We start from the raw sequence: 57671 nt of genomic DNA, 5'->3' as shown, positions 1-57671 counted from the left end.
GGCGGATAAATATATGAAAACACCAAGAAAATCCTGCACCATGTTTGAACCTGAGACATGGGAGAAATTTCTCGATATCGGAGATGAAGATGAGAATTGAATATTCTAACAAAGTAATAAAAAAACTTACGGTTAAAGTTACTGATAAACCCGGATTTTTAGGTCAGCTTACAACTGTGATAGGCAGATGCGGCGGGCTTATAGGCGAGGTGTCCACAGCGCATCTTGGAAAAGGGTACAAGATACGCGCACTTGATGTTTATGCAGAGGACGAAAACGCTCTTAACGACATGTTCGCCGCCATTAAAACACTGGAAGGGGTTGAGCTTGTTTCTGTCACAGACATTGTGGAAGAGACACACGAAGGCGGAAAGATAGAGATACGCCCGACAGTTAACATCAACAGTCTGGACGACCTGCGCATTGTTTACACTCCCGGTGTTGCGTCAATCTGCCATAAGATACATAAGAATCCTGCTCTTGCCCGCAAATTCACAACCATCAGCAACAACGTTGCGATAGTTACCAACGGAACCGCTATACTTGGTCTCGGCGACATCGGACCTGTTGCGGGGATGCCCGTTATGGAAGGAAAGGGGATGCTGTTTAAGATACTTTCAGGTATCAACGGTATACCGATACTCCTTGATACCAAGGATCCTGAAGAGATAATAAACACCGTTAAGCATATTTCGCCTACTTTCGGCGCTATAAAACTTGAAGATATCAAGGCACCTGAGTGTTTCGAGATAGAGGAAAAGCTTGACGCAATGCTTGATATCCCGGTAATGCACGACGACCAGCACGGAACAGCCGTTGTTGTACTTGCCGCGCTTCTCAATATAGCCAAATATACTTTCATAAACCTTCGTGAATCAAGCGTCGGCATCATAGGTCTCGGCGCTGCGGGAACTGGTATCATGAAGCTGCTGAAAGCATACGGCGTGAAAACTTTCAACGGTGTCGACCTTGACGTTTCTGCTATGGAACGCTTTGAGACTCTCGGCGGAAACAGAAAAGACCTGCGCGGGGTGGTTGCGGAATCAAGAATTGTGATTGCCACTACAGGATGTCCGAACCTGATTACTCCTGACATGGTTCAGGAAGGGCAGGTGATTCTCGCTCTTTCAAACCCGAATCCCGAAATAGACCCTGACCTTGCTGTAAAACACGGTGCAATATTTGCCGCCGATGGTAAATCAGTCAATAATGCGCTCGCTTTCCCGGGGCTTTTCAAAGGAGCACTGACAGCAAACGCAATAACAATAAACGATCAGATGAAGATAGCCGCGGCAAAGGCGATCGCCGCGTTCGCACTGGAAGGCGACCTTGTACCTAATATCCTCGATAAAAACGTCCACGATGCAGTTGCAAAAGAAGTTGAAACTGCGGCATACCGCTCCGGAGCAGCAAAATTCATAGATGAATAATGCATTGTGGAAATTATAAAATTAATTTGTTATAATTTGCTTTGCCGTTAACAGATTAATTTTGGAGGATCGTATGAAAAAGTTTTTTCTATTCATTACTGCCGCACTTTTTGCGGTTTCGCTTGTTCCAACTGTATTTGCTAAAACTTTCGTAACCATCGGTACTGGTGGCGTTACGGGGGTCTACTATCCCACCGGCGGTGCTATCAGCCGTATGGTAAACAAGAAATCCGATGTATACGACATTAAATCCACTGTAGAATCAACAGGCGGCTCTGTTTATAATGTTAACGCTGTTGTTGCCGGAGACCTTGAGTTCGGTATCTCTCAGTCAGATATTCAATATCAGGCTTTCAAAGGTCTTGAATCATGGAAAGACAAAGGACCCCAGAAAAAACTTCGTTCAGTTTTTTCACTGCACCCTGAAATTGTTACTATAGTTGCTTCTGAAAACAGCGGAATCAAAAAACTTGCCGACATGAAGGGCAAAAGAATCAACATCGGCAACCCCGGTTCCGGTCAGTACATCAACTCCGAAGATGTTTTCGATGCGGCAGGTCTTAAATTTTCCGACGTTAAAGTTGAGAAAGCAAAAGCCGTTGAATCACCCGCTCTTCTTCAGGATGAAAGAATTGACGCTTTCTTCTATACTGTAGGTCATCCCAACAGCAACATAAAAGAGGCTACATCCGGTCGTATCAAAGTCCGTTTCGTACCAGTTGAAGGCGCACAGGCCGACTATCTCGTTAAAAAATTCCCTTACTATGTAAAAACATATATCAATATTAAAGATTATCCCACAGCATCAGGCGACGGTAAAAACGTTCCTGCTGTCGGCGTTAAAGCAACACTGGTAACTTCTTCCGATGTATCGGATAAAGTTGTTTACGCCATCACTAAGGAAGTATTTGACAACTTTGACGAGTTCAAAACCCTTCACCCTGCATTTGCTAACCTTACAAAACAGGAAATGCTTGAAGGTCTGACTGCTCCAGTTCACCCCGGCGCAATGAAATACTACAAAGAAGCCGGACTGGACAAATACATCAGCTCTAACCTCAGATAATTTTTCAAAAATCAATTCAGCGGGGTCGGTATTCCGACCCCCGTTTTATTTACTCGAAAGAGGTAATCTATGTCTAAAACTCAACGCACCGCAGAAGAGATACTGCGGGAAGAAACTGGAGAGATCAGATCCACGGGGCGGTTTGAAAAAGGACTCATTGGAGTCATTGCTATCGCCTGGGCAATTTTTCAGCTCTCTCTTGCCAGTTTTCTCATTCTCGACGGAACAACCATAAGAGCTGTCCACCTTGCATTTGCCATTGCTATTCTTTTTCTCAGCGTCCCCATGTTCAAACGCCCTAAAAAATGGATGGGCTTTTTCAGCGCAGTGCATAAAATTCCTTTCATCGACTATATATTTGCCGCGGCCGGCGCTTTTGCGGCAGTTTACATAATTCTTGATCAGGAGGGGCTTGCCATAAGAGCAGGCGATCCTTCCACAACGGATGTTGTCGTAGGTTTTCTGACAATTTTTTTCCTGCTTGAAGCGACAAGAAGAGCAATCGGTCCCGCACTTGTTATAATAGTCCTTGTATTTACAGGTTATTCTTTCTTCGGACCCTATATGCCTGATTTTATGGCTTTCAAAGGCGTTTCGATGAATAAATATCTGAATCAGATATCCCTTTCATCGGAAGGCATATATGGTATCCCGCTGGGTGTTTCCGCATCTATAGTTTATCTTTACGTTCTGCTGGGTGCTATGCTGGATAAGGCTGGCGCGGGTAAATTCTTTATAGACCTTGCGCTCTCTCTGCTCGGCAGGTTCAAGGGCGGTCCCGCAAAGGCGGCTGTGGTTGCCAGCGGTTTCACAGGGCTTATTTCAGGTTCAAGCGTTGCCAACATTGTGACCACCGGAACGTTTACAATCCCTCTTATGAAAAAAGTAGGCTATCCCGCAACAAAAGCGGCAGCGACAGAGGTTGCCGCCAGCACGGACGGACAGCTTATGCCCCCTGTCATGGGAGCGGCGGCGTTCATTATTGCGGAATATGTCAACGTACCTTATATCGACGTCTGCAAGGCGGCTATAATCCCCGCATTTGTTTCATATTTTGCACTGTTTTACGTTACTCACCTTGAAGCTTCAAAGCTTGGTATGAAAGGGCTTCCGAAAGATGAATGTCCTAAATTTTTTGAAACAGTGAAGCGCGGACTTCATTTCCTTATTCCTATCTTCGTTCTTATATTTGAATTGGTTGTAATGAGACATTCGCCTGAAAGAGCGGCTTTTAACGCTATTTTGCTTCTCATAGGCATCATTTTTGTACGTGAAATAGTTAACTTTGTAAAAGGCGAACAGAAGAGCTTTCTGGATATCTTCATAAAATCAATAAAACTTGTCGGACAGGGCTTCATAGCAGGTTCACGCAATATGGTATCTGTTGCTCTGGCAACAGCGGCTGCCGGAATCATTGTCGGTATAGTCGGTATGGGCATCGGCGGTATGATAACCCAGATAGTCGAGACGCTTTCACAGGGCAATGTATTTGTCCTGCTGATTATAACAGCAATTGCCAGTATGCTCCTTGGTATGGGACTTCCCACCACTGCTACATATATTGTTATGGCATCTCTCACGGCACCTATAATCGTTGAACTCGGCGCCACCTACGGGCTTATTGTGCCTCTTATGGCAGCGCATCTTTTCTGCTTTTATTTCGGGATTCTTGCGGATGATACTCCGCCTGTGGGGCTTGCGTCCTACGCAGCGGCGGCGCTTGCCGGCTCAGATCCGATACCGACCGGTATTCAGGGTTTTCTGTATGATATGCGTACAGCCATAATACCGTTTATGTTCATATTTAACCACGACCTTATTCTTGACAACATATACAGCTGGCCGCTTGCCATACTTATTTTTACAATGGCATGTCTGGGGGCATTCGCCTTTACGTCTGTCATACAGAAGTGGTTCATTACTAAGAATAGAATCTGGGAGATACCTCTTCTTCTTGTGGCTTCTCTGCTGCTTTTCAACCCTTCGGGCATACACGATATGCTTGGATATCATATTGACGATAAATATATTATGTATATTCCCGGACTGCTCCTTCTGGCGCTTGTCTATGCGGGACAGAAATTCAGAGTGAGAAAGGCTGTCGCATGACAGCCTTTTTAGTTGCTAAAAAGCAAAAAGATGAATACTGTAGCTGAAAACAGGGGGTAGCAATGCTTAACAAAGATCTGGTTTTCATCCTTGAGAACGGAAAGAACGCTCTGGTGATAAACCTGAACAATTTCAACACCATAGAGTTTGACGATGCTAATATGTCGGTTATGATTGACCACGGAACATCCGAAAGGAACGTGGACTTCGATAATAAAAAATCATATTCAGAATTCAAAGCTCAGATAGTCGGGGCTTTAATAGAGGAAGAAGAACAATAAGCAGAGGCGGAGCTTAATGCTCCGCTTTTTTTTTCGCCTTCTTTTAATCTGATATTGACAATCAGTATCAACTATGTAAGATGTGTCTGGTTACATCATTACATGTAAAAGGAGGTTGCTATGGGAAGCATAGGACTTTTTTACGGATCAAGCAGCGGGGTTACGGAGACAGTAGCGCAGAAGATTGCTGCGGCGCTTAATGCAAAGGGTTTTGTTGTGGATGTCATCAATGTGGCAAACGCTTCTAAAAACTCTTTTGAAAAGTATGACAAACTTATACTCGGCTCTTCCACATGGGGTATGGGCGATCTTCAGGATGACTGGGAAAATATCATAAGCGATCTTGAAGATGTTGATTTCAATGGCAAGACAGTAGCATTCTTTGGTACCGGAGATCAGGAAACTTATGCTGATACGTTCCTTGATGCCATGGGAACTATCTATGAGAAGGTGGTTGACAGCAAAGTGAATATTGTCGGATGCTGGCCTGTTGACGGTTACAGCTTTGGTGATTCAAAGGCTGTTGTGGATGGTGAGTTTATCGGACTTGCCATTGATGAGGACAACCAGTCTTCCATGACCAAAAAACGAATTGCTGACTGGGCGGAAATGCTCACAGCACAGATGGCATAAGCAGTTAAAAAAGAGACTTCTTCGGATAAAACAATAGCCCCTTAGTTTTTCTAAGGGGCTATTTATGTCAGAAAACCGGAATCAGTTTCCCTCCTCCCGTCAATGTAATTTCTTTTCCGCCCGTCCAGTTATTCATTGAATTATTTCCGTTGTAATAGATATTGAAACCGTTGCTGTTTATGTTTGCCAGCGTTTTGTCATCATTGCGGAACTCTGTTAAATATGTGTCCGCCGTAAGGTTCCACTTTGCGTCTTTTTCCAGTGAAACAGATATGAATCCGGCAGTTTTATCAGTGTTCGCCGCGCCTGTCCAGACAGTTGTTCCCTTCAGATAAGCTTTAACACTGCTTAAGCTGTCGCAAAGAATATTGCCCGCAGTGTTTGTATCCGTAACTGTAAAACTTGCTTCGGAACCGTTGCTGCCTGTTCGTCCCCATCTGTCCGCTGATGCACGGAAGAGGGTGTTTTCACTGTCTTTGTTTGTTATTTTAATGTTATTTATCATGAATTCGGCTTTAGTGTTTGTTGTGTAGAAAACCGCGCCTTCATATGATGTTATGCTTCCACCGTTCATGGTAAAATGGCTTTCTCCCACTTCAGCGTCGCCGGAGAAACTTTGATACAGCATTACACCGTTTCTTCTGTAACATGTCATTTCGCTGTCTGTGATGGATACACTGTTTTTGCCTTCTATAACAGCACATTCCGCGCCTTTTGATTCGCCTTTGACATTTTTAACGGAGATATTGCCTGTGGAATATATTGACGGCGAGCCTTCGCCTTCTGTTTTAAGAGTACCGTTTTCAACTGTAACCGTACCGCCGCCTCTGTCTGTTGCAAGCGCCGCGCTGTGAGCGCCTAGGGTGCTGATGTTGACATCTTTAGCGGTGATACTTCCCTCTCTTGTTGCGTGCAGTCCTCTTGATGAGTTTGCGGATGTTTTTATGTCTATTCCATTGATGGTAATATTGGCGCGCTTCCCGACTGCAACAACGGCATTAGCGCCTGCCGCATCAGTTGTGATACTTGTTTTGTCCATATTAAGTGCTGATCTGCCGATGACAAGCACAGCCGAGTTTATCCCGTAAAAACTGCTGGATTCCTCATCAGCCGTGCTTCCTTTTTTGGTGATAACGGTTTGATTGAGGTTGAGTTCACCGTTTATTTTAACCACTACAGCTGATTGATCAGGCTGTGTTGCATCATATGTTTTTCCGGTTTGTGTTTCGGAAGATCTTTGAACCACATAAACACCGTCTATCTTGTCAAGAATTGCTTTGGCTGTCTGAATTTTATTTCTGAAACCTTCAGGAGGCGGTCCCGGACGTTTTCCGTCCTGCGGAGGCTGACCGTCACCCATCGGAGGCATCCCTCCCTGCTGTGAGCCGAATCCGACCCCCATGCCCATTTCAGATCCCGGTCCGTAATTTCCGGCACGCGCGTTAAATGAGACCGAAGGGTCATTCTCTTCGTCATATCTGCCTGCACAGCCGAAAACAGCGGCACTCAGACAAACTGCGATAATCATACTGATTGTTTTCATATGTACCCCATATAAATAATATGAGTAACAATATCATGTGAATAGAAAGAAATTATGCCGGAAAAGGGGAATTGAAATGGAAAAGCCCCGCCTGTTAAGCGGGGCAGTGAATAATATGTTAAGCGCCGACCATGATTTTTTCGACGTCGCCAGCCACATCGCCGATGGGCTTGATATCGAAGTTTTCCACAAGTACTTTCGCCACGTTGGGAGAAAGGAAAGCGGGAAGGGTCGGTCCGAGGCGGACGCCTTTCACACCGAGGAAGAGCAGGGCAAGAAGCACTGCAACAGCCTTCTGCTCATACCATGCTATGTCGAATGAAAGAGGAAGTTTGTTTATGTCATCGAGTCCGAATACCTCTTTCAGTTTAAGGGCGATAACTGCAAGCGAATAGCTGTCGTTGCACTGACCTGCGTCGAGTACTCTGGGGATGCCGCCTATGTCGCCGAGGTTCAGCTTGTTGTAACGGTATTTTGCGCATCCTGCTGTAAGGATAACTGCATCCTGAGGAAGATTTTCAGCCACTTCTGTAAAGTAGTTTCTTTCTTTATGGCGTCCGTCACAACCCGCCATAACGACGAATCTTTTGATTGCGCCAGCCTTAACAGCTTCAACAACCTTGTCTGCAACAGCCATTACCTGTGCGTGTGCGAAACCGCCGACGATTTTGCCGGATTCAATCTGTGTGGGTGCAGGGCAAGTTTTAGCAAGTGAGATTATCTCGCTGAAGTCTTTCTGACCGCCGTCTTTTCTGTCGGCGATATGTTTAAGACCTGGATAGCCTGCCATGCCTGTTGTAAACATTCTGTTTCTGTAAGAATCTCTTACAGGTACTATACAGTTGGTGGTCATAAGGATGGGACCGTTGAAAGATTCAAATTCCTTGTCCTGTTTCCACCAAGCGTTTCCGTAGTTACCTACGAAGTTTTCATATTTTTTGAATTCAGGGTAGTAATGAGCGGGGAGCATCTCGCTGTGGGTATATACGTCCACGCCTGTACCTTTTGTCTGTTCCAGAAGGTCTTTAAGGTCTCTCAGGTCGTGACCTGAGATAAGGATACCGGGTTTTGCGCCTGTTCCGATGTTGACCTCTGTAACTTCGGGGTTGCCGTAGGTGGATGTGTTCGCTTTGTCCAGCAGAGCCATTGTTGTAACGGCGATTTCGCCTGTTTTCATGATGAGAGCGATAAGCTCGTCAGCAGAAAGCTCTTTTGTTGTTCCTGCAAGTGCTTTGAACATGTGGTCGTAGATTGCTGTGTCCTCGAAACCGAGAACGTATGCGTGGTCGGCATATGCCGCAACGCCTTTAAGACCATAGATAAGAAGTTCGCGCAGTGAGCGGATATCCTCGTTTTCCTGTGAAAGAACGCCGAATGAACCGCCTTTTGCTATAGCGTCTTCCATGCTTGCGGGAATCCAGTTTGCGCAGTCGCAAGTTACTGTGGTGCCTGAAACGGCTTTCAGCTCATTGCGAAGTTTAACACCTTCAAGGATAAGTTCATAGATGCGTGCATCGTCAAAGTTTGCGTTTGTGATGGTGGCGAAAAGCGCCTGTGATACGAAACGTCCGTATTTTTTATCGACGTTCGCGTTTTCGGCATAAAGGGAGATGCCTTTCAGTGTATAGACCAGTGCGTCCTGAAGAGCTGCACAGGTATCTGTTTTTCCGCAGACCCCTCTTACTGTGCAGCCTGTACCTTTTGCTGCTTCCTGACATTGAAAACAGAACATACTCATAATGTTGTCCTCCTTATGTTATTGCTCATAGGAGGACAATAATGCATTTGCGTGCAGAATAAATTGAGCTATGTCAAAAAAGCACTTAAAGCTGAAATTTCACTCTGAAAAGCTGACCGTACCTGTAAAGTGTCATTACGGTTTCTGTTCCCATGTTGTCCATTATGTAGCTGTTCAGGTGGTTGATATCCTTTATTTCAGTATCGTTTATCGCAACCAGAACGTCGCCTTCGTGTACAGTATCAGCTATTCCGGTGGAAGCTACGGTCAGATAGTCTTCTTTCTGTGTGAATGTCAGTCCGTATATATTGCGCAGAACACTAAGTCCGTAATTGTCAGGATAGGTTGTCAGAAGTATCTGACCTTTAAATGTCTTTGCTCCGCGCTCTACAACAACCTGAACTGCTGAACCTGGGGGATAGCTTCTGAGCATATTGCTCATTGCAAGTATTGATGAAACCGGAAGTCCGTTCACCTGCAAAATTCTGTCGCCGGATCTCATGCCGATGCCCTCAGCGTTGGAGCCTTTTTCCACCCGTGTCACTATAAGGCTGATGCTGTTTTTGTCTTTGACCTCTTTGGCTGAGAATCCCATATATCCGGCAGTGACCTTCCCGCTTTTAAGAATTTCAGGCAGAACTCGAACCGCCGTATTTATGGGTATTGAGAAGCCTATGCCCTGTGCCTCCTGAACAACTGCAGAGTTGATGCCTATGACCTCGCCGTCAAGGTTTATAAGTGGTCCGCCGGAGTTGCCTGGGTTGATGAGCGCATCTGTCTGTATGTAAAGTGAGTATCCGTTACCTATGTTGAGGATGCGTTTTACGGAGCTGACAACGCCGGTGGTTATGGAGCTGTTAAGTCCGTAGGGGTTGCCCATCGCTATTACTGTTTCGCCGAGCATGGCGCCGTCGCTGTTGCCGATTTTGACAGCTGGGAATTTCCCTGCGGTGATTATCTTAAGCACTGCGATGTCGAGTATCTTGTCGCCGCCCACAAGACGAGCTTCATAGCTTTTGTTGTCAGTTGTTATGACATATATCTTTGTGGCTGATTCAATGACGTGATAGTTGGTGATAATTGTTCCGTCTGTGCGGACTATGAAACCGGAGCCGAGACTTTGGGTTTTGTATGTTCTGTCGTATCCGAAAAAGTCGTTGAGGTAGTTCTCTCCGTGGGGTGTTTCCTGTCCGAAAGGTCCCACGGATGTGCGCACCAGTTTTTCAGTTCTTATGTTTACTACGGAGTTTTCAATGTTTTTAACCGCTGTAACAACAGGGGAATATCTGTTGCTTCCCTCTTTTGGCGGCGCGGGTGTCTCTGCCTGCTGAGTGGTTTGTTCCTGCGGCGTCTGCTGTCCCTGTTTCTTTTCCTCCCCGCATCCGAATATCATAAGGATCATGGCAATGAACAGTAGTAACTTTTTCATATAACGCCCTTCATTTTTTTGATTATCTAAAGAATATATTTGAACAGGCTGATTAATTCAAGTATTCTGTTTAAATGTCTGTTAAACACTTTTTTGAGGAGGGTGGCGAGCTTGAAAAAGCTCTCCCCAGATATCGCAAAAGACAGGCGCAGATAGACGCCTCAGAATTCATCTATTCATCCATGGAAAGCCGTGTTCCGGCTGTTCTGGAAGCCCCTACAGGTTCCGGAAAGACCATGGCATACCTTGTACCCTCCTTCGAGCTGAACCGCCGAATCATTATTTCCACTAAAACAAAGCAGCTGATGTCGCAGATTGCAGGAAAGGATATCAATTCCGCCCGCAGGATATTCGGTGACGACAAATACGTCGCTGTTCTTAAGGGTCGCAAGAATTATTTCTGTCACTTCCGTTTTTTTAAACTTATGTACCCGCATCCGGGCAGATACGAAAAAGTTATGGAATGGTACGAATCGGTCGCCAGACAGGAGATAATCGAAATGCCTGTGGGGCTTTTCAATATGGCGGAGATAGAGAACATGACCACGGATTCGTGGATGTGTACCGCTTCCAAATGCGAATTTTATGACATCTGCTCATTTTACCGCGCGAAACAGAATGCAAACGACGCGGATATCGTTATAACTAATCACTATCTGCTTATGAGTGATTTTGCTCTCAAAGCAGAGAGCGAACATGCAAGCATTTTTGATTTTGCAGACCATATAATAATGGACGAGGCGCACTCCATACCCGATATATTCCCCAGATTTGCGGGAACCGAACTTTCGTTGCGCAGTTTTCTGCGTGTGATGAACGAGAACAGACCAGTATTTGATCCGCGCGAGATAGAGATCACCGCCGGGATGCTTTCAGGACTGCTTGAAGATATAACGGAGCGCCGCTATACATCTGAGATTAAAGACAGACTTATCAGCTATATAGAATTTGCCAACAAGTCGATAGGCGAAAAGGACGTCGATGACCTTAAACAGATAAGCAAAAGACTGAACGACAAGGCAGAGAGCGTTCTGGGCGGCAGCGAGGGCGTGCGATTTGTCGATACGGAGCGTGGCGATATCGTTTTGCAGTATATTCCGTTCGATGCATCTGAAAAGCTTCGGGAAGGTCTGAAAAACTCCTGCCTGTCACCTGTTTTTGTCAGCGCAACCCTGTCCGTTAAAGGCAGTTTTGAATATTTCCTCAATGAAACGGGGTATGCGGAGGACGAGGTGCAGGCGAAGAGCCTTGAACCCGTTTTCAACATGGGTGAACAGGGCAGGCTGATGGTCAGGGATTGTGACGATGCATTCTATGAGGAGCTGGCTCTTAAGGCGAAAAGCTCGGTTCTTGTCATATGCAACAGTGTTTCCCGCATGAACAAAGTTACGAAATTACTGAAAAATATCATACCTGAAAGGGTTTTTGCCCAGACTGAGATAGATATCAGCGATACGGAAGGACTTACAGACGCTTTTTTTGTCGGATGCGCCGTCTTTCGCGAAGGTATGGATTTTGCACATACGGGCATCTCATTTGTCGTGCTTGATAAGCTTCCGTTTGAATATTTTGAAGATATAGTTCTTAAAGAACGCGCTGCTTCTTTGAAAAATAAAGGGCTTGACCCTTTTAAAGACTATTTTTTACCACGGGCTGTGATATACTATCGACAGGCGGTTGGAAGACTGCTACGTCACGAGGACGACCACGGTGTCTGGGCAGTTCTGGACAGCCGGATTGAGACCAAAAATTATGGAAAGTATTTCCGCGATGTGTTAAATAATGTACCGAAGATAGATTCAATTGATGATGCGGTTCGTTTTCTGGAGGTTACTGATGAAACGGATTAAAGTCGATTATAACTACGTCATGGACAAATTTGTTGCAGGCGGGCTCAGCGAGGAAAAACTCGATGAGTACAAAGAGAAGGCAAAGCTTGGGCTTTCACGTCTGCTTCGCATGTTCGATGACGGTCAGGCCGGATTCATCGGACTGCCTGAACAGAACCTTGCACCAATCAAAAAATTTGCGAAAGAGATAAGCGGTAAGTTTAACGACCTTATCGTGATAGGAATAGGCGGTAGCTCACTGGGTGTCGAAACCGTGTGCAATGCCATGCTGCCCTTTGGATATAATGCGCGTTCGTTCGCGGAACGCGGCTGCTTCCCGCGCGTGTGGGTGGCAGACAACGTTGACCCCACGAAGATAAGCTCAATCCTTTCCGAGTGCCAGCCGGAAGATACTTTCGTATGCATAATCACGAAATCAGGCAGTACGGTTGAAACTGCGGCAAATTTCGGCATAATTTACGAATGGCTTATGGCTAAGGTCAAAAATCCGAAAAAACAGATTTGTGCCATCACAGACCCTGAAAAGGGTGCTCTGCGCGCCATGGCAAACGAAAAAGGATTTGTATCGTTTGATGTTCAGCCCAACGTGGGCGGGCGTTTCAGCGTTCTGTCTCCGGTGGGGCTGATTCCCGCGGCGATATTGGGGCTTGATATCGACAAGCTGCTGGAAGGCGCTATGTCGGTTCATAAAGACAACTATGAACAGATACTCACACTGTCCGCTATCTATATGTATTTTATGGATCAGGGTAAAAACATAAACGTTATGATGCCTTATTCTTCAAGGCTCGTTTCTTTTGCCGACTGGTACTGCCAGCTTTGGGGCGAGAGCCTTGGCAAGAGCAGGACGACAGACGGTAAAGAGATCGCTTTCGGTACAACGCCTGTCCGCGCAACCGGAACAATAGATCAGCACTCGCAGGTTCAGCTTTACAAAGAGGGACCTAATGATAAGGTTTTCACATTCATAGAGGTTCTGAATCACGACAAGGACAGGAAGATAACTTCCCCATATGAAGCATACGATTATCTGAACGGTCACGGTATGGGAAACCTCTGCAACATTGAGCTTAAAGGAACGGAGGCGGCTCTTAAAAATGCCGGAAAACCATCCGTCAAGATATCTCTTGATCTGGTTGACGAATTTACTATAGGCGGACTTTTTATGATATGGCAGTATATTGTGCCTGTGATAGGTCTTGCCTGTGATATAGATCCCTTCGATCAGCCAGGAGTGGAAGAGGGTAAAGACTACGCTTACGCACTTCTGGGCAGAAAAGGCTACGACGCTACCAAAGCAAAATTCACGGAGATTTACAAAAAACAGGATGATTTTATCGTTTGAGAAAAAGCTGTCCGCAAGACTTGGTGAACTGAACGGTAAAAAACTGCTGGTGGCGCTCTCCGGCGGCAAGGACTCGGTGTCTCTGCTGCACTTTCTTAAAAAGAATGAAGGGATAAAGAGTTATCAGATTGCCGCTTGTCATGTTAACCACATGTACAGAAAGACCGCGTGGTGGGATGAAAAGTTCTGCTCTGACTATTGTGAAAAGCTTTCAATACCTTTCATATCATACAGGTGCGATGTACCCAGATACTGTGCAGTTAAAAAGCTGAGCTTTGAACACGGCGCAAGGGTGATACGTTACAGAGCGCTTCACGAGGCGGCGGCTCATTTCGGTTCCGACCTGATACTTACGGCACATACGAAAGATGATGTTGTCGAAACGTTTTTCATTCAGGCGGTTCAGGGAGCGTCTGCGTTCTCTCTGAAAGGCATAAGCGATCGCGACGGTCTGATTTGCAGACTGATGCTCGACATTTCTTCCGAAGAAATTTATGAGTACCTGAACAAATATGGCATTGCCTATGTCATTGATGAGACCAATAATGATGAGAAGTATCTCCGCAACTTCATCCGTAAGAACATAACGGCGAAGCTGGCGGAGTTCAGAAAAGGCTACGAAGACAATATTGTCTCTATAATGAAAGACAATATCAGGTTTGACAATTACCTGTCGGACAGGCTTGGACCTTTGATAGAAACGCCTGAAACGGGTGTTATGGCTGTTAAAACAGGCGTTTTCAACGGACTTTCCGAACTGGAACAGGAATATGTCCTGCACAGACTTGGTTCAAAATGTTTCAGGTTTGAACGCAGGCATCTTATCGAAATGCAGAAAATACTTGAAAACGAATTTTCCGTTCGCGGCGATATGCCCGACGGATATAAATTTGAGAAGAGCGATAAATACCTAAGATTGTTTCACGGCAGAAACGTGGCTCCTTTTGAAATATTCAAGCCTGCCGGAGCGGACAGAGTTGTCGTTCCGCAGACCGGAAAAGAGCTCCGGTTCACTGGAAAGTGGAAAGAAAAGGAACTTTTGATACGAAACAGGCGTATCGGTGACAGAATAAAGATGAAAAAGGTCAAAGATGTCTTCATAGACAGAAAGCTTGACCTCTACACAAGGGATACCGCACTAATAATTCTTGAAAAAAATGTGATCGTATGGGTTGAAAATATCTCACATGATGGTACTATAACCCTTTATGTGAAATGATACGGGAGAGATGGATTTGAAACCGCACATTCTTAAAGAGATGCTGAGTGAAGAAGTAATTAAAAAGAGGGTCGCAGAGCTTGGAAAACAGATAAGCGCGGACTACGCGGACAAGAACGTTCTTGCAGTCGGCGTGCTTAAAGGCTCTGTCATATTTATGTCCGACCTTGTTCGCGAGATGGAAGGTTCCAACGTTGAGATAGGCTTTCTCGCTGTTTCCAGCTATGAGGGAACCGACAGCTCCGGCAGTGTAAGGCTTCTTTTTGACCTCGACAGACCTCTTGAAGACACACATGTGCTGATAGTTGAAGATATACTGGATACGGGAAACACTTTGTCATATCTTACGAATATGCTGACGCTGCGCAATCCCGCGTCTATGAAGCTGGTTGCTCTTCTGGACAAACCGGAAAGACGTAAGGCGCAGATAACCCTTGACTACAGAGGGTTTGAAATACCTGACAGGTTCGTTGTAGGCTACGGACTTGATTACGACGGATATTACAGAAATTTAAAAAATATATGCACGGTCGAATTTACCGACTGATGACTGGAAAAAGGTGATTAATGAATAACGGATTTTACAAAAATCTGGCTTTGTGGCTGGTGATCGCTTTCATCATGGTGTTTCTGTTCAACGTGATAAGCGGCACACAGGCGGTCAAAAAGAATGTCAACTACTCTGAGTTTATGACTCAGGTGGCTGAAAACAAGGTTAAGACCGTCATCATAAAGCAGAACAAAATTGACGGTACATTCGTTGACGGCGGTCAGTTTGAATCATACGCGCCGGACGACATTGACCTTATAAAGACGCTCAGAGAACACAAGGTGGAGATAACAGCTCAGCCGCCCGACAAAAGTCCCTGGTATATGCAGGTTCTTGTTTCGTGGCTACCTATGATTATCCTCATCGGTATATGGATTTTCTTTATGCGTCAGATGCAGGGCGGAGCCGGAGGCAAGGCTTTCAGCTTCGGAAAATCTAAAGCGAAACTGCTTACGCAGGATCAGCATAAAGTTACTTTCAAAGACGTAGCAGGTATCGAAGAAGCAAAGGAGGAGCTTGAGGAGATCATTGATTTCCTTAAAGACCCGCAGAAATTCCAGAAGCTCGGCGGAAAAATCCCCAAAGGCGTACTGCTTGTGGGACCTCCAGGAACAGGTAAAACACTGCTTGCCAGAGCCGTTGCAGGAGAGGCAGGAGTTCCTTTCTTCTCCATATCCGGTTCGGACTTCGTTGAGATGTTCGTCGGCGTCGGTGCTGCACGCGTGCGCGACCTTTTCGAGCAGGGTAAAAAGAATGCACCCTGTATCATCTTCGTAGATGAAATTGACGCAGTCGGTCGCCACAGAGGCGCAGGTCTCGGCGGCGGACACGATGAAAGAGAGCAGACACTTAACCAGATGCTTGTTGAGATGGACGGTTTCGAGTCCAACGAAGGTGTTATCATGATAGCCGCAACAAACAGACCGGATGTTCTTGACCCGGCTCTGCTTCGTCCCGGACGTTTCGACCGTCAGGTTGTCGTTCCCAGACCCGATATGCACGGAAGACTTGAGATACTCAACGTCCACTCATCAAAAGTGAAGATGGACGAAGGAATAGACCTTGAAGTTATCGCGAAAGGTACACCCGGCTTTGCAGGTGCAGACCTTGCGAACCTTGTGAACGAAGCGGCGCTCATAGCCGCCCGCAAAAACAAAGAAGCCGTTCAGATGGCAGACTTTGAAGAGGCGAAAGATAAGGTCATTATGGGTAAAGAGCGCAGAAGCATGGTTATTAACGATAAAGAGAAAGAGAATACGGCTTATCACGAGGCAGGACACGCTATCGTGGCTAAATTCATTCTCGAAGCTGATCCGGTGCATAAAGTGAGCATCATCCCCAGAGGAATGGCGCTCGGCGTTACAACTCAGCTCCCCGTTGACGACAGACACATGTATACGAAAGAATATATGGAAGGTATGCTCGCTGTTCTTATGGGCGGACGCGTTGCGGAAGAGGTCATTTTTGACAGGCTTTCCACAGGCGCCGGCAACGACATCGAAAGAGCCACCGACATATCAAGAAAAATGGTCTGCTCATGGGGTATGAGTAAAAAGATGGGGCCCCTTGCATACGGTAAAAAAGAGGAGCAGGTGTTCCTCGGCAAGGAGATAGGACACGCGAAAGACTACAGCGAGACAACTGCAATAGCTATCGACGACGAAGTGAAAGCATTTGTCATGGACGGATATAACAGAGCCAGAAGGATTCTGGAAGACAACACCGAACTGCTTCACCGCACGGCGAAGCTTCTTCTTGAGAAAGAGACTATCGACGGAAACGAGATAGATGTTCTTCTCAAAGAACTCGGCGGAGAGACAGCCGCTCCGGTGGAAACTACTGTTGTCTAATGTCCTGACATCATCAAGGGGCGATCTGTCGCTCGAATATCCTCTCCTTATGGGGATATTGAACGTGACGCCCGACTCTTTCAGTGACGGAGGTTCTTTTAACAGCGCCGACGGACTTGTGAGCAGAGTTGATGAGTTCCTGTTTCATAAAGTGGATATCGCCGACATCGGCGGAGAGTCCACAAGACCCGGTTCCGATGGGGTAAGCATTGAAGAGGAACTGACCAGAGTGCTTCCCGCAGTGGTACATTGTGTGGGAAACGGTATATACGTTTCCGTGGACACTATGAAACCGCAGGTTGCCTACGAATCCCTGATGGCAGGCGCGGCTATGATAAACGATGTATCAGGCTTCCGCGATCCGGATATGATAGCCGTTTGTGCGGAGTTCGGATGCTCGGTGTGTATAATGCATATGCTGGGCGAGCCGAGAACCATGCAGGAGAACCCTGAATACACGGACGTTGTCGAAGACGTCAGAAGATACCTTACCGAAGCCGCCGAAAGGTGTGTCAAGGCGGGGATCAAAGAGAGTTCCATATGCGTCGACCCCGGTTTCGGATTCGGGAAGACGCTTGAAGATAATTATAAAATGCTGGCAGGTCTTGAATGGATCAAATCTGCCGGCTTTCCCGTTCTGGCGGGTATTTCACGCAAATCCATGATCGGAAACGTCGTGAACAAACCGCCGCTGAAACGTCTTGCGGGGACAATAACGGCTCACACTGCGGCTGTTATGAACGGTGCGGATATCATTCGGGCGCATGATATCGAAGAGACGGCTGACATGCTCAAGGTACTTCGTATGCTGAAAAAAGCGGGTGGCAAGTGTTAGAGATAATCAAATCTATCGGATTGTTTGACATTATTGACATGGCTATCATAGCCATAGTTGTCTACAATCTCCTTCTGCTCATCAAGGGTACAAGGGCGCTCCCCATGCTTATGGGCATCATGCTCATCGTAATTGTTTCCTTTGCTGCAAGATATCTTGGACTGAAAACCACAAGCTGGGTTCTGGACAATTTCACAGGTTACCTGTTCATCATCATTGTCGTCCTTTTCCAGCAGGAGATACGGCGCGCGCTCGCATTCATAGGCGAAACGAAGGTGTTCGGCACGCAGGCAAAGGCAAAATCCGTTATTCTTGACGAGATAGTGAAAGCCGCCACTGTACTTGCCAACAGACAGATAGGCGCACTTATCGTTCTTCAGAGAAACACAGACCTTGAACACTTTCTGGATGATACGGGTCAGAAGCTGGACTGTATGATATCCAGAGAGATACTTATAAGTATTTTTATCCCTTATTCTCCGCTCCACGATGGTGCGGTGATAATATCCAACGGACGTATTTCAACTGCTGGCAGTATTCTGCCGCTTACACGCAAGACAGACCTCGGAAAAAATTACGGAACGCGCCACAGAGCCGCCGTCGGTGTTACCGAGGAGACGGATGCTATAGCGATTGCAGTGAGCGAGGAGAAGGGTTCCATAACCGTTGCACAGAACGGTGAACTGAGCGAGGAGCTTAACGCTGACAAACTCAGAAAACTGCTGGATTCGATTTTTAATCAACAGGCAAAGAGCGTAAAGAAAAATGATAATAACTAACACACACTTAAGAATTATCAGCGTTGTCCTTGCCATATGTCTCTGGCTTTATATCGTTACGGGCGAGTTTCAGGAGATTTCACTCTATGTGCCTGTTAAACTTACAAATATCCCAGAGGGATCAGTAGCCGTTACTGATGAGAACCTCATAAATGTTATGGCGAAAGGTCCCAAGTTTCTCGTTAACAATAAGCAGTTCAATAAGGTGCAGATAGCTATTGACGTTTCAAAGATAGAATCAGGCACCAAAAGCGTGTATATAAATCCGGAGGACGTTCAGATGCCCGCCGGAATTGAAGTTACTAATATTCATCCAAAAACCATAGACGTGACCGTGGATTCGCTGGTTAAAAAGCAGATGAAGGTCACACCTACGTTTGTGGGCGAACCCATGCCGGGGTATAAGATAGGTTCGGTTGTTATAAAACCAGAAACTGTTGAGATAAATGCTGCTATGTCCAAAATAAGAGGGCTTAAATCCATTGAGACCATGCCCGTTAACCTTTCCGGTAAGAAAGATCCGATAACGTACAGCATCGGTCTTAAGTTCTATGAAGGCATACAAAAAACCGCGCCGGAGTTTGTCGAGGTCTTCGTTATGTTCAAAGAGGATATACAGGAGAAGACCTTTCACGAGATAGAGGTCGCTCCTGTCGGACTGAAAAGAGGTATGGATGCAAAAATCACCGGTGAGCTTACTCTGACGGTGAGCGGACGAGCAGATCTCTTAAACGAGCAGACAATTGCGAACGTTCTGAACCCCCATGTCGATCTCTCAGATATAGAAGCAGGGGGTGTATACAAGAGAACGGTCGTATTCAATGATTCAAAAATATTAAAAGTAATTGATGCAAAACCTGCACGCGTGCGGGTTGAGGTAGAATAAATGCGCAAACATTTCGGAACGGACGGCGTAAGAGGACTTGCAAATCAGTTTCCCATGACGGCGACTTTCGCGCTGAGACTGGGACAGGCTGCCGCCCGTCAGTTTTATACAAGCGGAAAGAAGACTCACAGAATCGTTATAGGTAAAGATACAAGAATTTCAGGCTATATGTTTGAATCTGCACTGGTGGCGGGCATCACATCCATGGGTATGGATGTTGTACTTGTCGGTGTTCTGCCGACACCTGCCATTGCTTTCATAACAAGAAGCCTCCGTGCAGACGCGGGAGTTGTAATCTCTGCCTCGCATAATCCTTATTATGACAATGGAATAAAATTCTTTTCGGCAACAGGGCATAAACTTCCAGATGAAGTGGAAGCCGAGATAGAAAAATTCACCGATGAGCTTATAGAAACCGGTAACATACCGCTTTCGGCAGAAAAAATAGGGAAAGCTTATCGGATAGATACTGCCATCGGGCGTTATGTCGAGTTTGCAAAGAATACATTCGACAAGGATATCGACCTGATGGGACTTAAAATGGTTGTGGATTGTTCAAACGGCGCCACATACAAGGTAGCTCCTCTTGCTTTTGAAGAGCTCGGAGCTAAAATCACCGTTATAGGTAACGAACCCAACGGAACTAACATAAACGAGAACTGCGGTTCCGTTTATCCCGAAGTTATGTGTGAGACCGTCAAAAAGAGAAAAGCCGACATCGGTATAGCTTTTGACGGCGACGGTGACAGAGTTATCTTCTCCGACGAGAACGGCGAAGAGGTTGACGGCGATATCATTATGGGAATCTGCGCCGCGCATATGAAAGAGAGCGGACTTCTCCACGGCGACACCATGGTCAGCACTGTTATGAGCAACCTCGGCTTCGAGCGTTCCATGAACGGGTTGGGCATAGACGTTGTGCGCACCGAAGTCGGCGACCGATACGTTATGGCGGAGATGCTGAAAAGCGGCTATAACCTCGGCGGAGAGCAGTCCGGACACATTATATTCAGCGATTACAACACAACAGGCGATGGCATGGTCAGCGCCATGCAGCTTTTAAAAGTGCTTGTCCGTTCAGGAAAACCTTTGAGCGAGCTGAAAAAGATAATTGAGCTTTATCCGCAGACGCTTAAAAACTATAAAGTTTCAAATAAGATACCGCTTTCCGAACTGCCGAAGACCACAGCGGAGATATCTGCTGTGGAAAAGGCACTGGGTAAGACAGGGCGCGTTTTCGTCCGCTATTCCGGCACAGAGAACAAGCTTCGCGTTATGCTTGAAGGTGCTGATCTTGCTAAAATAGAGGAATATGCCGAGAACATCGGCAATGTTGCTCTTAAAGAGATAGAGGAGCTTTCATAAAATGGTTAGACTGGGAGTAAACATAGATCACGTTGCCACTGTTCGTCAGGCGAGGTTGGCTGTTGAACCGGATCCTGTTCATGCGGCAGTTCTGGCGGAACTGGGCGGTGCTGATCAGATAACTATACATCTTCGCGAGGACAGAAGGCACATATGCGACCGCGATCTCGCTATTCTGCGCCAGACCATCAAAACAAGGCTGAATCTTGAGATGGCATGCACAGAAGAGATGGTTCGTATCGCACTTGAAACAAAGCCGGATATGGTCACTCTGGTTCCTGAAAAGAGACAGGAGCTGACAACCGAAGGCGGTCTTAACGTAGTGGGCGGCTATGACTCACTGGCAGAAAACGTTCAGAAGCTTAAGGATGGCGGTATATTCGTCAGTCTGTTCGTTGATGCGGATGCTGACCAGATGGAAAAATGCGCCGACATTGGTGCCGATGCTGTTGAGATACATACCGGACATTATGCAGACGCAAAAGGTGCCGCACAGCGCGAAGAACTTTCAAAGATCATTTTTGCAGGCGAAAAGTGCCGCGAACTGGGGCTGATACTCAATTCCGGACATGGTCTGAACTATCAGAACGTCGGCGAAATTATTACTATACCCGGGATGAACGAAGTTAATATCGGTCACTCTATCATCGCCCGTGCAATATTTGTTGGGCTTGAAAGAGCTGTCAGAGAGATGAAAGAAACGATCCACAGGGCATTGATGGATGCTGGGCTGTGATATTGCCGAAGTCGGCAGGATTGAAGCGGTATATAACAGACTTGGTAAACGTTTTCTTGATAGGATACTGACCCTGCGCGAACAGGAACTTTTTGAAGCGAAGGGAGCAAAGATACATTTCCTCGCCGGACGTTTTGCCGCTAAGGAATCAATTTCAAAGAGTTTTAAAACGGGTATCGGAGGCGATTACTCGTTTACCGATATAGAGATATTAAACGACGAGAAAGGCGCTCCCCTTGTTTATATCAAGGGTGTACTGCGTTCTGATATTGAGATAAGTATTTCCCATGACAGGCATTATGCCATGGCTGTCAGTTTGCTTAAGAGGTAGATCATGAGTGTTGTTGTTATCCCCGCCAGAATGGCGTCCACAAGACTGCCCGGAAAACCGCTGCGCAAGATCGCAGGTGTTCCCATGATACTGCGGGTTGCTGAAAACTGTCTGAAAACAGTTGCCGACAGAGTTATTGTTGCCACGGATTCAAAGGAGATACTCGAAACCTGCGAGGGTTTTTCAGGTCTGGAATCCACAATGACCGCAGATGATATTCAGTCGGGAACAGACAGAGTTGCAAAGGTTGCAAAGTTTGTTGACGACGACATCATCATAAATGTTCAGGGTGATGAACCGTTCATTGATCCTGAGCTCATCAACAAATTGATAAACGACCTTAAGGAGAACCCTCAGGTGCTCATGAATACAGCCGCCTGTACGTTTACTGAAGGTGAAGACGTAAAAGACCCGAACTGCGTTAAGGTTGTACTGGACAAAAACGGATTTGCACTGTACTTTTCTAGGTTGCCCATTCCTTATGACAGAGACGGAAGGGGCGGCGTAACATATTATAAACACATCGGTATTTACGGTTTCAGAAAAAGCTGGCTGATGCAGTTCGCATCCCTTGCGCAGACAGAACTTGAAAATATTGAAAAGCTGGAACAGCTCAGGGCGCTGGAAAACGGCGTGAGCATAAAAGTTATAAAGACCGATTATAAGCCGGTGTCGGTGGACACCGAAGAGGACCTTATTAAAGCAGAAGAAATTATGGGCAGGAAAAACTGATGGCTAAGTTTGTTTTTACAACCGGAGGAGTTTTATCATCACTTGGAAAGGGTATCACGGCGGCATCACTCGGCGCACTGCTGGAATCCAGAGGCTATAAAGTAGCCATAAAGAAATATGATCCCTACCTTAACGTTGACCCCGGAACGATGAGTCCCTTTCAGCATGGAGAAGTATTTGTTACTGAAGACGGTGCAGAGGCTGACCTCGATCTCGGACATTACGAAAGATTTCTTAACTTCAATACATCGAAAGTCAGCAACGTTACCACTGGAAAAATATACAAAACCGTTATAGATAAAGAGAGAAGCGGCGACTATCTGGGTGGTACAGTTCAGGTAATTCCCCACATCACAGACGAAATCAAAAACAACATATATAAAGAGGCAGACAAATACGATATCATAATCATTGAAATAGGCGGCACAGTTGGCGATATAGAATCACTGCCATTTCTTGAAGCCATCAGGCAGTTTAAATTCGATGCAGGTGAGGATAACGTATGCTACGTTCACCTTACACTCGTTCCTTACATCAAAAGTGCGGGAGAGCTTAAAACCAAACCCACCCAGCACTCCGTTAAGGCTCTGCGCGAGATAGGCATCCAGCCGGATATCCTTGTTTGCCGTTCCGAGTATCCCCTTGATGATTCCATCAGAAGCAAAATAGGTCTTTTCTGCAACGTATCAAAAGAATACGTTATAAATGCTATAGATGTCAGCACTATTTACGAATCGCCTCTTTCCATGAGAAAAGAGGGCATCGACAGGCTTGTTCTGAAGAAATTCAGAATGGAAGAGCGTGAATCTGACACTTCTTCATGGGAAGATATCGTGCACAGGATTAAACAGCCTGACGACGAAGTGACTATCGGTCTTGTCGGTAAATACATAGACCTTAAAGACGCTTATATCAGTATAAATGAATCACTTATCCACGGCGGTATCGCTAATAAGCTTAAGGTCAACGTTAAACGCATAGATGCTGAAAAACTTGAGAACGGCGCAAAACCTGATGCTTATCTCTCCGACGTTGACGGGATACTTATTCCCGGCGGTTTCGGCGAACGCGGTGTCGAAGGTAAAATAGTCGCTATAAACTTCGGACGTACAAAGGATATTCCCACTTTTGGAATATGCCTGGGTCTTCAGTGTATGGTGATAGAATTTGCCCGCAACGTTCTTAAAATGGAAGATGCGCACAGTGTTGAGTTTAACCCTAAAACTCCTTACCCTGTAATTGACTACATGAATGAACAGAAAAACATAAAACAGATGGGCGGAACAATGCGTCTCGGTGCTTATGCCTGTTCTCTTGAAGAGGACAGCACTGCTTTTAAAGCATACGGTACTAAAAACATTTCAGAACGCCACAGACACAGACTGGAATTCAATAATGAGTTCAAAGAAGATATGATGAAGAACGGACTTCAGATGACAGGTATTAACGAGGAGCGCGGACTTGCCGAAATTTTCGAGTCAAAATCCCACAGATGGTTCCTCGGATGCCAGTTCCATCCGGAATTCAAATCCAAACCGTCTAAGCCGCACCCTCTGTTCGCAAGCTTTATAAAAGCGGCTTATGCTTACAAAAAAGATAAGGAAAACGGCAATATTGGCTGATAAAGACATTCTGCAAATAGGCAGGGAAACAATACAGAGTGAAATAGACGCGCTTTCCGCCATTAAAGACAGGCTCGATGAAAGCTTTGTCAGGGCTGTTGATATCATCATGTCCTGCAAGGGCAGACTTGTCATAACTGGAATGGGCAAAAGCGGCATAATCGCCAGAAAGATAGCCGCCACAATGTCGAGTACCGGTACTCCTTCACTGTTTCTGCATCCTGCGGAAGGTGTACACGGTGACCTTGGCATGATAGTTAAGGGCGACGTATGTATTGCGCTGTCAAACAGCGGCGAAACAGCGGAAGTGATAAAACTTCTTCCCCTGATAAAGCGTTTCAAGATACCGCTTATATCCATAGTGGGCAGGGTTCCTTCAACTTTGGCGGAGAGAAGCGACTGTGTTTTGGATGCTTCTGTGGAACGCGAGGCTTGTTCACTCAATCTCGCTCCGACTTCAAGTACAACTGCGGCGCTTGCCGTTGGTGACGCTCTCAGTGTTGCACTCCTTGAAAAACGCGGGTTCAGCGCAGACGATTTTGCGCTTTATCATCCCTCAGGTTCACTCGGTAAAAGACTGCTTACCCGTGTCAACGACCTTTGCCACACAGGCGACAGCGTACCCGTCATTGACAACAGCAAGAAAGTCTCCGATGCAGTATTCGTTATGAGCGCGAAAGGTTTCGGGTGTACAGCGGTAACAGATTCCGACGGAAAGCTGGTGGGCATTATAACAGATGGAGATCTGAGACGCGGACTTGAAAAATATAAAGATATTTTCTCTATGAATATAAAAGATTTGCCTTTAAAATATCCCAGAACTGTAGAAAGGAAGGCATTAGCGGCGAAAGCTCTTCAGATAATGGAGGAATTTTCCATAACGTCTCTTTTCTCCGTTGACGAGAACGGCAGACCGGATGGTCTGATACATCTTCACGACCTGCTCAGGGAGGGTATAGTATGATAAAACTCCTTGTGCTGGATGTTGACGGAGTTCTCACCGACGGCGGAATAATTTACGATGAGAATGGTTTTGAAACAAAGCGTTTTGACGTTAAGGACGGACTGGGCATTAAGCTGGCTCAGAATTCAGGCGTTGAGGTTGCTGTAATATCCGGCAGAAAATCGAAAGTTACTGAGATAAGATGCCGCGAACTTGGGATAAGACGCTGTTTCACAGGTGTTAAGAATAAGTCCGAGTGTTTCGAGGCTCTTGAAAAAGAGATGGGTATCACGGCGGCGGAGACCGCTTTCATCGGTGATGATATTAACGATCTCGCTCTTTTGAGAAAGGCAGGATTTTCTGCAACAACTTCCGATTCTTTTGACTATATTAAGTCACAGGTGCATTATGTCACTGTCAGAACGGGCGGACACGGAGCCGTTCGTGAATTCATTGAAAAGATTCTGGAAAAGAACGGCGTATGGGAAAATATACTAAACTCATTCTTATAGTATCGGCGTTGGTTCTTGCTCTTGCTTCGCTGACACTTTTTTAAAAGCGACAAGAACAAGATCAAATTCGATCTGAAAGAGAATGAGGTTGTAATAGACGATTTTGAGATGGGCAAGGTTCTGGACGAGCAGAACAACTTTTACAAGGTGACCGCCAGACAGGCGAGGATAAACCGCGAAAAGGAAACTGCTAAACTTACGGACTTCGGCGCTGTCTACAAAAAAGGTAAGACCGATGTAGAGCTTTACGCTCCGGTCGGATATTTGGAAAAGGAATATATGGTAAGCGTCAACGGTACTATAAAAGGCCGTTTTAATGAACTCGATTTTTCATCGGGGAAGGACGGACGTTTCCACTATGATTTCCTTACAGGAATTGGCACTTTGCTCGGAAGATTTGAGATAAGCCATAACGATGGTACTATTTCTGCCGACAAGATGCTGGTATTCTCGAAAAATAATTATGCGGAGTTCATTGGTCATGTTCAGGTCATTTATAACAAATAGTTTCGTTGCTCTGCTTATGGTTTTCGCACTCACTGCTTATGCGGCGGAGGGTCTTGTTAAACCTGCCGGCAAAAAACCTATAAAGATACTTTCCGATTACATGAAATACACAGGCGACGACAACGTATCAAGGTTTTCAGGAAACGTTATCGTTACTGACGGCGAAATGCGCGTTACATCCGACAACATGGACGTATCGTTCGATAAACAGAATAACGTTAAAGAGATATATGCGCAGGGAAACGTAAAAATCGAGAAAGAGGGTCTTTTAGCTCTTTCGGATAAGGCAAGACTCTATGCTGCAGAAGAGAAAGTAATTCTTTATAACAACGTCAGGGTTTGGCAGGGCGATAATTATCTTGAGGGTGAGAAAGTTACCATTTATAATCAGAATAACAGGATATTTGTCGACCGCGGTTCAAACAAAAGGGTCAAGATCATCATAGCACCGAAAGAGGCGAAAAAGTAAATTGGGACTTAAAGCAGAACACTTAAAGAAAGTATACAAAAACGTGCCGTTGTTAACGGCGTCAGTATCTCTGTCAGCAAAGGTGAGATAGTGGGGCTGTTGGGACCTAACGGTGCCGGAAAGACCACGACGTTCTATATGATCGTAGGGTTGGTAAGACCGGACGCCGGTTCAGTGTTCCTTAACGACGAGGACATAACGAAAAGTTCTATGCACAAACGCAGCCACAGCGGGATTGCGTACCTTCCTCAGGAAGCGTCCATTTTCCGCAAAATGTCCGTTTACGACAACATTTATGCAGCGCTTGAGCTTAAATATGACGATAAAAAGTTTATGCAGGAGCGCACCGAGCTTCTTATCTCCGACTTTGGACTGGAAAAAGTCTGGAAATCACAGGGATATGCATTATCAGGCGGCGAGAGAAGACGTGTGGAAATTGCCAGATGCATGGCGGGCGAACCTGACATAATACTTCTTGACGAACCCTTTTCAGGTATAGACCCTATCTCTGTGAGTGACATACAGAAGATGATATTCGACCTCAAGAAAAGAGGTATAGGCGTTCTCATTACCGATCACAACGTTCGTGAAACACTTAAAATAACTGACAGAGCGTATATTATAGCCGACGGCAGCGTGCTGACCCACGGAAAACCGCAGGATATAGTACAGGATCCGCAGGTCATCGACAGGTACCTTGGCAAGGACTTCTCATTGTGAAAGGCGGCAAGCTTAACCTTGAAATAAGCGGTAAACTATCACAAAAACTTCACATCACGCCTCAGATGAAGCAGTCCCTTTCTATCCTTCAGATGCCTATCACTGAACTGCTGCAGGAACTGAACAGTTATCTTGAGGATAACCCTGTTCTTGAAGAATCCGAAAACAAAGAAACCGAAGAATCTGCCCAGTCACCGGAAGATAAAAAAGAAGAAGAACCGATTCGTGAAGATACGGACGGAGACGAGCTGGATAAGATAGATTGGGAAGAATTCTACAGGGATAACAATGATATAACCTTTACCCCCTCCGATGAGGAAGGGTATGATCTTGAAAAATTCATTTCAGGCGAAAAGACACTTTACGAACATCTTATAGAACAGCTCAAAATGTCCGGATGCCGCAGGGAAGTGGCTTTGGCGGCTGAAAATATTATTGGAAACCTTTCCGATGAAGGATATTTTCTGGACGAGTTCTTTGAGGTGGCTGAGGACGTTGACGTTGAGGAATCCGATGTCGAAGAAGCATTGGAACTGGTGCAGACGTTCGACCCGGCAGGTATTGCAGCCAGAAGTCTGAAAGAATGTATCAATATACAGCTTTCCCAGTTTGACGTGGAACAGGTATATGTAGATTTCATAGCTGAAATGCTTGAAAAACACGAGAAAGACCTGATAGCATATAAGTATGACGAAATAAGGTCGTCCCTTTCCATAGAGGACGATACTTTTGAATACATGATGTTCCTCATGCGCAAGACCGACCCGAAACCGGGGCTTAATTTCGGCGGCAGAGGAAATCAGGCTATAAAACCCGATGTTTATATTGTAAAAAAAGACGATGAGTACGATATTATACTTAATGAAGAGGGAATTCCATCACTCCGGATGAATACCTATTACCTGAACCTTCTTAAAAACAAGGCTCTGGACGGCGACACAAAGGAGTATATCGAAGAAAAAGTTAAAAACGCTCTCTGGCTCATCAAAAGTTTAAATAAGCGTCAGAAAGCGATATATCGTGTCGTTAAAGTTCTGACAGAAGTCCAGACAGACTTCCTCGAAAAGGGTATAAACTACCTGAAACCCCTTAAACTTAAAGATGTTGCCGATGAGACCGGACTGCACGAATCAACTGTCAGCCGTGTTACATCAGGCAAATATGCCATGACAGCGCAGGGACTGATAGAGCTTAAATCATTCTTTGTCAAAGGGCTGGACACAGATACAGGCGATATGTCCACCCAGAAGGTTAAGAACATGATAAAGGATATCGTTGACAGCGAGAATCCTGATAAGCCTTTCAGCGACCAGAAGATAGTCGAGTTATTGAATGGTCAGGGCATCAACATTGCCCGTAGAACCGTGGCTAAATACAGAGACGAACTTAGCATACCGACAAAATCACAACGTAAACGTATCAGGAGGTAAGTATGCAAATTCTAATCAACTCAAAAAACATCGCCGTCACCGATGCGATCAGGAGCTATGCAGAGAAAAAAGTGAGCAAACTCGAAAAATATTTTGACGGCTCAACAGAAGCAACAGTGCTTCTTGATGTTCACAAGAACCTGCATACCGTCGAAGTACTGATCTCAACTAAAGGCGTTTTCATGAAAGGTCTGGAAAAATCCGAAGACCTGTACGCTTCGATTGACCTCGCAACTGATAAAATTGAGAAACAGCTTGTCAAATATAAAGAAAAGCTGAAATCAAAAAAACTTCAGGACAAAGAGTTTGAAGCGCCCCTTAAACTGAACGTATTCGATACTGCAAGTGTTGAAAGCATGGATGAGGACAACAGGATTGTCATCACAAAAGATATACCTGTTAAGCCCATGGATGTTGAAGAAGCTGTTATGCAGATGGATCTTCTTAACAAACAGTTCTTTGTATTTAGAAATGCAGAAGACGGTCAGATTGCTGTTGTTTACCAGCGCGACGATGGCAACATCGGTCTGATAGAGGCGTAACAGAGATAATGGAGCTTACTGAACTTGTCTGCGAAGATTGCATTGTTTCTGGACTGAAAGGCGATTCCAAGTCCGACATCCTCCGGGAGATGATGAACACGCTGGCAAAAACAGAAAACAAAATAGATGCCGAAGCCGCCCTCTCCGCTGTAATGGAGAGGGAGGCACTCGGCAGCACAGGCGTTGGCGAGCAGGTGGCAATACCACACGCCAAGATAGCCGATATTGAAGAAGTATCTATAGTGATAGGCGTTAAACGTTCAGGTATTGAGTTTGACTCTGCGGACGGGAAACCGGTCAGGTTGTTCTTTATGCTTATATCACCTGAAAAGCAGATGAACATGCACCTGAAAACTCTTGCAAAGATAAGCAAACTTGTAAAGCTGACGGATTTTAAAGAACGCATTATGGCAGAAAACATAACCGCTGAACAGATATATGCTATACTTAGAGAGGAGGAGTCGCGACTGGGATGAAAAGTGTACCTGTTGCCGAACTTGTCTCGCCGGATGCTGAACATCTGGGACTTAAGGTTTTATTCGGCGAAAACATACTTGATGATAAACAGATAACGCATTTTCGCATCCAGAAGCCGGGGCTTGCCCTTGCAGGGTATTGCGACCATATACATAGCGGACGCGTCCAGATACTTGGAAATACCGAGGTATCTTACCTCTGGACGCTGGAACCGGAACTAAGAAGACAGTCAGTGGCGGGCATCTGCAAAAAAGATGTCTGCTGCTTCATTGTTACAAAAGACCTCAAACTGCCTGACGAAGTTACTGAAACCGTCATGGCATTCTCAATACCGCTTTTCAAGACCGACAGAGTAAGCTCGGAAACAATAATCGACCTTTCCGTGTTCCTTGAAGACAGACTGGCTCCCGACACAGTGTGCCATGGTGTCTTTCTTGACGTTTTCGGTATCGGAACGCTGATTACAGGCAGAAGCGGGATAGGAAAGAGTGAATGTGCCGTTGAGCTTATCAAGCGCGGCCACAGGCTTGTTGCGGACGATGCCGTCCGAGTTAAGCGTATACAGGACTATCTGGAAGGCTCAAGCTCCGACATGCTCCGTTATCACATGGAGGTCAGAGGGCTTGGCATCATAAACATAAAGGACATGTTCGGCGTCGCCGCTATCAGACTGCGGAAAAAACTGGAACTTGTCATCGAGTTCACCGACTGGAACCCCAATGTTTCATACGACAGACTGGGGCTTGATAACGTTTACGAAGAGATACTCCGGCAGAAGGTGCCGAAAATAATCCTGCCCATAAGCGCGGGACGCAACATGGCAGTTATCGTTGAGATAGCAGCCAGAAACCACCTGCTTAAGATAATGGGCTATAACTCCGCTCAGGAGTTTTCCGAAAGGCTGATGAATACTATAAGCGAAGGGGAATCCCAGACGATAATCTCCGATGAACTGGAAAAACGTATGGGAAGAAGAGGGGTTGAATAATGGAGAGTGACAAATCCCTTGTGGTTCTCACAGGATTGTCAGGCGGCGGAAAATCCGTTGCGGCGGCAACACTTGAAGATCTGGGGTTTTATACTATTGATAACCTGCCGCTAAGGCTTCTGGACAAGTTTGTTGAGCTTATGCTTATGTATGAAAATGAGCTGAATAAAGTTGCCCTCGTAATAGACAGCAGGAGCAAGGACATCTCCGCCGCTGTGGAGAAGATAAAAGTTTTGCAGGAGAAATATTCCGCAAAAGTTGTTTATCTCCATGCGTCCGACGATGTTCTCATAAGACGTTTCAAAGAGACCAGAAGGAAGCACCCTATGGGCGACAACCTCACCGAGGCGATAGCTTCGGAAAAGGAAAAACTCACCCCCATAAGGGATTACGCAGACCTTGTTATAGACACATCTACGCTGAACGTTCATGAGTTTAAAAGACGTGTCGAGGACTTTTTCTCAACCGAGATGCAGTCGGGACTTATCATAACAGTTCAGTCGTTCGGTTTCAAATATGGTCTGCCGCAGGATTCCGACCTTGTTTTTGACGTGCGCTTTATGAAGAACCCGTACTTTGTTGATGAACTGCGGGAAAAAACCGGACTTGAACAGACGGTCAGCGATTATGTGCTGTCCGACCACAACGCAAAACAGTTTCTGTTCAAACTGAAGGGGCTTTTGGGATTTCTTATCCCAAACTACATACGGGAAGGGAAAAAATTCCTCACCGTGTCCATAGGCTGCACAGGCGGACGGCACAGGTCTGTCGCCATTGCGGAATTTATTGCCAAATACCTTGATCAGAAAGCAAAGATCAAGGTAAATATCAGACATAGGGATGTTAACAGGTGATCAGATGATCGGAATAATCTTGGTTACTCACGGACTTTTTTGCGAGGAACTTATCAAAACAGCAGAGATGATAGTCGGACATCAGGACTGTATCGAGACTATCTCAATGCTGGACGGTTCGTCGCTTGCAGGTGTTGCTGACGAAATTGAAAAAGCTATAGAGAAATACGATTCAACCGGAGCAATAGTGTTTACAGATATGTTCGGAGGCAGCCCTTCAAATATATCAATGGCATATCTCGGCACAAAAAATGTTGAGGTTGTTTCAGGTGTGAATCTGCCTATGCTCATCAAAGCGCTGAGCGCCAGAAAGGAGAACAAATCACTCACGGCAATTTGTGAGGACTGTGCGGAATCCGGCAAAAACAGCATAATCGTTGCCGGACAGCTTCTGAAAGGAAAGGCATGAAAAAAATAATTTTCCGGGTGGACGACAGACTTATACACGGACAGGTGATCGAAGGCTGGCTCAAACACTTCAAGATCAACCATGTCATTATCGCAAATGATAAAGTTGCCCAGAACCCGCTGCAAAAGATGATATATGCCAGCACTCTGCCGCCGGGTACGGAGATATCTATTTTGACAATTGCCGATTTCATCAGCTCATTTCGTTCAGACCGGTATAAAAAAGACTACGTTCTCGTCCTTTTGGAGAGTGTTGACGACCTTTACGCCATCAAAACAATGATAAACGACGACATTTATGTGAATATCGGCTGTGTCGCCTGCCGCGAACACAAAATAGAGGTCTCAAACACAGTATTCCTCAATCCGGACGAGATAAAGAAGATATGTGAGATCAGACAGAACCACGAGGTGTTCATACACAAGGTTGCATGGGAACCCAGTGTGGAGATCAGGAATTTTAACAACATACTGGAGGGCAATCTGTGAACATAGCCTTTGCCGTTCTTTATGCAGGGGTAATCTCGGTGGACAGGTTCGCCGCGTTCAACGTGATGCTCTCTCGCCCCATCGTAATTTCGATGATAATGGGGCTTCTGCTTGGGAACAGCATGGAATGTTTCTATGTGGGTATAATTTTCGAGGCAATTGGTCTTGTGGATGTCCCGTTCGGTACCCGTGTGCCGAAAGAGGACAGTTTCGGAGCTTTTGCAGGCTGCGCGCTTCTGTCGCTTATGCCGCAGGCACACGAACCTAACTATGTTCTTCTGTTTCTTCTTATTTTGCTTATGATGTATCCCGTGACTCTTTCACTTTATATCACTAGAGGGGTTAACAAAGCCCTCTATACCCGCCAGCAGAGAGCCGGACGGATATATCCTCTGCGTCTGCTTGTTACAGGCTTCTGCTTTTCATACATGCGCGGGGTGGTATTTTACACACTTGGCACTTTCATCATTTACCATTTATATATGTTTCTGCACGGCAGCAAGAATACTGAGATGAATTTTTATATCTATTCGCTGATGCTGTTTGCGTTTCTTTCCGGTTATGTTTTGCGGTTTCTTTCGGCGAAGACGTACCTTAAATATGCGTTCTTTATGCTGGGACTTTTCATTGGCTGGGTGATCTTATGAAAAGCCTGATAGTCGGATTTTTCAGCTTTTTTTATCAGGCGAACCTTAACCATGAGAATATGCAGGGAACCGGCTTTGCATACCTTATAAGAAAGGCTGCGAGGCTCAAAGGCATGGAGCTTGAGGTTAAGAAGGTGTATGAACAGACTTCGTACTTCCATACCCACCCTTATCTGGTGAATTTTATAGTGGGTATGTGGGTACGCGAGTTTGAGCAGAACGGTGAAGAGGATTTTCATAAAAAGATATATTCCTCTGCATTCGGAGCGCTTGGCGACAGTTTTTTCTGGCACTCCCTTCGTCCGCTCTGTTTCGCAACCGCCGCAATCGCAGGGCTTTATAACCCGTTTGCAGGCATACTTTCATATCTGTTGCTGTATAACCTGTTTCACCTTTCCTTCCGTTTCACCGGATTCAGGATAGGCTACAGCCTTGGCAGAGACGTTATAACGTTTTTTAACAGAATACGTTTTAATAAATGGGCGACATATTTTGATCTGGGTTCTTCGCTTATGCTGGGTATCCTGCTGTCGTATATGGCAAAAACCAGTGCTGATTTCAGCTCTGTGCTGATCGGCACTCTCACGGTTTACATCATGCTGGGCATGGCACTGGCAAAGAAGCTGGATATTGTTTTCGGACTTGTGCTTATAATAATTACTACAGGATTTTTTCTTTTCATAACAGGAGTATAGGGTGAGTATTAAAAAGGAATTAGAGATCGTTAACGAACTCGGAATGCACGCAAGGGCTGCAGGTGCATTCGTAAAAACCGCCGAAAAATTCTCTTCAGAAATAAAGGTGGAGAGGGACGGGATGGAGGTCAACGGCAAAAGTATTATGGGACTTATGATGCTTGCGGCGTTTAAAGGCTCTTTCATAACCGTCTGCTGCACCGGAGGTGACGAAGAGGATGCTTTTACGGCACTTGAGGAACTTATCTGTAATAAGTTCGGAGAGGAACGTTGAAGGTTCTTAAAGGTATTGCTTCCAGCGAGGGCATATCTTACGGCGTGTGCTATATTCTGGACAGAGCGAAAGTTGCTGTCGGTAAATATACTATTGCCCAAAGTGAGATAGAGCCGGAGACCGAACGCCTTAGAAAAGCTGTTGAAAAGACCGCGTGGTTCATTCAGCAGTCCAAGAACATCAGCAAAGATTCTCTTTCCGAGGAAAATTCATTCATTTTTGATATTTATCTCATGCTTCTTAAAGATACCATGCTTATAGGCGAGGCGGAAAAGCTTATCGCCGAAAAGCTGATAAATGCCGAATATGCTCTTGAAACCGCCTGTAACGGTCTTGTGGAGCGATTCAATATGTCTGAAAACGGATATCTGCGCGAACGGAAAACTGACGTTATAAACGTCGTGCAGAAGGTTCTGCGGTTCATGACCGGCGGCGGTCCCGATTCAATCCTTAAAATTGAGGATGCTGAGATAATAATTGCTCACGACCTCACGCCTGCCGACACCTCCCATATGAAAAAGAACAATATCAGAGGTTTTGCAACCGATCTGGGCAGTAAAACCGCCCATACTTCCATCCTTGCCCGTTCGCTGGGCATACCTGCCGTTGTGGGGCTTGTGGACATAGCAAAAATAGCGCAGACGGGCGATTTCATTATCATAGACGGGTTTGAAGGACTTGTTATCATCAATCCGAACGATGAGACCCTTGAATCATATAAGCTGAAAGGCAGCAGATACACAGACTATGTGTGCGAACTCGGACAGATGCGCGGTGAATCTTCCGTGACAAGGGACGGGTGTACTATAAAGCTGTTCAGCAACGTGGAAATGAATGATGAACTGGAAAAAGCTAACGAATACAAATCCGACGGAGTGGGGCTTTACAGAACAGAATACATTTACATGCAGCATGGGGACGTTGATGAAGATACCCAGTTCAATATTCTTAAAGAAGCGGCGGAGCTTAATTACGGTCGTCCGCTGACAATAAGAACTTTCGATCTCGGCTCGGATAAGCTTTCAAAATATATGCCGCACCCGAAAGAGCATAACCCCGCAATGGGATTGCGGGCTATCAGATATTCCCTGAAATATCAGGAATTTTTCATGAAACAGCTTCGCGCTGTTCTGCGGGTCTCTGCCATTGCAAACGTTAAGCTGATGTTCCCTATGATATCAGGACTTGAAGAGCTGAGAGACTGCAAAACTGCTCTGAATGATGCGAAAAGACAGCTTCGTGAAGAGAATATGCCGTTTAATGAAAATATAAAGGTCGGCGTTATGATGGAACTTCCGTCACTGGCTGTCATAAGTGAAATGGCTGCGCTTGAGGTTGATTTTTTCAGCGTCGGCACAAACGACCTTATACAATATGCTCTGGGCATAGACCGCAACAACGAATTTGTTGCTTATCTCTATGAACCGTGTCATCCGGCGGTACGCACTCTGCTCAAAAAAAATTGTAGCAAGCGCCGACAGCGCTGGTATCGAATGTACCGTATGCGGTGAAATGGCTGGCGAGCCGAAATATATCCCCATGCTTATCGGTATGGGTTACAGACAGCTCAGTATGAGTCCTTCTTCAATTTTGCGGGCGAGAATGATAATTCGCTCACTTAATGTCCAAGACTGCGAAGAACTTGTACGTGACCTTAATTCGTGTGCGTATGCTCAGGATTCAGAGAGCAGACTCATGGAATTTATAAGGAATAAGTCAACTGACGTATATTTCCATTAAAAAAAATTTAGTGGATAAATACTTCTGATGGCTGTATAATCACCCCTTACAGAGGGAATTTAATTATGTCGTTATCAGCTCAGATGAACATTGCAAACTGGCTCACAATATTCAGGATAGTCATGGTACCCGTATTTATATGGCTGATGTATCTGGATACTTTCTGGAGCGATGTTATTGCCACTGTTCTTTATACAATTGCAGCCTCAACTGACTATGTTGATGGTTATATTGCCAGAAAATACAATCTTATTACTGACTTAGGTAAAATACTTGATCCAATAGCTGATAAAGTTCTTGTAACTGCCACATTGGTAGTGTTTGTTGAACTTCATAGGCTTGAAGCGGTGGTCGTTATCATCCTTATCACGCGCGATCTTGCCATAAATGCACTGCGCAGTTTTGCCGCCAGCAAGGGACAGGTTATCGCCGCCGGAATGGGCGGAAAGATAAAAACCGCTTTTCAGATGGTAGGGGTTGGCTGTATAATCTTTAAAAACCCGCTGTTTGGTCTGGATGTGATGCTGATAGGAAAAGTACTTGTTTACCTGTCAGTTATTCTTTCTGTCCAGTCCGCATGGGTATACTACAGGAACTTTATAAGATCCGAAAATGCGTAAACTATTCACCGCGCAATGCGGAAGCTATCAGGATGATAGCCTTAAAGAGCTGATAGACATATATTTTGAATCTGAAAAAGACAGACTTGCTTCTGCGTCCAAAATCCTCATAAAACCCAATCTACTTTCCGCAACGCCGCCGGACAGGGCTGTGACGACTCATCCCGACTTTGTTCGTGCCGTGATTTCATCACTTAAACATTTCACAAAAGCGGAGCTTATACTCGGCGACAGCCCTGGTGCAAACTTCGGTAAATATGAGAAAGTGCTTGATGTTACGGGTATAGGCAGGGTTGCAGAGGAAGAGGGTGTCGGAATCGTTCGTGTTGAGAGTTATGAGCCTGTTCAGAAGGACGGCTTTATGTTCTCCTCACTCGCAGATGAAGTGGACATAATTATAAATCTTCCGAAACTCAAAACTCACTCACTGACAGGGCTTACTCTGTCCGTAAAAAATCTTTTCGGGCTTGTTCCCGGTACGGCAAAAGTCGGCTTTCATAGAAAATATCCTTCCGATACAGAGCTTGGAGCTAAGATATACCAGTATTTTACGCTCCTCGGTGATAAAACGCTGCACATCATGGACGGCATAATCGCCCATGAAGGAGACGGACCCTCCAGAGGCACACCCATACAGCTTGGCATAGCCGCCGCCTGCTCGGATGCGGTCGGGCTTGATATTGCTGTGACCCGCATGATCGGACTGAAAGATTCTTTTTGTCTGACAACTGCTGAAGCACTGCGCACGGGTTATGACGCTTCATGGCTGGATGTGCCGGAAACGAATGTTTCTTTGATAAAAATACCCATGTCCAGAAAGGTTCGCGTACCGCTGTTCATGAAAAAATTCGTTGCGGAACAGGTCTATGTGAAACCTGTGGTTCTGAAGGAACCCTGCATAAAGTGCATGCTCTGCAAAAAGAGCTGTCCTGTTGACGCCATTTCGGTTGTAGATTCCTATCCTTTTATTGATAAAAACAAATGTATCGAATGTTTTTGCTGTCACGAGGTCTGCGAATCCGACGCTGTTGGTTTACAGAGGTCATGGCTGCATAAGATTATGGTGAGATCATGATAGTTTCTGTTTTACCTGCCGTTGCAATCATAGCGGCATGTTATGTGATCGGGTCTATTCCCACTGCATATCTGGTGGTGAAAAAGATCAAGGGTATTGACATCAGAACCGTGGGGAGCGGTAACGTAGGGGCAAGCAATGCCGCCCGCGTACTTGGAAAATGGGGATTCATCGGCGTGCTTTTCGTCGATATGATGAAAGGTTTCATCCCTGTATTCGTCATCAAACATTTTTACGGAGAAGGCTGGATAGTTCTTATCGGTGCTGTTGCGGTGATCATAGGACACAGCTTCACCTGCTTTCTGAAATTTAAAGGCGGCAAAGGGGTTGCCACAGGAGTGGGCGTTTTTCTGGCTCTGGCTCCATTTCAGCTTCTTGTGGCTGCCGTAATTTTCGGAATAATGCTTGCAGTTTTCCAGATTGTATCCATCGGTTCCGTAACCGCTGCGGCTTTTCTCGCTGTGATGGTGTGGTTTACTTCCGAATGGGATCATCTGCGGTATATAACCGTTGTCATTGCCCTGCTTATAATCTGGCTCCACAGAGGAAACATAGCCAGAATGGTCAGGGGCGAGGAGAGAAGAATTGGAAAAAGGACTCCTTAATCCGCTGGATGTGATGCAGGAGTGTGTCCAGCTTGCTCTTATGGGCAAGGGATATACGAAAACCAATCCCTGTGTCGGTGCTATAGTTGCGAAAGATAATAAAATAATCTCCCGCGGCTGGCACATGGCATACGGCGAGGCACATGCAGAGGTAAACGCAATTGACAGTTGCCCCGAAAGCGTTGAAGGCGCGGATATTTATGTCACCCTCGAACCCTGTTCCCACTTCGGGAAGACACCGCCTTGCGTAGAAAAAATCGTTGCATCAGGTATTAAAAGGGTTTTCATTGGTGTAGTCGACCCGAACCCAGTTAATGCAGGAAAGGGTGTTGAGTATCTGAGACAGCACGGAGTCGAGGTTTTCATCGGCTACATGGAAGAGCTTTGCGCCTCTATTATAGAAGATTTCTCAAAATTCATATACACTGGGATGCCGTACTTCACAGTTAAGCTTGCGCAATCTGTTGACGGAAAGATAGCTTCCCGCACGGGTGATTCAAAATGGATAACATCCCATTCCTCAAGAGCCTATGCACACTATCTGCGCGCCGTTTCCGATGCTGTTCTGGTTGGCGTTTCCACAGTTGAGCAGGACGACCCTGAACTCACCGTAAGGCTTATCAAATCCGATCGTGAGCCTTATAAAATAGTGCTTGATCCCAACGGTCGCATGAGTCTTGAACGCAAACTGGTTCAAAACTCGAAGGATAAACTTATATATGTTACGTCTGATCGCAATAAAAATATTGATAAATATGAAAAATGTGGCATAGATGTATTATCTGTTCCGTGCACGGAAAATGGACTGGATCTGCAATATCTTTCTAAGAAACTGATAGAAAGAAAGATTCTTAACGTTATGATAGAAGGCGGCGGCAAAACTGTCGGTTCATTTTTCGATGCAGGGCTTATTGACAAGGCGGATTTTATTATCGCTCCCATAGTTATAGGCGGCGACAGAGTGTCAGTTTGCGGAAACGGTGTTGAATCCGTTTCGCTTGCGCATAAATTAACAGATGTACAGACCAGAATGTTTGAGGGCGATATGCTCTACAGCGGCAAGGTGACGGATTTTACGAAACCTGTTCTGGAGCTTACTGAAAAAATAAGAGGGTGCAGTTCATGCGGATGTTCGGCACACAAGGGATAGATGTTTACAGGTATTGTTGAGGAGACCGGAAAGATCGTTTCCATCGAGCGCAGGGGTGATTTCGCCATTGTTATGGTGGGCTGTAAGAAAGTGCTGGAAGGTTCCGCTATCGGCGATTCAATAGCGGTGAACGGCACATGCCTTACCGTTACGTCTATGTCAGGAGACACTTTCAAAGCGGATATTTCTTACGAGACACTTAAAAAGAGCGCATTTGCCTCGGCACCAAACGGTACCAAGGTGAATCTTGAAAGGGCGCTTACACTTAATACCCGGCTGGGCGGACACCTTGTCAGCGGACACGTTGACGCCACTGGTACAATAGAAAAGCTTGAGAAGAAAAGCAATGCGTATATACTGACGGTCAGGTACCCGCAGAGCATAGACAGGTATATAGCTGAGAAGGGTTCTATATGTGTGGACGGCATAAGTCTTACTACGGCACGCGTCGGCGGGCTTACGTTCGATGTAGCCGTGATTCCGCATACATACGAGAACACTGCTCTTGCAGATAAAAAACATGGCTCCATCGTAAATCTTGAAGTGGATACGGTGGCAAGATATCTGGAAAAACTGCTGAAAAAAGAGAAAGGCAGCGGCGATTTTCTGGAAAATCTGAACAGCCTTATGGATTAAGGAGTTATCATGAGCGATATGAAAAAGGCGCTTTGCACTGTTGAAGAAGCGCTTGAGGACATAAGAAACGGTAAGATGATCATTCTGGTGGATGACGAGGACAGGGAAAATGAGGGCGACCTTGTTTTTGCCGCAGATTTCGTTACACCGGAAAAGATAAATTTTATGGCGAAATACGGACGCGGACTTGTCTGTCTTGCGATGCCGTCGAAAAGATGCGATGAGCTTGGTCTTGACCTGATGGTTCGGGAAGACCGCAATTCTGCTCGCTTCGGCACAGCTTTCACTGTTTCCATAGAGGCAAAGGACGGTGTTACAACAGGTATATCTGCGCACGACAGGGCGCAGACCGTGCGAGTTGCAAACGACCCCACCAAAAAAGCAGAAGACCTTGCCCGCCCCGGACATATATTTCCTCTGCGTGCGAGAGAGGGCGGAGTTCTTGTCCGCGCTGGGCAGACTGAAGGCTCTGTTGACCTTGCCATGATGGCAGGTCTTAACAACTACGGCGCTGTCATTTGTGAGATAATGAACGACGACGGCTCCATGGCAAGAATGCCTCAGCTTCTTGAGTTCGCAAAAGAGCATAATTTAAAAATACTCACAATTGCTGATATGATAAAATACAGAATGGATACCGAACAGCTCATCAAGGAGACAACAACAGCCCACCTGCCCACAGAATTCGGCGATTTCAACATAACCGGTTTCAAAAGCAGTGTTGACGGACAGGAAGCCGTTGTTATCTGGAAGGGTGATCTTAAAACACCGAATCCTGTTCTTATGCGTATACATTCCCAGTGTCTGACCGGTGATGTTTTCGGTTCGGAACGCTGCGACTGCCGAGACCAGCTCCACGCCGCTATGAAAATGGTGGAAGAAGAGGGCAGAGGCATGGTACTTTATCTCTTTCAGGAGGGCAGAGGTATCGGCATCCTTAACAAGATAAATGCTTACCACCTCCAGGACGAAGGACTCGATACCATTCAGGCAAATATTCAGCTTGGTTTCGAGGAGGATTTGCGCGACTACGGTTTCGGTGCGCAGATAATCAGACATATGGGCATCAGAGAGATAAGACTTATCACCAACAACCCTAAAAAAATGCGTTGTCTTTCCGGCTATGGACTTGAGATTGTTGAACGTGTGGGTATCACATGCGGTGTGAACCCCAACAACGAATATTACATGAAGACCAAAAAAGAAAAGATGGGACACCATCTGGACATATAGGAGAAAACGATGGAAATTAAAACCGTACAGGGGATATACAGCGGCAAAGGAATGAAGTTTGCCATAGTTGGCGGCAGATTCAACGACTTTATATCTAAAAGCCTTATAGGAGGCGCTGTAGACGCTCTGGTTCGTCACGAAGCTGCTGAAGAGGACGTTGTTGTTTATAAGGTTCCCGGCGCTTTCGAGATTCCGCTTATGGCAAAAAAACTGGCTATGACTGGAAAATATGATGCAATCATCACTCTTGGCGCAGTTATCAGAGGTTCAACCCCCCCATTTTGACTTTGTTTCATCCGAAGTTTCAAAGGGTGTGGCGAAAGTATCTCTGGATACAGGTGTTCCTGTAATCTTCGGTGTTCTGACAACAGACACTATTGAGCAGGCTGTTGAGAGAGCCGGAACAAAACACGGCAACAAAGGTGCTGAGGCTGCAATGTCCGCACTCGAAATGGTTAACGTGCTGAAGCTGGTATAATGAAGAAACAATACAAAGAACGCACAAAAGGAAGAAGATACGCATTTGAGATGATGTACAGGTTCTCTGTCAACGCAGATGAAAACCCTAAGGACATCTCCGATTCATACTGGAAATCTGTAGAGGAAGAGAGTGAAGATACGAAAGAATTCGCCTGTTCTCTTTTCCTTGGTGCGTCTGCGGGCGTGGATACCAACGATGAAATAATCAAATCTTTCATTCGTGAAGACTGGAATTACGACCGATGGGTGAGGTGGACAGAAGTATTCTGCGTGTTGCCGTTCATGAGCTTTTCGGAGGCAACGCTCCTTTTTATGCGGTTGTGAATGATTTTGTTACGCTTGCAAGAAAATATTCCGATGAAAAATCGGCTTCTCTGGTAAACGGTATTCTGGAAAATATCAGAAAGAAATATAATCTTGCGGAGGACAAGGTTGAGTCCTGATTTCCCCGCAACAAAAATCACTTTCAGAGACCTTGATATCTTCCCCGTGATTGTGGATTACGATATGGAAGCGGGCAAATGCAGAGGCATGAGTGCCCGCATCGACCTTTTCAGTTATGGCGCTCTGACCGCAGAGATTGACAAACTGAAAGGCGAAGGTCTCCGGTTTGCAGTGGAAGAAGGCGTAATAATCCGTAAAAAAGGTCTGATATTCAGTAGCGGATTCTTCTTGTTTGACTTTAACTATTATATGCAAAATATTGAAAAATTTGCAGAAAAAATAAACAGTCTTAATATGCCTCTTGTTTACATTGAAAACTCGGACAGGTTTGATCTTACACCGCTGATCGGTGCCGGTGTCAAATGCCGTATTGAGCTTCTGGAGTTTTAAATGCCGCATACTGTCAGAGTTAAATTCAACATCGATAAGCAGAATGTGCTTATCGTCAACAGTATTATAGATTCTCACGAGGGGATCGGACTGGTGCGTACTGTGGATGCAAAAAAAGGCGCTATGGTAATATACTCCACCGATGATCAGTATGAAAAAGTTCTTCTGGTTCTTGAAGATCTAAGAAATCATGGAATGACCATAGAGAATATCCATACCGAAGTGAGCGAAAAAATTGATGAATGGTAATTTCTCAGAAGCTGTCATTCACCGGATATTGAAAAAACTTTCAGCTCACGGGGTTTATGCGGAAGCATTTGCAGAGGAAACCGAACGGCTGGCGGCTGTTTTTGAAAACGGTAAGCCGGACAGATTTGAAAACACTGTTGAGCAGGGAATTGCTTTCAGGCTCATAGACGATGGAAAGACATTTTTCGGTTACACCACAGATACGGATGAAATGTCCATGTGGGACACAGCGGAAGCGCTTTTATATTCTGTTAAGAACGATGCGCGGGATATCGCTTTCGGGGCTCCGGTTTCCGTTAAGAACTATAAGACTCTGAGCAGACTGCCCATAGAAAAGAGAATAGCGATAATCTCCGAAATGGACAGAGCGGCATCCGTCGACAGCTGTATAATACAGAAAACCGGCAAATATATGGAAACTGTCCGCAATACACGGGTTATCAATAGCTTAGGAGATGATATATCCCAGAGTCTTAATTATGTGATTGCTCACTCCATCGTTACTGCTTCCAACGGTAAAGAAATGCAGACAGCAGTAATATCCGAAGGCGGTGCTTTCGGCGCGGAAGAGGCAGGAAAAATGGATTTCGCATCCATAGGCGATCGTGCCGGAAAACTTGCGATGCAGAATCTCAGGGCGAAGAACGCTCCGGCAGGGATGATGCCTGTTGTTCTTGGTTCCAAAGCGGGCGGCACTATGGTGCATGAGGCTGTGGGGCATGGGCTGGAGGCTGATATCGCCTGTAACGGCATGAGCGTTTTTGCCGGAAGAACCGGCGAGAAAGTGGCGTCAGAACTGATTACTGTTGTTGACAACGGAACACTGGCTGGCAAACGCGGCAGTTATTTATACGATGATGAGGGAACTTCTTCATCGGAGAACGTTCTTATAGAGAACGGTGTACTTAAAAGCTATATGTATGACAGACTGTATGCAATGAAAGAGGGCAAAAAATCCACTGGAAACGGTCGCAGACAGAGTTTCAGATACAGACCGATAGTACGCATGACCAACACATACATAAAACCGGGCGTGACAAAGCCCGAAGATATAATAGCTTCCGTTCAGAAAGGACTGTATGTTGCAGGAATGGGCGGAGGACAGGTGAACACTGTCACAGGAGATTTTGTTTTTGAGGTAACGGAAGGTTATCTCATTGAGAACGGCAAGATCGGCGAACCTGTACGAAACGCCACTCTGACGGGCAATGGTCCGGAGGTTATGGCAAACATAGATATGGTGGGTTCTGACCTTGGTTTCGGCATAGGAGTATGCGGAAAAGAATGGCAGAGTGTACCGATTACAGATGCACAGCCTACGCTGCGCATACCTGAAATAACAGTCGGAGGGCGCTAGTGGAAATACCCGGCAGATATATGCTTACAGACATCATCAAAAGCAAGACAAAGGACGGTAAACCCTACCTTCGGGCTATTATGTGCGACAGAGAAGGCAACAGACGCAACGGTATCATGTTCGAGAGCAACAAACTGGAATTTGACCCGCAAAACGGCGATATAGTGGATGCCGTGGGTATGATTCAGCAGTTCGGCGGACAGGATCAGCTCAAAATATCCACCATGACCGTCGTTAAGGATGCCGATCCGTCTGAATTTCTGCCGAAACACGGTATAAACTCTGAAGAACTGATTCAGGAACTTGAACTCCTCCTTCTGGAAAAGATAACAGACCCCTATCTGGCAGCGCTTGTTGACAGATTTTTTAAAGACACGGAAGCTCTTGAAAGCTTCAAAAAGATGCCTGCGGCAAAATCAGTACATCATGCGTATGTCGGCGGGCTTCTGGAGCATACTCTGAGCATCGTTCGCCTTTCAGTTCTTGTGGGCGATTACTATAAAGACCTTGTAAACACACAGCATCTTATCATGGGCGCATTGTTTCACGATCTCGGCAAGGTGAAGGAGATGCAGGCAGGAACAGGGCTTGAGTATACCGACAGCGGCAAACTCCTCGGACATCTTCTGCTCGGCGTTGAGATGCTGAATAAATACATTTCAGAAATAGACGGTTTCCCCGAAGACCTGAAATATCTTATATCCCACCTCATTGTGAGCCACCACGGACTTCTTGAATACGGCTCGCCTAAGAAACCGAAAACCCCAGAAGCGTTCATCCTTCATCATCTGGACGACATGGACGCAAAACTTAACACCTTTTTCTCTATCTTTGAAAGAGACGGGGTGGAAAAAGGATGGAGCGGTTACGACAGGCTGCTTGAAAGGCAGCTCTTTAAACATAGCTGATTATTTTTGGGAGGCATTAAATGCTTGGCAAGTTCCGGGTGTTCGTTCAGCGTTCGCTGATAACAGGTATTCTGGCTACGCTTCCTCTTATTGTGACCTTCTGGGTCATAAAATTTCTTTTTGAGAAATTTTCCAGCTTCTTTCTGCCTTATCTGGGTATGATAACCAGGCACATGGAAGTTGAGATACACATTTATATACAGAAGGTTATCTCATTTGTTATTATACTTGTCCTTCTTGTTCTGATAGGCGTTGCAGCTAAGCACTATATCGGCAAAGTCACGTTGCGTCTTGTGGAGCGTATTGCAGACAAAATTCCGGTTGTGCGCAGTATCTATTCATCCATCCAGCAGGTCGTACACGCTGTTCAGACGGCTGGGGGCGGAAGCTTTAAAAAGGTAGTGCTTGTGGAATACCCCAGAAAAGGGATGTACAGTATTGGGTTTCTGACCAGAGAATCCTGTGAATTCTTCAATAAGGCGACAGGAGAGGTCTGCATCAACGTATTCATCCCCACAACACCTAACCCTACCTCCGGTTTCGTGCTTATCATCCCGAAGAAAGAGATAGTGGATGCCGAAATATCTGTGGATGACGGAGTTAAGTTCATCATCTCAGCAGGACTTGTTGAGCCTGATGACGGCAAAAGCATCGAGGGAAAAGATGTTTCTTAATCTGGCGCTCATAGGGAATCCGTTAAGCCATACGTTTTCACCGTTTATCCAGACCAGATTTCTAAAGAGTTCCGGTCTTAACGGCGGTTTCTGTTGTTTTGAAACGGACGGCGGTCATGCACTCGCTGAAACTATTGACACACTTAAAAAATACTCATTCAAAGGCTTCAACGTCACTGTTCCCCATAAGGAAGAGATAAGACAATATCTTATCTCGGAAAACGAAGTCGCTTCAGGTGTCGGAGCAGTGAATACGGTTCTTAACGACAACGGACTGAAAGGATTCAATACGGACGTTTATGGTTTTGAAGAGATGCTTAAAGACGGCGGATGCGATATGAAAGGTTCAGAGGTTCTGCTTCTGGGCTGTGGCGGGGCATCGAAGGCAGTGCTTTATTCACTGAAAAACAGCGATGTGAAGCTCACCGTTGTCAACCGCGACACTGGCAAGGCCGAAAGAATTTTGAAAGCAATGAACTTTGACAGAGCATCTGTTCAGGATTATAATTTTATTAAGACTGACAGAAATTTTGACTATGTTATAAACGGCACCAGCATGGGGCTGAAAGACGGAGTTTTCGCAGATATGTCCAGTGTGGGCTGCGGAAAAGCGGCCGTCGATCTCCAATATAAGAAGGGGTTGACTCCGTTTCTGATGCAGATGTCCGGCTGCGGGTGCAAACTTCTGGACGGTTTCCCTATGCTTGTCTATCAGGCGGCAAAAGCTTTTGAAATATGGACAGGGCTTAGTCCCGTGTTCACTGTTAAGGAGATTGCCGGAGAGCTTGGTCTTTAGGAGGCGGATATGTCTTATAACTTGCAGGAACTGCTTACAAAAATGGTTGAGATGGATGCAAGCGACCTTCATATCACAGCCGGTTCACCGCCTGCATTCCGGATAAGCGGCGACCTAGTTAAGATGGACGGCGAACCTCTTTCAACCGCAGATACTAAGGCTATGTGCTACAGTATCCTGAACGAATCCCAGAAAAAGCGTTTTGAAGAAGAATGGGAACTTGACCTCTCGTTCGGAATAAAGAATGTAAGCCGCTACAGAGCAAATTTCTTTATGCAAAGGGGTGCTGTTGCCGCCGCTTTCCGTTTAATTCCTTATAAAATAAGAAGTTTTGAGCAACTCAATCTTCCGCCAGTGGTAGCAGGACTTTGCGATAAACCCAGAGGGCTTGTGCTTGTCACAGGCCCCACCGGAAGCGGTAAATCCAGCACACTTGCGGCAATGATAGACAAAGTAAATTCCGAAAAACCCGTTCATATTGTTACCATAGAAGATCCCATAGAGTTTGTGCATCCGCACAAAATGGCTACTGTGAACCAGAGAGAGCTAAACGCCGATACGAAATCATTCGCTAACGCACTTAAATACCTTTTGAGACAGGATCCTGATGTGTGTCTGATAGGTGAGATGCGCGACGTGGAAACCATCGAAGCAGCTCTCACCATAGCTGAGACTGGTCACCTTGCCATGGGGACTCTGCATACCAACAGCGCGGTGCAGACCATAAACAGGATAATAGACGTTTTCCCATCCCATGCGCAGTCGCAGGTCAGGGCGCAGCTGTCTTTTGTTCTTGAGGGTGTTATTTCCCAACAGCTTGTTCAGAAAGCTGACGGAAAGGGCAGAGTGATGGTTTGCGAAGTGCTTATCCCCACCTCTGCCATACGCAACCTGATACGCGAAGACAAGCTACATCAGGTCTATTCTTCCATGCAGGCGGGACAAGGTGAGCATGGGATGCAGACCATGAGCCAATCGCTTATGGATAACTTCCGTAAGGGGCTTATAACTAAAGAAGAGGCAATAAACAGAGCAATTTACCCAGAAGAGGTAAAGCAGTTGATGAAGCGCGAAGGTTTTATGTAAATACTCATGGCTGTTTTTACAGCCCCTTTTTTTCTGTTATTCTCTCTATTTCCGCAATGGCTTCATAGATGTTGTAACGGGCAGTGTTCTGGTTGCTCTCCGCGCGGGTGAGCATCACTCTGGCATCCAGCAGATCGGTATTGGTTGCCACTTTCTGCCTGAACCTGTTCTGTGTGATGCGGTAGTTTTCTGCCGCTGAATCCGCTTCGCTGTTTGCCGTTTCAAGGCTTGCTTTCGCCAGTGCCAGATTTTCCAGTGCGGTCTTAAGTTGTAATTCCATTTGAGATTTAAGTTCGGTCAGAGTATAAATCAGCGAATTTTTTGTCGATTCCTTCGCCATGATATTGTTCTTTTTGGTAAAACCGTCGAAAAGATTCAGATTGACCGATGCGGAAAGCAGTGTTTCTGAATCGTAAGCGTAATCCCTGTCCGAAGGGGAAATGTCCTGCCCGTATGAATAGAATCCTGCTCCGACATCCACGCGCGGCATATAACCTGCTTTAACAGCTTTTTTGGAGTATTCTGCCGACTCAATAAGTCTGCGTGTGTATTTTATCTCACTGCGGTTTTCAAACATTTCCTTTTTTAGCTCGTCATAAGGCGGAATATTATCTGAAAGCTGAAAAGCTTCAAATATTTCGTTGTCAGGGTAATCGGTTCCAGTCAGCTGTTCCAGAGTGAATACAGCCGTCTTGTAGCCGCTGATGGCAGAGAGTCTTGTTTGTTTTGAGGATGCCAGTTCCGCTTCAACTTTCAGCACTTCGTTTTTCGCGACGTATCCCACGGAATAGGAAAGGTTTATATCTTTAAGCTGGTTTTCAAGCAGAGCAACGGCACGCTCTGCCACTGTTATGTTTTCTTTTGCCTTGAGTATTTGAATGTAGGCTTTTTTTACAGACAGCTCAATGTCGTGTTCCATGGCTGTTTCGTTATATTTTTCTGCTTCATATTGTTTTTCGGCGGAAAGATAGCCGTATTTGTCAGCACCGCCGCTGAAGAGGTTATAGGATATTTCAAGCCCGACCTGAGAAAACTGTTCCTCAACGTAATTGAAAGCTTTTTCGGAACTGTGTTTATATGCGTATCCGGCATCTGCTTTAGGAAAATAACCGCTTTTTTGTGCCTGTGCCTGATATTGTGATGATTTGACCGTGTATCTTTGTGATTCAAGTGAGCTGTTGTTTTTAAGAGCTGAATCTATTGCTGTATCCAGCGTCATTGCGGACGCTGAAACAGCGGAAAGAAGAATTGCGCCGAGAATATATTTGTTCATACAAGCCTCTTATATTTCGATTATATCAGATGCAGGAAGTAAACGCAGTGATATTATCAAAAACTAAACGCCTGTTCAACATATTTAATCCGATTGAACACCGGATATTAATAGTTTTCTACAGCTTTGATATTTCTTATGAGTGTTTTAAGCACATTTTTAGCCGTTTCATATTCTTCTTCGGAGATATCTTTAAGAAAGTTCTCTGAGTAGAAGTTTATGATCGGTTCAACGGGAATGAGAGCATCTTTTCCTGCATCCGTGATAAAAACATGCGTAACCCTGCGGTCTTTACGGTTTTTAACCTTTTTGACATATTTTTTCTTCACGAGACGGTTGACAACTCCGGTTGTTGTGGGTTTGTCAAAATAAAGAAGGTGCCCCAGTTCGGTCATATTAAGCCCGTCCTGTTCGGAAAGGCGAATGAGAACCGCCCACTGTGCCGGAGTGAGGTCAAACTTACGAAGTCTGCCTTCAAACTCTTGTCTGGCAAGTGTTGAAGCCCTGTTGATCAGAAATGTGAGTGTATCGTCAAGTCCTAACATAGTGGTACATTAGAGATGTGTTTGGTTTTTGTCAACAGATTAGTTGTGTCAATAAAATAAATTTATACTATTTCTTTTACTATTTGCATCGCAAACATTACGGTGCTTTTCAATATTCAATTGAAAACAGAACGTATTTTGTGTATTTTAATTGTTTCCTGCAATGGATGGTGTTTATGAAAGATTGTAATGATATCGGCGGAATGCAGTATTTAATTGATGATATGAAGGTGGGTGACACCTGGCGTATCTTCAAAATTCTCGCCGAATTTGTAGAGGGATTTGAAAAACTTTCCGGAATTGACCCTGCTGTAACTGTTTTCGGTTCCGCAAGGGTGAAAGAGGGCGACGCAAAATACGAGCTTGCCAGAGAGATAGGCAGAAAACTTGCCGCAGAAGGCATCAGCGTTGTAACAGGCGGCGGTCCCGGCGTTATGGAGGCGGCGAACAGAGGCGCTTTCGAGGCTGGAGGGCAGTCCATAGGGCTTAATATAGAACTTCCGTTTGAACAGAAAATCAATCCTTATGTAAAAAAGTCAGTGACTTTCGACTATTTTTTTGTAAGAAAAGTAATGCTGGTTAAATACGCCAATGCGTTTATAATTCTTCCCGGCGGGTTCGGCACCATGGACGAACTTTTTGAGGCGATTACCCTCATTCAGACAGGAAAGATAATACCTTTCCCAATGATACTCGTCGGTACCGAATACTGGGGCGGACTTCTGGACTGGCTGAAAAACTCTATGCTTGAGAACGGCTTCATTAAAAAGCAGGATCTTCAGTATATCCAGCTTGTGGATACCCCTGATGAAGTTATAACAATAGTAAGACAGTTTCTGGATACAAACAGGACGGTGTAGCATGAAATTATATGACCTGCACACACACACCACGTTCAGCGACGGAGCGCTTATCCCCGCAGAATCGGTACGCAGGGCAAAAACCGACGGTTATGGCGGCATGGCTCTGACAGACCATGCTGACGAGTCCAACTATCTTTTGATTTTGGAGAATCAGCTCCGTTTCAAAGAACAGGTGAACGCTAACGGCGACGATTTCAAGGTCATAATCGGTCTTGAGCTGACCCACGTCAGCCCAGAGAGAATAGGCGAGCTTACGGTCAAGGCGCGCAAAGCGGGCGCTGATATCATCGTGGTACACGGTGAAACCATCGTCGAACCTGTGGAAGAGGGTACAAATCTTGCCGCTGTTGAGGCAGGTGTGGATATCCTTGCGCATCCGGGGCTTATAACAGAAGATGTTGTAAAAAAAGGTATATCTAACGGAGTTTTCTTTGAGATATCAACCCGCAAAGGACACAGCATCACCAACGGTCACGTTGCAAAAACAGTGCTGGAGCTTGGCGGAGAGCTTGTTATAAATAACGATTACCATGCACCCGGCGATAGGGTCAGCTTTGAACAGGCGAAAAGGATTCTCGCCGGAGCAGGGCTTAATAATGATCAGGTTGAGAAAGTAATTAATAATAATAAAGTTCTTTTTGACAGACTTTACGGAGGAAGAAAGTGAGCAAGAGAAAATCTGTTATTGACATCGAAGAAGAACCTATTGATAAGGTTGAGCATTTTTTAGCGAGAAACCTTAAGAAGATGGTTATCGGGCTTGTTGCCCTTCTTGTTCTGTTTGTGCTTGGTTATACGTTCACAAAAATGAACAAATCCAAAGATACTATGCTGGTTAACAAGGTCGGTATGCTTGAGCTTACCGCTATAATGAACAACTACGAAGCTTCAAAAGTTGCTGAATACAGCAAATCTGCATCAGAATTCAAAAATGCATCCGACTACATAAGTCTGCGCTCAGCAGAGATGTATGTTCAGGGTAAAAATATCAAAGCCGCTGACGAAATGCTGGCAAAATCAGGCGGTGAGATGAAAGAACTTGCCGACAGCCTTAAAGCGGATATCGAAGGTCAGGGCGTTGACCCGAAAGCCTATATAAATTCCGGTAAACTCGGTTCCGTATGGTATTACAGAGCTTGCCTTGCAGCCAACGGCGCAGACAAAGAAAAACTGATGAAAGAGTTTGAAACTGCGTACCCCGAAAGCGAACTTCTTAAACAGCTTAAAAGGTGGAATGGCTGATGAAGAAGGTTTTAAGCGGTAATGAGGCTTTTGCCCGCGCAGCATACGAAGCGGGCGTGGGTGTTGTCAGTTCTTATCCCGGAACACCCAGCACTGAGATAACTGAGAACGTTGCACACTATAAAGAGATATATACCGAATGGGCGACAAACGAAAAAGTCGGTCTTGAGGTTGCCATAGGCGCGAGCCTCGGCGGAAAAAGAGCTATGTCCTGCATGAAACACGTCGGGCTTAACGTTGCAGCCGACCCGCTTATGACCCTTTCATACACAGGGGTTAACGCAGGTCTCGTTGTGATAGTCGCAGATGACCCCAACATGTACAGCTCTCAGAACGAGCAGGACAGTAGACATTTTGCCCGTTTCGGCAAGGTGCCGATGTTTGAACCCTGCGACAGCCAGGAGGCCAAACAGTTTACAAAAGACGGATTCGCGCTGTCCGAAGAATACTGTACGCCCGTACTTGTGCGCTCAACCACAAGAATTTCCCATGTTCAGACAATAGTTGAACTTGAAGACAGAGTTGAGGCACCAAAATTTGCACCTGAAAACAATATCGCCAAATGGGTTATGATTCCTGCAAACGCAAGGAAGAAACACAGGTTTGTGGAGAACAGGCTCGAACTTCTCAAAGAGCTTGCCGAAGGCGATAAATATAATAAAATAACCATGAGAGACAAGAAGATAGGTGTTGTATGCTCAGGTGTTGCTTACACTTATGTAAGAGAGGCGATGCCCGAAGCTTCAACACTTAAACTTGACCTCGCCTGGCCGCTTCCCATGAAGAAAATAGCAGAATTCGCTGCGTCAGTTGATAAAATGTATGTGGTTGAAGAGCTTGATAAATTTTATGAAACCGAGATAAAGGCGGAAGGTATTGCGGTTGAACCTCTCGACAGAGACCTTTGCGGTGAGCTTTCAGTTGACGCTGTCCGCGAACTCTTCGGGCTCCTGCCTGTTGAGGCTGACGTCGATACAACACTTCCTTTCCGTCCGCCAAATATGTGTCCCGGCTGTTCCCACAGAGGCATTTTTTATGCCATCAGCAGACTGAAACTTTTTGTAACTGGCGACATCGGCTGTTACACTCTCGGTCTTCTTCCGCCCCTTCAGGCTATCAACACGACAGTCTGTATGGGTGCAAGTATCGGCATGGCGCACGGTCTGGACAAAGCTACTGACGATATGTCCAAAAAATCCGTTGCCGTTATAGGCGACTCCACTTTTCTGCACACAGGTATAAACTCGCTGGTGAACACTGTTTACAATCAGGGTCACTCAACTGTGGTAATCCTCGACAACACCATCACCGGCATGACCGGACACCAGCCCAACGCAGGCTCAGGAAAGGATATCCACGGCAACCCCATGCCTAAGATAGACTTTGCGGCTATCTGCAAGGCAGTCGGTGTTAAAGAGGAGAATATCCGTGTTATCGACCCGTTTGATGTCGCAAACGCAATGGAAGTGCTCAAAGAGGAGACATCAAAGCCTGAACCCAGCGTTATCATCACGAACAAACCTTGCATCTTCGCTGACAGAACAGTCATTGAAGAACCTTATTTCATACACGAGGACAAATGCAGCGGGTGCCGCGTATGCACTAAGCTCGGCTGCCCAGCGATAGCCTGGAACGCTTCAAAACGCATAGCGCTTATCGACGAAAACCTCTGCACAGGATGCCATCTCTGCATAAAAGTATGCAAATTCGGCGCTATTGAGCAAAGGAGCAAATGATGAAACTGGATATACTTATGGTAGGCGTGGGCGGACAGGGTACCGTCCTTTCCAGCAACATCGTGTGTGATGTTGCACTGGCAGCGGGATACGACGTTAAAAAAAGCGAGATTCACGGTATGGCGCAAAGGGGCGGCAGTGTTGTTACCCACATACGCATAGGCGAAACGGTTGATTCGCCGACCATCCCACTCAAAAGTGCAGATATTGTAGTTTCGTTTGAAAGAATGGAATTTTTAAGATATTCTGAATATATTTCGGACAACACAACGCTTATTCTTAATACACAGATGATTCTTCCTCCCTCTGTGGCGGATGGTGCGGCGGAATACCCGCAGAGCAAGGTTGATTCTGTTAAATCGAAATTCAGCAAAGTGTACGAAATTGACGCCATATCCAAGGCGATAGAGCTTGGCAATCAGAAGATTGCCGGCATGGTGGTTCTGGGTATTCTGGCGAAATCGGTTCCTTTCGCAAAAGAGGTATGGGAACAGGCAGTTAAAGACCGCGTTCCTCCGAAAACCATCGAACTGAACCTTAAGGCATTTGACACAGGATTTAACTATTAAAAATTACTGACGGAGGTGTGGTTTGGAATATTCTGTGGGCAGTTTCGATCTGCATATACATTCCTGCCACAGCTCCGATGGTGTTCTTACCCCTGCGCAGATACTGACTGTTGTTCGCACAAGGGGAATAAGCACATTTTCCATAACCGACCACAACACTTTGACAGCCTGTAACGAGATGAAATGGAACAAGGGACGGTATGGTTCCGAGACCATGTTCATCAACGGAGTGGAGCTTTCCACATACCACGGTGACAGAGAGATACACGTTTGCGCATATGGCTTTAACGAGGGCTGTCATGCACTTCTCGGGGTTCTTGAGATATTTAAGCAGAACCGAGACCTACAGACTCAGATGCGTGTGGAAAGGCTTCAGGATATGGGATTCAATATCGAATATGCAGAGCTTATGAAGGCAGCGGGCGGAAAGACCCCCTCGGGTGTAACGTTTCTTACTGTGCTTTCAAAACACCCCGAAAACAGGGAAGCGCTCAAAGATTATCTTGAAGGCGAAAAGTCAATATCACCGTTTACTAATTTCTATTTCGACTATTTCTTTAAAGGCGGAAAGGCATGGGTGGACGTTCGTATGCTGGATTATTACGACACCATAGAAAAGCTGAAGGACAACGCTGTTCTCTGCATTGCTCACCCCGGACTTTATAAAGACAGGGATATCGAAGAACTCATCACCGACGGAATAGCCGGTATTGAAGCATACAGTACATATCACACTCCTGAACAGGTGCAGAAATATCTGGATACGGCGAAAAAGCACAACCTGCTTGTAACAGCCGGAAGCGATTTCCATGGGGAACGCATAAAACCCGGTATCCACATCGGCGGGCACGGATGCACAGACCCGACGTTCGTGGACGGATTCATCGAAAGAGTGGTTGACCTTAAATATGGTTTCTATTTTATCTGAAACCGCTTTAATCGGGCATTTTGAAATAAAGTGCTTGCTATTTAACCAGTCGTGTGCTAGAAACAACCTCAGGTGGGCATAGCCCGCCAATTTTTTTGTGTGGTATACACAGCTATTCGGAGACAGATGAAGAACCCTGTTAGCAAAATAATTCTTGATAAGATAAGACCACAGGTCAAATCTATCGTCCAAAACAAAAGCTGCGAGCTTTTTGATATGACACTCAGAAGCGAACCGGGCGGCAAAATACTGAGAATCACCATCGACAATGAGAAGGGGACATGTATTGAAGACTGTTCCGAGATCAGCAAGCTTATCTCTGCATATCTGGATGCTGACGAAACTCTCATTCCTTATGAAAGCTACATGCTTGAGGTTTCCACACCCGGACTTCTGCGTCCTTTGCGAACAGAAACCGAGTTTAAAAGGTTTGTCGGGCGCAAATGCAAAGTAGTTACAAAAAGCAAAGACGAATCAGGTAGGTCAAACTACACAGGCGTTATCAGAAATGCCGAAAACGGCGTTGTCGATCTGTTCGTTGAAAAAGAAAACAAGACATTTAAACTTAATATAGAAAATATTTCCAAGGCCAATCTGGAGATTGAGTTTTAGGAGGACTAATGAGCAAGGAACTGACGAAAGTTGTCGATGAACTGGGCAGAGAAAAAGGCATATCCAGAGATATTCTCTGTGATGCTCTCAGAGAAGCTATTCTGGCTGCCGTTGCAAGAAAGATCGGCAAACTTCTCGAACCCGACGTTGAAGTTGACATAGACAAAGGTATTATAGATATCCTGCTGCCTAAAGAGGTTTGCGAAGGTGTTGACGATAAATGGACTGAGATATATATAGATGATGCTCAGCAGTATAAAGAGAATGCGCAGCTCGGCGACGTTATCATGGTTCCAACAACACTTGAGGAACTCGGTCGTCAGGCAGCCCTTGTTGCTAAACAGAAACTTTTTGAAAAAATACGCGAGGCTGAAAAACAGGTTGTCCTCGACCAGTTCCAAGACAGGGTCGGCGACGTGGTTAACGGTGTCGTGCTTAAGACAGACAGAGACAACCTTATTATAAATATTGGAAAAACAGAAGCTATCCTCCCCAAGAGAGAGATGATCGGCGGCGACTTCTATAACCGCGGCGATTATGTCCGTGCGCTGCTTCTGGATATCAAAATAGTGAAAGGCTGGCCTCAGCTTATCCTTTCCAGAACACATCCCCAGTTCCTTAAGAAACTGTTTGAAGTTGAGATCCCTGAAGTTTACGAAGGAATTATCGACGTTAAGGCTGTGTCCAGAGAACCCGGCGACAGAGCGAAAGTGGCTGTTTACACAATGAACAGCAGTATTGATCCCGTTGGTGCATGTATCGGTCTTAAAGGCGTGCGTATTAATGCCATCAGTAACGAGCTGAGAGGCGAAAAAATAGATGTTATCGAATGGTCTCCGGATCCCATCAAATTCGTATGCAACGCTATTTCCCCTGCGGAAGTTGTTCTCACGAATGTTTTTGAGGACGAGGACACCATAGAGATAGTGGTTCCCGACGACCAGCTTTCACTGGCAATCGGTAAAAAAGGTCAGAACGTAAGACTGGCTGCTAAACTCTCCGAATGGCGACTTGATGTCCTGAAAGAATCCGAATACGCTGAAATCAGAAAAGAGCGTATGCAGGATCAGGAACAGGAACTTAAAGAATTTTATGAAATATATAACCTTGAGAACCTTTCCGTTCTCTCTGCCGATGAAGTATCAAAGCTCATCGAAGCGGGGCTTGATGATATAGAAAAACTGTCAAACGCCAGCCCTCATGAGGTTGCTGACGCGGTAAGCAGAGGCGAGGACGAAGCGGTGAATATCATCAATGCCGCAATTGACTTCCTTGCAAGTAAATTTGAAGATATGGATTCTGAGGAGCAAGAAGAAAATTAGAAGATCATGAAAAGGGTCATTAGAACCTGCGTGTCCTGTGGTATTAAAAAGGAAAAAACAGAGCTTGTTCGCTTCGTCTATTCCGATAAACCCGAAGAGGATGCAAATGGGAGCAGGCACGGGCGCGGAGCCTATGTCTGCGATAACGAAAAGTGCAGAGATATCGGGCTGAAGAAAATGAAGCTGGCAAGATCACTGCTTTGCAACCAATTTAGACGAACCCGCTGAACAGGTGAAATTATATGTCTGGAATCAAACTGACTGATGTAGCGAAAAAACTTGGAAAAAATGAAGACGAGATTCTGAATAACGTACAGGGAGCAGGACACAACGTGGCTGACGACGGCACCATATCTGATGACGCCGTTAAGTCGCTCGGGCTGGACCCGAAACACCTGCATCTTGACCGCAGACAGGAGATGCTTAAAAAAGCTATGGAACGCCATAAAAAATATCCTAAATCCAGAGAAGTTAAAATGGGTTCTGGAGATAATGAAGCAGTCAGAAAGATTTCCAAACAAGAGCTTATCGATAGAAAGAAAAAACTTGAGAATACAATTCGTACTGTTGACGAAATAAGAGAAACTACTCGTGATGATGTTGCGCAGGCTCCTTTTGAAGAGAAAACTGTTGCAAATTCTTCACCCGCTGCGGAAGAGGTTAAAACCGTGAAACCGGAAGTTCAGGAAACTGCCAAGCCTGCTGCTCAGTCTGAATCTGCTGAACCTGTTAAACAGGCACAGCCCCAGCAGCATACACAGGCTCCCCGTCCCCAAAGAGAGGATCGCCCCCCAGTATAACAGAGACGAAAACCGCCAACAGGGCGACAGACCCCAATATAACCGCGATAATCG

66 protein-coding genes and 1 pseudogene (1 of these 67 running past the window's edge) are annotated in these 57671 nt (G+C 45.7%); 62 read left to right on the top strand and 5 right to left on the bottom strand.

What is annotated here, in order from left to right; all coding sequences use genetic code 11:
* The 6 genes from LRY47_RS10005 to LRY47_RS09980 all read left to right on the top strand — a co-directional run.
* Window positions 1-100, top strand: partial view of a hypothetical protein gene (locus LRY47_RS10005; protein ID WP_295224883.1) — the final stretch only. Its footprint begins 128 nt before the window's first position; 100 of the gene's 228 nt are visible here — the last part of the coding sequence; the start codon falls outside the window, past its left edge; it ends in the stop codon at window positions 98-100.
* Complete coding sequence (locus LRY47_RS10000) at window positions 90-1430, top strand: NAD-dependent malic enzyme (RefSeq protein WP_295224881.1); 1341 nt, start codon at window positions 90-92, stop codon at window positions 1428-1430. Before LRY47_RS10005 ends, LRY47_RS10000 begins: the two co-directional genes overlap by 11 nt.
* Before the next feature lie 73 nt (window positions 1431-1503).
* Complete coding sequence (locus LRY47_RS09995) at window positions 1504-2496, top strand: TAXI family TRAP transporter solute-binding subunit (protein ID WP_295224879.1); 993 nt, start codon at window positions 1504-1506, stop codon at window positions 2494-2496.
* Between the two features lie 69 nt (window positions 2497-2565).
* Window positions 2566-4605, top strand: coding sequence for a TRAP transporter permease (locus LRY47_RS09990; protein ID WP_295224876.1), 2040 nt, complete (start codon window positions 2566-2568; stop codon window positions 4603-4605).
* Window positions 4606-4667: 62 nt separating this feature from the next.
* On the top strand, window positions 4668-4886 hold the full coding sequence (locus LRY47_RS09985) for a hypothetical protein (protein WP_295224873.1): 219 nt from the start codon (window positions 4668-4670) through the stop codon (window positions 4884-4886).
* 120 nt (window positions 4887-5006) lie between these two features.
* On the top strand, window positions 5007-5519 hold the full coding sequence (locus tag LRY47_RS09980; protein ID WP_295224871.1) for a flavodoxin: 513 nt from the start codon (window positions 5007-5009) through the stop codon (window positions 5517-5519).
* Between the two features lie 67 nt (window positions 5520-5586).
* On the opposite strand, the gene LRY47_RS09975 is transcribed toward LRY47_RS09980, so the two are convergent.
* The 3 genes from LRY47_RS09975 to LRY47_RS09965 form a co-directional block, all read right to left on the bottom strand.
* On the bottom strand, window positions 5587-7062 hold the full coding sequence (locus LRY47_RS09975; RefSeq protein ID WP_295224868.1) for a hypothetical protein: 1476 nt from the start codon (window positions 7060-7062) through the stop codon (window positions 5587-5589).
* Between the two features lie 118 nt (window positions 7063-7180).
* Window positions 7181-8794: a hydroxylamine reductase gene (gene hcp, locus LRY47_RS09970; RefSeq protein ID WP_366043611.1), complete on the bottom strand. Its 1614-nt coding sequence runs from the start codon at window positions 8792-8794 to the stop codon at window positions 7181-7183.
* Between the two features lie 91 nt (window positions 8795-8885).
* Window positions 8886-10229: a trypsin-like peptidase domain-containing protein gene (locus tag LRY47_RS09965; protein WP_295224864.1), complete on the bottom strand. Its 1344-nt coding sequence runs from the start codon at window positions 10227-10229 to the stop codon at window positions 8886-8888.
* Window positions 10230-10303: 74 nt separating this feature from the next.
* On the opposite strand from LRY47_RS09965, the gene LRY47_RS09960 reads away from it, so the two are divergent.
* From LRY47_RS09960 to LRY47_RS09730, 46 genes and pseudogenes are all read left to right on the top strand, one after another.
* Complete coding sequence (locus LRY47_RS09960; protein ID WP_295224862.1) at window positions 10304-12079, top strand: ATP-dependent DNA helicase; 1776 nt, start codon at window positions 10304-10306, stop codon at window positions 12077-12079.
* Window positions 12066-13424, top strand: coding sequence for a glucose-6-phosphate isomerase (locus LRY47_RS09955; RefSeq protein ID WP_295224861.1), 1359 nt, complete (start codon window positions 12066-12068; stop codon window positions 13422-13424). Before LRY47_RS09960 ends, LRY47_RS09955 begins: the two co-directional genes overlap by 14 nt.
* Window positions 13408-14643, top strand: a complete 1236-nt coding sequence (gene tilS / locus LRY47_RS09950) for a tRNA lysidine(34) synthetase TilS (RefSeq protein WP_295224858.1) — start codon at window positions 13408-13410, stop codon at window positions 14641-14643. The genes LRY47_RS09955 and tilS overlap by 17 nt, the downstream gene beginning before the upstream one ends.
* Window positions 14644-14659: 16 nt before the next feature.
* Window positions 14660-15190 carry a hypoxanthine phosphoribosyltransferase gene (gene hpt, locus LRY47_RS09945; protein ID WP_366043594.1) on the top strand — a complete coding sequence of 177 codons (531 nt, stop codon included), beginning with the start codon at window positions 14660-14662 and terminating at the stop codon, window positions 15188-15190.
* Between the two features lie 20 nt (window positions 15191-15210).
* On the top strand, window positions 15211-17043 hold the full coding sequence (gene ftsH, locus LRY47_RS09940) for an ATP-dependent zinc metalloprotease FtsH (RefSeq protein ID WP_295224853.1): 1833 nt from the start codon (window positions 15211-15213) through the stop codon (window positions 17041-17043).
* On the top strand, window positions 17036-17878 hold the full coding sequence (gene folP / locus LRY47_RS09935) for a dihydropteroate synthase (RefSeq protein ID WP_295224850.1): 843 nt from the start codon (window positions 17036-17038) through the stop codon (window positions 17876-17878). Before ftsH ends, folP begins: the two co-directional genes overlap by 8 nt.
* Complete coding sequence (gene cdaA / locus LRY47_RS09930) at window positions 17872-18657, top strand: diadenylate cyclase CdaA (protein ID WP_295224848.1); 786 nt, start codon at window positions 17872-17874, stop codon at window positions 18655-18657. The genes folP and cdaA overlap by 7 nt, the downstream gene beginning before the upstream one ends.
* Window positions 18644-19543 (top strand): YbbR-like domain-containing protein, encoded by a 900-nt coding sequence (locus tag LRY47_RS09925; protein ID WP_295224846.1) that lies wholly within the window; start codon window positions 18644-18646, stop codon window positions 19541-19543. The genes cdaA and LRY47_RS09925 overlap by 14 nt, the downstream gene beginning before the upstream one ends.
* Complete coding sequence (gene glmM / locus LRY47_RS09920; protein ID WP_295224844.1) at window positions 19544-20908, top strand: phosphoglucosamine mutase; 1365 nt, start codon at window positions 19544-19546, stop codon at window positions 20906-20908.
* A 1-nt stretch (window position 20909) separates the two neighbouring features.
* Window positions 20910-21644: a pyridoxine 5'-phosphate synthase gene (locus tag LRY47_RS09915; RefSeq protein ID WP_295224842.1), complete on the top strand. Its 735-nt coding sequence runs from the start codon at window positions 20910-20912 to the stop codon at window positions 21642-21644.
* Window positions 21631-21975, top strand: coding sequence for a holo-ACP synthase (acpS, locus tag LRY47_RS09910; protein WP_295224840.1), 345 nt, complete (start codon window positions 21631-21633; stop codon window positions 21973-21975). Before LRY47_RS09915 ends, acpS begins: the two co-directional genes overlap by 14 nt.
* A 3-nt stretch (window positions 21976-21978) precedes the next feature.
* On the top strand, window positions 21979-22707 hold the full coding sequence (gene kdsB, locus LRY47_RS09905; RefSeq protein ID WP_295224839.1) for a 3-deoxy-manno-octulosonate cytidylyltransferase: 729 nt from the start codon (window positions 21979-21981) through the stop codon (window positions 22705-22707).
* A complete protein-coding gene (locus tag LRY47_RS09900; protein ID WP_366043609.1) occupies window positions 22704-24329 on the top strand; it encodes a CTP synthase in 1626 nt (541 codons plus the stop codon). Before kdsB ends, LRY47_RS09900 begins: the two co-directional genes overlap by 4 nt.
* Window positions 24319-25293: a KpsF/GutQ family sugar-phosphate isomerase gene (locus tag LRY47_RS09895; protein ID WP_366043607.1), complete on the top strand. Its 975-nt coding sequence runs from the start codon at window positions 24319-24321 to the stop codon at window positions 25291-25293. Before LRY47_RS09900 ends, LRY47_RS09895 begins: the two co-directional genes overlap by 11 nt.
* Complete coding sequence (locus LRY47_RS09890; RefSeq protein ID WP_295224831.1) at window positions 25290-25784, top strand: HAD-IIIA family hydrolase; 495 nt, start codon at window positions 25290-25292, stop codon at window positions 25782-25784. The genes LRY47_RS09895 and LRY47_RS09890 overlap by 4 nt, the downstream gene beginning before the upstream one ends.
* Window positions 25785-25892: 108 nt before the next feature.
* The gene (locus LRY47_RS09885) at window positions 25893-26291 is read left to right on the top strand and encodes a hypothetical protein (protein WP_295224829.1); all 399 of its coding nucleotides are present in this window, start codon (window positions 25893-25895) and stop codon (window positions 26289-26291) included.
* Window positions 26266-26760: a lipopolysaccharide transport periplasmic protein LptA gene (lptA, locus tag LRY47_RS09880; protein ID WP_295224827.1), complete on the top strand. Its 495-nt coding sequence runs from the start codon at window positions 26266-26268 to the stop codon at window positions 26758-26760. Before LRY47_RS09885 ends, lptA begins: the two co-directional genes overlap by 26 nt.
* Window positions 26761-26793: 33 nt before the next feature.
* Window positions 26794-27480 carry an LPS export ABC transporter ATP-binding protein gene (lptB, locus tag LRY47_RS09875; RefSeq protein ID WP_366043605.1) on the top strand — a complete coding sequence of 229 codons (687 nt, stop codon included), beginning with the start codon at window positions 26794-26796 and terminating at the stop codon, window positions 27478-27480.
* Complete coding sequence (gene rpoN / locus LRY47_RS09870; protein WP_295224824.1) at window positions 27477-28910, top strand: RNA polymerase factor sigma-54; 1434 nt, start codon at window positions 27477-27479, stop codon at window positions 28908-28910. The genes lptB and rpoN overlap by 4 nt, the downstream gene beginning before the upstream one ends.
* Before the next feature lie 2 nt (window positions 28911-28912).
* Window positions 28913-29452 carry a ribosome-associated translation inhibitor RaiA gene (gene raiA / locus LRY47_RS09865; protein ID WP_295224822.1) on the top strand — a complete coding sequence of 180 codons (540 nt, stop codon included), beginning with the start codon at window positions 28913-28915 and terminating at the stop codon, window positions 29450-29452.
* 8 nt (window positions 29453-29460) lie between these two features.
* Complete coding sequence (locus LRY47_RS09860; protein ID WP_295224820.1) at window positions 29461-29928, top strand: PTS sugar transporter subunit IIA; 468 nt, start codon at window positions 29461-29463, stop codon at window positions 29926-29928.
* Window positions 29925-30917: an HPr(Ser) kinase/phosphatase gene (gene hprK, locus LRY47_RS09855; protein WP_295224818.1), complete on the top strand. Its 993-nt coding sequence runs from the start codon at window positions 29925-29927 to the stop codon at window positions 30915-30917. Before LRY47_RS09860 ends, hprK begins: the two co-directional genes overlap by 4 nt.
* Window positions 30917-31771, top strand: coding sequence for an RNase adapter RapZ (gene rapZ, locus LRY47_RS09850; RefSeq protein WP_295224815.1), 855 nt, complete (start codon window positions 30917-30919; stop codon window positions 31769-31771). The genes hprK and rapZ overlap by 1 nt, the downstream gene beginning before the upstream one ends.
* Before the next feature lie 4 nt (window positions 31772-31775).
* Window positions 31776-32180, top strand: a complete 405-nt coding sequence (locus LRY47_RS09845; RefSeq protein WP_295224813.1) for a PTS sugar transporter subunit IIA — start codon at window positions 31776-31778, stop codon at window positions 32178-32180.
* Window positions 32181-32197: 17 nt separating this feature from the next.
* Window positions 32198-32668, top strand: a complete 471-nt coding sequence (locus LRY47_RS09840) for a PTS sugar transporter subunit IIB (RefSeq protein ID WP_295224811.1) — start codon at window positions 32198-32200, stop codon at window positions 32666-32668.
* Entirely contained in the window at window positions 32665-33315 is a 651-nt protein-coding gene (locus LRY47_RS09835; protein WP_295224808.1) for a PTS sugar transporter subunit IIC, read from the top strand. The genes LRY47_RS09840 and LRY47_RS09835 overlap by 4 nt, the downstream gene beginning before the upstream one ends.
* Window positions 33312-34010, top strand: a complete 699-nt coding sequence (locus LRY47_RS09830; RefSeq protein ID WP_295224806.1) for a PTS system mannose/fructose/sorbose family transporter subunit IID — start codon at window positions 33312-33314, stop codon at window positions 34008-34010. The genes LRY47_RS09835 and LRY47_RS09830 overlap by 4 nt, the downstream gene beginning before the upstream one ends.
* A gap of 1 nt (window position 34011) precedes the next feature.
* A complete protein-coding gene (locus LRY47_RS09825) occupies window positions 34012-34284 on the top strand; it encodes an HPr family phosphocarrier protein (RefSeq protein ID WP_295224803.1) in 273 nt (90 codons plus the stop codon).
* On the top strand, window positions 34281-35795 hold the full coding sequence (gene ptsP / locus LRY47_RS09820; protein ID WP_295224801.1) for a phosphoenolpyruvate--protein phosphotransferase: 1515 nt from the start codon (window positions 34281-34283) through the stop codon (window positions 35793-35795). The genes LRY47_RS09825 and ptsP overlap by 4 nt, the downstream gene beginning before the upstream one ends.
* Complete coding sequence (locus tag LRY47_RS09815; RefSeq protein ID WP_366043586.1) at window positions 35704-36024, top strand: putative PEP-binding protein; 321 nt, start codon at window positions 35704-35706, stop codon at window positions 36022-36024. Before ptsP ends, LRY47_RS09815 begins: the two co-directional genes overlap by 92 nt.
* A 65-nt stretch (window positions 36025-36089) precedes the next feature.
* Window positions 36090-36644, top strand: coding sequence for a CDP-diacylglycerol--glycerol-3-phosphate 3-phosphatidyltransferase (gene pgsA / locus LRY47_RS09810; protein WP_295224797.1), 555 nt, complete (start codon window positions 36090-36092; stop codon window positions 36642-36644).
* Window positions 36637-37719 carry a DUF362 domain-containing protein gene (locus tag LRY47_RS09805; protein ID WP_295224795.1) on the top strand — a complete coding sequence of 361 codons (1083 nt, stop codon included), beginning with the start codon at window positions 36637-36639 and terminating at the stop codon, window positions 37717-37719. The genes pgsA and LRY47_RS09805 overlap by 8 nt, the downstream gene beginning before the upstream one ends.
* Window positions 37716-38324, top strand: coding sequence for a glycerol-3-phosphate 1-O-acyltransferase PlsY (gene plsY / locus LRY47_RS09800; protein WP_295224792.1), 609 nt, complete (start codon window positions 37716-37718; stop codon window positions 38322-38324). The genes LRY47_RS09805 and plsY overlap by 4 nt, the downstream gene beginning before the upstream one ends.
* Window positions 38305-39474, top strand: coding sequence for a bifunctional diaminohydroxyphosphoribosylaminopyrimidine deaminase/5-amino-6-(5-phosphoribosylamino)uracil reductase RibD (ribD, locus tag LRY47_RS09795; protein WP_295224790.1), 1170 nt, complete (start codon window positions 38305-38307; stop codon window positions 39472-39474). Before plsY ends, ribD begins: the two co-directional genes overlap by 20 nt.
* Entirely contained in the window at window positions 39475-40110 is a 636-nt protein-coding gene (locus LRY47_RS09790; protein ID WP_295224787.1) for a riboflavin synthase, read from the top strand. It abuts the gene before it with no gap.
* Window positions 40111-40128: 18 nt separating this feature from the next.
* Window positions 40129-41343 (top strand): bifunctional 3,4-dihydroxy-2-butanone-4-phosphate synthase/GTP cyclohydrolase II, encoded by a 1215-nt coding sequence (locus LRY47_RS09785; protein ID WP_366043603.1) that lies wholly within the window; start codon window positions 40129-40131, stop codon window positions 41341-41343.
* Between the two features lie 9 nt (window positions 41344-41352).
* Window positions 41353-41821, top strand: a pseudogene (gene ribE / locus LRY47_RS14180) (6,7-dimethyl-8-ribityllumazine synthase).
* Window positions 41821-42147 carry a hypothetical protein gene (locus LRY47_RS09770; RefSeq protein ID WP_295224917.1) on the top strand — a complete coding sequence of 109 codons (327 nt, stop codon included), beginning with the start codon at window positions 41821-41823 and terminating at the stop codon, window positions 42145-42147. Before ribE ends, LRY47_RS09770 begins: the two are co-directional and overlap by 1 nt.
* Entirely contained in the window at window positions 42066-42266 is a 201-nt protein-coding gene (locus LRY47_RS09765; protein ID WP_295224780.1) for a transcription antitermination factor NusB, read from the top strand. Before LRY47_RS09770 ends, LRY47_RS09765 begins: the two co-directional genes overlap by 82 nt.
* Complete coding sequence (locus LRY47_RS09760; RefSeq protein ID WP_295224777.1) at window positions 42256-42657, top strand: hypothetical protein; 402 nt, start codon at window positions 42256-42258, stop codon at window positions 42655-42657. The genes LRY47_RS09765 and LRY47_RS09760 overlap by 11 nt, the downstream gene beginning before the upstream one ends.
* On the top strand, window positions 42658-42906 hold the full coding sequence (locus LRY47_RS09755) for a DUF4911 domain-containing protein (RefSeq protein ID WP_295224775.1): 249 nt from the start codon (window positions 42658-42660) through the stop codon (window positions 42904-42906). It abuts the gene before it with no gap.
* A complete protein-coding gene (locus tag LRY47_RS09750) occupies window positions 42896-44263 on the top strand; it encodes a TldD/PmbA family protein (protein ID WP_295224772.1) in 1368 nt (455 codons plus the stop codon). Before LRY47_RS09755 ends, LRY47_RS09750 begins: the two co-directional genes overlap by 11 nt.
* Entirely contained in the window at window positions 44263-45171 is a 909-nt protein-coding gene (locus tag LRY47_RS09745) for an HD domain-containing protein (RefSeq protein ID WP_295224770.1), read from the top strand. The genes LRY47_RS09750 and LRY47_RS09745 overlap by 1 nt, the downstream gene beginning before the upstream one ends.
* Window positions 45172-45191: 20 nt before the next feature.
* Window positions 45192-45845 carry a DUF502 domain-containing protein gene (locus LRY47_RS09740; RefSeq protein ID WP_295224768.1) on the top strand — a complete coding sequence of 218 codons (654 nt, stop codon included), beginning with the start codon at window positions 45192-45194 and terminating at the stop codon, window positions 45843-45845.
* On the top strand, window positions 45808-46641 hold the full coding sequence (locus tag LRY47_RS09735) for a shikimate dehydrogenase (RefSeq protein WP_295224914.1): 834 nt from the start codon (window positions 45808-45810) through the stop codon (window positions 46639-46641). The genes LRY47_RS09740 and LRY47_RS09735 overlap by 38 nt, the downstream gene beginning before the upstream one ends.
* 9 nt (window positions 46642-46650) lie before the next feature.
* The gene (locus tag LRY47_RS09730; RefSeq protein ID WP_295224765.1) at window positions 46651-47727 is read left to right on the top strand and encodes a type IV pilus twitching motility protein PilT; all 1077 of its coding nucleotides are present in this window, start codon (window positions 46651-46653) and stop codon (window positions 47725-47727) included.
* A gap of 16 nt (window positions 47728-47743) precedes the next feature.
* On the opposite strand, the gene LRY47_RS09725 is transcribed toward LRY47_RS09730, so the two are convergent.
* Both LRY47_RS09725 and LRY47_RS09720 read right to left on the bottom strand, forming a co-directional pair.
* The gene (locus tag LRY47_RS09725) at window positions 47744-49000 is read right to left on the bottom strand and encodes a TolC family protein (protein WP_295224762.1); all 1257 of its coding nucleotides are present in this window, start codon (window positions 48998-49000) and stop codon (window positions 47744-47746) included.
* 107 nt (window positions 49001-49107) lie between these two features.
* Window positions 49108-49545 carry a MarR family transcriptional regulator gene (locus LRY47_RS09720; protein WP_295224760.1) on the bottom strand — a complete coding sequence of 146 codons (438 nt, stop codon included), beginning with the start codon at window positions 49543-49545 and terminating at the stop codon, window positions 49108-49110.
* 176 nt (window positions 49546-49721) lie between these two features.
* Here LRY47_RS09720 and LRY47_RS09715 point away from each other — a divergent pair, with 176 nt between their 5' ends.
* From LRY47_RS09715 to LRY47_RS09670, 10 genes are all read left to right on the top strand, one after another.
* The gene (locus LRY47_RS09715) at window positions 49722-50405 is read left to right on the top strand and encodes a TIGR00730 family Rossman fold protein (RefSeq protein WP_295224759.1); all 684 of its coding nucleotides are present in this window, start codon (window positions 49722-49724) and stop codon (window positions 50403-50405) included.
* A gap of 1 nt (window position 50406) precedes the next feature.
* On the top strand, window positions 50407-51075 hold the full coding sequence (locus LRY47_RS09710; protein ID WP_295224757.1) for a histidinol phosphate phosphatase domain-containing protein: 669 nt from the start codon (window positions 50407-50409) through the stop codon (window positions 51073-51075).
* A complete protein-coding gene (locus LRY47_RS09705) occupies window positions 51072-51650 on the top strand; it encodes a hypothetical protein (protein ID WP_295224754.1) in 579 nt (192 codons plus the stop codon). Before LRY47_RS09710 ends, LRY47_RS09705 begins: the two co-directional genes overlap by 4 nt.
* Window positions 51650-53386 carry an indolepyruvate ferredoxin oxidoreductase subunit alpha gene (iorA, locus tag LRY47_RS09700; protein WP_295224752.1) on the top strand — a complete coding sequence of 579 codons (1737 nt, stop codon included), beginning with the start codon at window positions 51650-51652 and terminating at the stop codon, window positions 53384-53386. Before LRY47_RS09705 ends, iorA begins: the two co-directional genes overlap by 1 nt.
* Complete coding sequence (locus LRY47_RS09695; RefSeq protein WP_295224749.1) at window positions 53386-53955, top strand: indolepyruvate oxidoreductase subunit beta; 570 nt, start codon at window positions 53386-53388, stop codon at window positions 53953-53955. Before iorA ends, LRY47_RS09695 begins: the two co-directional genes overlap by 1 nt.
* A 22-nt stretch (window positions 53956-53977) precedes the next feature.
* Window positions 53978-54883, top strand: coding sequence for a PHP domain-containing protein (locus LRY47_RS09690; RefSeq protein WP_295224745.1), 906 nt, complete (start codon window positions 53978-53980; stop codon window positions 54881-54883).
* 126 nt (window positions 54884-55009) lie between these two features.
* Window positions 55010-55495, top strand: a complete 486-nt coding sequence (rimP, locus tag LRY47_RS09685) for a ribosome maturation factor RimP (protein ID WP_295224744.1) — start codon at window positions 55010-55012, stop codon at window positions 55493-55495.
* 8 nt (window positions 55496-55503) lie between these two features.
* The gene (gene nusA, locus LRY47_RS09680; RefSeq protein WP_295224742.1) at window positions 55504-56817 is read left to right on the top strand and encodes a transcription termination factor NusA; all 1314 of its coding nucleotides are present in this window, start codon (window positions 55504-55506) and stop codon (window positions 56815-56817) included.
* 6 nt (window positions 56818-56823) lie between these two features.
* Window positions 56824-57045 carry a YlxR family protein gene (locus LRY47_RS09675; RefSeq protein WP_295224740.1) on the top strand — a complete coding sequence of 74 codons (222 nt, stop codon included), beginning with the start codon at window positions 56824-56826 and terminating at the stop codon, window positions 57043-57045.
* A gap of 14 nt (window positions 57046-57059) precedes the next feature.
* Complete coding sequence (locus LRY47_RS09670; RefSeq protein WP_295224737.1) at window positions 57060-57617, top strand: hypothetical protein; 558 nt, start codon at window positions 57060-57062, stop codon at window positions 57615-57617.
* The last annotated feature ends 54 nt before the right edge of the window (window positions 57618-57671 follow it).

Origin of the sequence: Seleniivibrio sp. (assembly GCF_021209385.1) — a bacterium.
Classification (GTDB): domain Bacteria; phylum Chrysiogenota; class Deferribacteres; order Deferribacterales; family Geovibrionaceae; genus Seleniivibrio.
Note: the sequence above shows the minus strand (reverse complement) of the source record. Positions and strands in the feature narration are given on the sequence as shown.

Bases quoted from the DNA above. Each gene is read 5' to 3' on its own strand.
- LRY47_RS09955 (WP_295224861.1), top strand. From the start codon at position 12,066: ATGAAACGGATTAAAGTCGATTATAACTACGTCATGGACAAATTTGTT.
- LRY47_RS09725 (WP_295224762.1), bottom strand. From the start codon at position 49,000: ATGAACAAATATATTCTCGGCGCAATTCTTCTTTCCGCTGTTTCAGCG.
- iorA (WP_295224752.1), top strand. From the start codon at position 51,650: ATGAAGAAGGTTTTAAGCGGTAATGAGGCTTTTGCCCGCGCAGCATAC.
- LRY47_RS09890 (WP_295224831.1), top strand. From the start codon at position 25,290: ATGATAAAACTCCTTGTGCTGGATGTTGACGGAGTTCTCACCGACGGC.
- LRY47_RS09995 (WP_295224879.1), top strand. From the start codon at position 1,504: ATGAAAAAGTTTTTTCTATTCATTACTGCCGCACTTTTTGCGGTTTCG.
- LRY47_RS10000 (WP_295224881.1), top strand. From the start codon at position 90: ATGAGAATTGAATATTCTAACAAAGTAATAAAAAAACTTACGGTTAAA.
- kdsB (WP_295224839.1), top strand. From the start codon at position 21,979: ATGAGTGTTGTTGTTATCCCCGCCAGAATGGCGTCCACAAGACTGCCC.
- LRY47_RS09985 (WP_295224873.1), top strand. From the start codon at position 4,668: ATGCTTAACAAAGATCTGGTTTTCATCCTTGAGAACGGAAAGAACGCT.
- rimP (WP_295224744.1), top strand. From the start codon at position 55,010: ATGAAGAACCCTGTTAGCAAAATAATTCTTGATAAGATAAGACCACAG.
- ftsH (WP_295224853.1), top strand. From the start codon at position 15,211: ATGAATAACGGATTTTACAAAAATCTGGCTTTGTGGCTGGTGATCGCT.
- LRY47_RS09755 (WP_295224775.1), top strand. From the start codon at position 42,658: ATGCCGCATACTGTCAGAGTTAAATTCAACATCGATAAGCAGAATGTG.
- LRY47_RS09670 (WP_295224737.1), top strand. From the start codon at position 57,060: ATGTCTGGAATCAAACTGACTGATGTAGCGAAAAAACTTGGAAAAAAT.
- LRY47_RS09885 (WP_295224829.1), top strand. From the start codon at position 25,893: ATGGGCAAGGTTCTGGACGAGCAGAACAACTTTTACAAGGTGACCGCC.
- LRY47_RS09715 (WP_295224759.1), top strand. From the start codon at position 49,722: ATGAAAGATTGTAATGATATCGGCGGAATGCAGTATTTAATTGATGAT.
- LRY47_RS09750 (WP_295224772.1), top strand. From the start codon at position 42,896: ATGAATGGTAATTTCTCAGAAGCTGTCATTCACCGGATATTGAAAAAA.
- LRY47_RS09925 (WP_295224846.1), top strand. From the start codon at position 18,644: ATGATAATAACTAACACACACTTAAGAATTATCAGCGTTGTCCTTGCC.
- plsY (WP_295224792.1), top strand. From the start codon at position 37,716: ATGATAGTTTCTGTTTTACCTGCCGTTGCAATCATAGCGGCATGTTAT.
- LRY47_RS09860 (WP_295224820.1), top strand. From the start codon at position 29,461: ATGGAGCTTACTGAACTTGTCTGCGAAGATTGCATTGTTTCTGGACTG.
- LRY47_RS09785 (WP_366043603.1), top strand. From the start codon at position 40,129: ATGAAAAAGGCGCTTTGCACTGTTGAAGAAGCGCTTGAGGACATAAGA.
- LRY47_RS09915 (WP_295224842.1), top strand. From the start codon at position 20,910: ATGGTTAGACTGGGAGTAAACATAGATCACGTTGCCACTGTTCGTCAG.
- rapZ (WP_295224815.1), top strand. From the start codon at position 30,917: ATGGAGAGTGACAAATCCCTTGTGGTTCTCACAGGATTGTCAGGCGGC.
- LRY47_RS09765 (WP_295224780.1), top strand. From the start codon at position 42,066: ATGGGTGAGGTGGACAGAAGTATTCTGCGTGTTGCCGTTCATGAGCTT.
- raiA (WP_295224822.1), top strand. From the start codon at position 28,913: ATGCAAATTCTAATCAACTCAAAAAACATCGCCGTCACCGATGCGATC.
- hprK (WP_295224818.1), top strand. From the start codon at position 29,925: ATGAAAAGTGTACCTGTTGCCGAACTTGTCTCGCCGGATGCTGAACAT.
- tilS (WP_295224858.1), top strand. From the start codon at position 13,408: ATGATTTTATCGTTTGAGAAAAAGCTGTCCGCAAGACTTGGTGAACTG.
- LRY47_RS09730 (WP_295224765.1), top strand. From the start codon at position 46,651: ATGTCTTATAACTTGCAGGAACTGCTTACAAAAATGGTTGAGATGGAT.
- nusA (WP_295224742.1), top strand. From the start codon at position 55,504: ATGAGCAAGGAACTGACGAAAGTTGTCGATGAACTGGGCAGAGAAAAA.
- acpS (WP_295224840.1), top strand. From the start codon at position 21,631: ATGCTGGGCTGTGATATTGCCGAAGTCGGCAGGATTGAAGCGGTATAT.
- LRY47_RS09790 (WP_295224787.1), top strand. From the start codon at position 39,475: ATGTTTACAGGTATTGTTGAGGAGACCGGAAAGATCGTTTCCATCGAG.
- LRY47_RS09965 (WP_295224864.1), bottom strand. From the start codon at position 10,229: ATGAAAAAGTTACTACTGTTCATTGCCATGATCCTTATGATATTCGGA.
- LRY47_RS09960 (WP_295224862.1), top strand. From the start codon at position 10,304: ATGTCTGTTAAACACTTTTTTGAGGAGGGTGGCGAGCTTGAAAAAGCT.
- LRY47_RS09695 (WP_295224749.1), top strand. From the start codon at position 53,386: ATGAAACTGGATATACTTATGGTAGGCGTGGGCGGACAGGGTACCGTC.
- LRY47_RS09830 (WP_295224806.1), top strand. From the start codon at position 33,312: ATGAAAAGCCTGATAGTCGGATTTTTCAGCTTTTTTTATCAGGCGAAC.
- LRY47_RS09990 (WP_295224876.1), top strand. From the start codon at position 2,566: ATGTCTAAAACTCAACGCACCGCAGAAGAGATACTGCGGGAAGAAACT.
- LRY47_RS09720 (WP_295224760.1), bottom strand. From the start codon at position 49,545: ATGTTAGGACTTGACGATACACTCACATTTCTGATCAACAGGGCTTCA.
- LRY47_RS09710 (WP_295224757.1), top strand. From the start codon at position 50,407: ATGAAATTATATGACCTGCACACACACACCACGTTCAGCGACGGAGCG.
- LRY47_RS09805 (WP_295224795.1), top strand. From the start codon at position 36,637: ATGCGTAAACTATTCACCGCGCAATGCGGAAGCTATCAGGATGATAGC.
- LRY47_RS09980 (WP_295224871.1), top strand. From the start codon at position 5,007: ATGGGAAGCATAGGACTTTTTTACGGATCAAGCAGCGGGGTTACGGAG.
- LRY47_RS09770 (WP_295224917.1), top strand. From the start codon at position 41,821: ATGAAGAAACAATACAAAGAACGCACAAAAGGAAGAAGATACGCATTT.
- glmM (WP_295224844.1), top strand. From the start codon at position 19,544: ATGCGCAAACATTTCGGAACGGACGGCGTAAGAGGACTTGCAAATCAG.
- LRY47_RS09675 (WP_295224740.1), top strand. From the start codon at position 56,824: ATGAAAAGGGTCATTAGAACCTGCGTGTCCTGTGGTATTAAAAAGGAA.
- LRY47_RS09735 (WP_295224914.1), top strand. From the start codon at position 45,808: ATGACGGCAAAAGCATCGAGGGAAAAGATGTTTCTTAATCTGGCGCTC.
- hcp (WP_366043611.1), bottom strand. From the start codon at position 8,794: ATGTTCTGTTTTCAATGTCAGGAAGCAGCAAAAGGTACAGGCTGCACA.
- LRY47_RS09740 (WP_295224768.1), top strand. From the start codon at position 45,192: ATGCTTGGCAAGTTCCGGGTGTTCGTTCAGCGTTCGCTGATAACAGGT.
- LRY47_RS09975 (WP_295224868.1), bottom strand. From the start codon at position 7,062: ATGAAAACAATCAGTATGATTATCGCAGTTTGTCTGAGTGCCGCTGTT.
- LRY47_RS09815 (WP_366043586.1), top strand. From the start codon at position 35,704: ATGAACCGTGTCATCCGGCGGTACGCACTCTGCTCAAAAAAAATTGTA.
- lptA (WP_295224827.1), top strand. From the start codon at position 26,266: ATGTTCAGGTCATTTATAACAAATAGTTTCGTTGCTCTGCTTATGGTT.
- pgsA (WP_295224797.1), top strand. From the start codon at position 36,090: ATGTCGTTATCAGCTCAGATGAACATTGCAAACTGGCTCACAATATTC.
- LRY47_RS09845 (WP_295224813.1), top strand. From the start codon at position 31,776: ATGATCGGAATAATCTTGGTTACTCACGGACTTTTTTGCGAGGAACTT.